The organism is Streptomyces iconiensis (genome assembly GCF_028657195.3).
Lineage (GTDB): Bacteria > Actinomycetota > Actinomycetes > Streptomycetales > Streptomycetaceae > Streptomyces > Streptomyces iconiensis.
Genome location: NZ_JANCPR020000068.1, coordinates 1 through 43291, shown reverse-complemented (window position 1 = coordinate 43291; position 43291 = coordinate 1). Strand labels below are relative to the sequence as shown.

The 43291-nt window shown below is 71.4% G+C and carries 35 protein-coding genes and 1 pseudogene; 16 read left to right on the top strand and 20 right to left on the bottom strand.

Annotated elements, in window-relative coordinates; genetic code table 11:
• Positions 1–1544: ankyrin repeat domain-containing protein (locus NMN56_RS39290; protein ID WP_283742554.1), on the top strand; the 1544-nt coding region annotated here is incomplete at its 5' end.
• Positions 1545–1775: 231 nt separating this feature from the next.
• Here the strand turns inward: NMN56_RS39290 and NMN56_RS39285 are convergent.
• Together NMN56_RS39285 and NMN56_RS39280 are read right to left on the bottom strand one after the other, a co-directional pair.
• Entirely contained in the window at positions 1776–4094 is a 2319-nt protein-coding gene (locus NMN56_RS39285) for a heavy metal translocating P-type ATPase (RefSeq protein WP_274046262.1), read from the bottom strand.
• Entirely contained in the window at positions 4094–4405 is a 312-nt protein-coding gene (locus tag NMN56_RS39280; protein WP_274046263.1) for a heavy-metal-associated domain-containing protein, read from the bottom strand. The genes NMN56_RS39285 and NMN56_RS39280 overlap by 1 nt, the downstream gene beginning before the upstream one ends.
• A gap of 203 nt (positions 4406–4608) precedes the next feature.
• Here NMN56_RS39280 and NMN56_RS39275 point away from each other — a divergent pair, with 203 nt between their 5' ends.
• Positions 4609–5616, top strand: a complete 1008-nt coding sequence (locus tag NMN56_RS39275; RefSeq protein ID WP_274046264.1) for a hypothetical protein — start codon at positions 4609–4611, stop codon at positions 5614–5616.
• Positions 5617–5732: 116 nt separating this feature from the next.
• Positions 5733–6698 carry an alpha/beta fold hydrolase gene (locus tag NMN56_RS39270; RefSeq protein ID WP_274046265.1) on the top strand — a complete coding sequence of 322 codons (966 nt, stop codon included), beginning with the start codon at positions 5733–5735 and terminating at the stop codon, positions 6696–6698.
• A 58-nt stretch (positions 6699–6756) separates the two neighbouring features.
• On the opposite strand, the gene NMN56_RS39265 is transcribed toward NMN56_RS39270, so the two are convergent.
• The 3 genes from NMN56_RS39265 to NMN56_RS39255 form a co-directional block, all read right to left on the bottom strand.
• A complete protein-coding gene (locus NMN56_RS39265; protein ID WP_274046266.1) occupies positions 6757–7413 on the bottom strand; it encodes a pyridoxamine 5'-phosphate oxidase family protein in 657 nt (218 codons plus the stop codon).
• A 135-nt stretch (positions 7414–7548) separates the two neighbouring features.
• Complete coding sequence (locus NMN56_RS39260) at positions 7549–8541, bottom strand: lytic polysaccharide monooxygenase auxiliary activity family 9 protein (protein WP_274046267.1); 993 nt, start codon at positions 8539–8541, stop codon at positions 7549–7551.
• A 187-nt stretch (positions 8542–8728) separates the two neighbouring features.
• A complete protein-coding gene (locus NMN56_RS39255; protein ID WP_274046268.1) occupies positions 8729–10105 on the bottom strand; it encodes an MFS transporter in 1377 nt (458 codons plus the stop codon).
• A 71-nt stretch (positions 10106–10176) separates the two neighbouring features.
• Here NMN56_RS39255 and NMN56_RS39250 point away from each other — a divergent pair, with 71 nt between their 5' ends.
• Complete coding sequence (locus NMN56_RS39250) at positions 10177–11205, top strand: GlxA family transcriptional regulator (protein WP_274046269.1); 1029 nt, start codon at positions 10177–10179, stop codon at positions 11203–11205.
• An 82-nt stretch (positions 11206–11287) separates the two neighbouring features.
• On the opposite strand, the gene NMN56_RS39245 is transcribed toward NMN56_RS39250, so the two are convergent.
• Positions 11288–11863, bottom strand: coding sequence for a DoxX family protein (locus NMN56_RS39245; RefSeq protein WP_274046270.1), 576 nt, complete (start codon positions 11861–11863; stop codon positions 11288–11290).
• A gap of 314 nt (positions 11864–12177) precedes the next feature.
• Here NMN56_RS39245 and NMN56_RS39240 point away from each other — a divergent pair, with 314 nt between their 5' ends.
• Positions 12178–13374 carry a MarP family serine protease gene (locus tag NMN56_RS39240; protein ID WP_274046271.1) on the top strand — a complete coding sequence of 399 codons (1197 nt, stop codon included), beginning with the start codon at positions 12178–12180 and terminating at the stop codon, positions 13372–13374.
• Between the two features lie 149 nt (positions 13375–13523).
• On the opposite strand, the gene NMN56_RS39235 is transcribed toward NMN56_RS39240, so the two are convergent.
• A complete protein-coding gene (locus tag NMN56_RS39235; protein ID WP_274046272.1) occupies positions 13524–14447 on the bottom strand; it encodes a GNAT family N-acetyltransferase in 924 nt (307 codons plus the stop codon).
• Between the two features lie 170 nt (positions 14448–14617).
• Between NMN56_RS39235 and NMN56_RS39230 the strand changes: the two genes are divergently transcribed.
• A complete protein-coding gene (locus NMN56_RS39230) occupies positions 14618–15001 on the top strand; it encodes a GntR family transcriptional regulator (protein WP_274046273.1) in 384 nt (127 codons plus the stop codon).
• A 134-nt stretch (positions 15002–15135) separates the two neighbouring features.
• On the opposite strand, the gene NMN56_RS39225 is transcribed toward NMN56_RS39230, so the two are convergent.
• Together NMN56_RS39225 and NMN56_RS39220 are read right to left on the bottom strand one after the other, a co-directional pair.
• A complete protein-coding gene (locus NMN56_RS39225; RefSeq protein ID WP_274046274.1) occupies positions 15136–15750 on the bottom strand; it encodes a hypothetical protein in 615 nt (204 codons plus the stop codon).
• A 287-nt stretch (positions 15751–16037) separates the two neighbouring features.
• Positions 16038–17189, bottom strand: coding sequence for a DUF5925 domain-containing protein (locus tag NMN56_RS39220; RefSeq protein WP_274046275.1), 1152 nt, complete (start codon positions 17187–17189; stop codon positions 16038–16040).
• Between the two features lie 181 nt (positions 17190–17370).
• Here NMN56_RS39220 and NMN56_RS39215 point away from each other — a divergent pair, with 181 nt between their 5' ends.
• Positions 17371–18738, top strand: a complete 1368-nt coding sequence (locus tag NMN56_RS39215; RefSeq protein WP_274046276.1) for a xylan 1,4-beta-xylosidase — start codon at positions 17371–17373, stop codon at positions 18736–18738.
• 75 nt (positions 18739–18813) lie between these two features.
• Here NMN56_RS39215 and NMN56_RS39210 read toward each other — a convergent pair whose 3' ends face one another.
• The 6 genes and pseudogenes from NMN56_RS39210 to NMN56_RS39185 all read right to left on the bottom strand — a co-directional run bounded on the left by NMN56_RS39210 (position 18814) and on the right by NMN56_RS39185 (position 27503).
• Positions 18814–22785 (bottom strand): lipopolysaccharide biosynthesis protein, encoded by a 3972-nt coding sequence (locus NMN56_RS39210; protein ID WP_430542831.1) that lies wholly within the window; start codon positions 22783–22785, stop codon positions 18814–18816.
• Entirely contained in the window at positions 22782–23609 is an 828-nt protein-coding gene (locus tag NMN56_RS39205) for a polysaccharide deacetylase family protein (protein ID WP_274046299.1), read from the bottom strand. The genes NMN56_RS39210 and NMN56_RS39205 overlap by 4 nt, the downstream gene beginning before the upstream one ends.
• A 234-nt stretch (positions 23610–23843) precedes the next feature.
• Positions 23844–24770: pseudogene (locus tag NMN56_RS39200) on the bottom strand (glycosyltransferase family 2 protein); the annotation flags it as partial.
• Entirely contained in the window at positions 24767–25594 is an 828-nt protein-coding gene (locus tag NMN56_RS39195) for a glycosyltransferase family 2 protein (RefSeq protein WP_274046277.1), read from the bottom strand. The gene NMN56_RS39195 and the pseudogene NMN56_RS39200, both read right to left, overlap by 4 nt.
• A gap of 375 nt (positions 25595–25969) precedes the next feature.
• Entirely contained in the window at positions 25970–27088 is a 1119-nt protein-coding gene (locus NMN56_RS39190) for a GNAT family N-acetyltransferase (RefSeq protein WP_274046278.1), read from the bottom strand.
• 1 nt (position 27089) lies between these two features.
• The gene (locus NMN56_RS39185) at positions 27090–27503 is read right to left on the bottom strand and encodes a hypothetical protein (protein WP_274046279.1); all 414 of its coding nucleotides are present in this window, start codon (positions 27501–27503) and stop codon (positions 27090–27092) included.
• Positions 27504–28227: 724 nt separating this feature from the next.
• Between NMN56_RS39185 and NMN56_RS39180 the strand changes: the two genes are divergently transcribed.
• On the top strand, positions 28228–28494 hold the full coding sequence (locus NMN56_RS39180; protein ID WP_274046280.1) for a hypothetical protein: 267 nt from the start codon (positions 28228–28230) through the stop codon (positions 28492–28494).
• Between the two features lie 42 nt (positions 28495–28536).
• Here the strand turns inward: NMN56_RS39180 and NMN56_RS39175 are convergent, their stop codons facing one another.
• Both NMN56_RS39175 and hmgA read right to left on the bottom strand, forming a co-directional pair.
• Positions 28537–29295 (bottom strand): GntR family transcriptional regulator, encoded by a 759-nt coding sequence (locus NMN56_RS39175; RefSeq protein ID WP_274046281.1) that lies wholly within the window; start codon positions 29293–29295, stop codon positions 28537–28539.
• A 24-nt stretch (positions 29296–29319) separates the two neighbouring features.
• Complete coding sequence (gene hmgA / locus NMN56_RS39170; RefSeq protein ID WP_274046282.1) at positions 29320–30678, bottom strand: homogentisate 1,2-dioxygenase; 1359 nt, start codon at positions 30676–30678, stop codon at positions 29320–29322.
• A gap of 275 nt (positions 30679–30953) precedes the next feature.
• Between hmgA and NMN56_RS39165 the strand changes: the two genes are divergently transcribed.
• The 4 genes from NMN56_RS39165 to NMN56_RS39150 all read left to right on the top strand — a co-directional run bounded on the left by NMN56_RS39165 (position 30954) and on the right by NMN56_RS39150 (position 35829).
• Positions 30954–32444 (top strand): CitMHS family transporter, encoded by a 1491-nt coding sequence (locus NMN56_RS39165; protein WP_274046283.1) that lies wholly within the window; start codon positions 30954–30956, stop codon positions 32442–32444.
• A gap of 165 nt (positions 32445–32609) precedes the next feature.
• On the top strand, positions 32610–34028 hold the full coding sequence (locus tag NMN56_RS39160; protein WP_274046284.1) for an aldehyde dehydrogenase family protein: 1419 nt from the start codon (positions 32610–32612) through the stop codon (positions 34026–34028).
• Between the two features lie 36 nt (positions 34029–34064).
• The gene (locus NMN56_RS39155; protein WP_274046285.1) at positions 34065–35150 is read left to right on the top strand and encodes a zinc-binding dehydrogenase; all 1086 of its coding nucleotides are present in this window, start codon (positions 34065–34067) and stop codon (positions 35148–35150) included.
• An 82-nt stretch (positions 35151–35232) separates the two neighbouring features.
• Entirely contained in the window at positions 35233–35829 is a 597-nt protein-coding gene (locus NMN56_RS39150) for a TetR/AcrR family transcriptional regulator (protein WP_274046286.1), read from the top strand.
• 9 nt (positions 35830–35838) lie between these two features.
• Here NMN56_RS39150 and NMN56_RS39145 read toward each other — a convergent pair whose 3' ends face one another.
• From NMN56_RS39145 to NMN56_RS39135, 3 genes are all read right to left on the bottom strand, one after another.
• A complete protein-coding gene (locus tag NMN56_RS39145; RefSeq protein WP_274046287.1) occupies positions 35839–36303 on the bottom strand; it encodes a MaoC family dehydratase in 465 nt (154 codons plus the stop codon).
• 123 nt (positions 36304–36426) lie between these two features.
• Positions 36427–37881 (bottom strand): amidase, encoded by a 1455-nt coding sequence (locus tag NMN56_RS39140; protein ID WP_274046288.1) that lies wholly within the window; start codon positions 37879–37881, stop codon positions 36427–36429.
• 63 nt (positions 37882–37944) lie between these two features.
• Complete coding sequence (locus NMN56_RS39135; protein ID WP_274046289.1) at positions 37945–38520, bottom strand: hypothetical protein; 576 nt, start codon at positions 38518–38520, stop codon at positions 37945–37947.
• Positions 38521–38904: 384 nt separating this feature from the next.
• On the opposite strand from NMN56_RS39135, the gene NMN56_RS39130 reads away from it, so the two are divergent.
• The 4 genes from NMN56_RS39130 to NMN56_RS39115 are packed head-to-tail and all read left to right on the top strand — an operon-like array spanning position 38905 to position 43011.
• Positions 38905–39681: an SDR family oxidoreductase gene (locus NMN56_RS39130; RefSeq protein WP_274046290.1), complete on the top strand. Its 777-nt coding sequence runs from the start codon at positions 38905–38907 to the stop codon at positions 39679–39681.
• Positions 39615–41363: a class I adenylate-forming enzyme family protein gene (locus NMN56_RS39125; protein ID WP_430542830.1), complete on the top strand. Its 1749-nt coding sequence runs from the start codon at positions 39615–39617 to the stop codon at positions 41361–41363. The genes NMN56_RS39130 and NMN56_RS39125 overlap by 67 nt, the downstream gene beginning before the upstream one ends.
• Positions 41364–41394: 31 nt before the next feature.
• Positions 41395–42018, top strand: a complete 624-nt coding sequence (locus NMN56_RS39120) for a TetR/AcrR family transcriptional regulator (RefSeq protein WP_274046292.1) — start codon at positions 41395–41397, stop codon at positions 42016–42018.
• Between the two features lie 27 nt (positions 42019–42045).
• Positions 42046–43011, top strand: coding sequence for an NADPH:quinone oxidoreductase family protein (locus NMN56_RS39115; protein ID WP_274046293.1), 966 nt, complete (start codon positions 42046–42048; stop codon positions 43009–43011).
• Positions 43012–43291 lie beyond the last annotated feature (280 nt).

The following is a 43291-nucleotide window of genomic DNA, read 5'->3' as shown; positions in this document are numbered from 1 at the left end:
CGTTGGACGGCACACCGTGGCCCCGTCCAACGGGCAAGGGAAGGCGATACCGGCTGGTCAGCCACGGCGGGTTCGGCGGCGGGTTCAGAACCGCCGTGGACCTGCTGCTGACCGGGCTGCCTCCCGAGGGCCCGCTGACCCTCGTCATCGAATGGCCCGAACAGGGGGTGCCCGAGACCTCCACCCCGCTCGACGCGGCGGTGATCCGGGCCGCCGCTTCCCAAGTGCTGGAGATATGGCCGGAGTTGACGCCGGCATCGTCACCTCTGCCTCCGGAGGACGAGGGGGAGGGAGAGGGGAAGGACGAGGGAGAGGGGGCGAGCGAGGTCCTCGGCGTCGGTCTCGCGGTCTTCTCCGACGGCGTCCTGGCCTCCGGGGCCGAGGAACGGGTGGACGAGTGGAGGGACGAGTCGGCGGACGGATCGGCGGACGGGTCGGTGGACGAGCGGATGGTGGGCCCGTTCGCGCGCCGGGCGGGACCCGCGAAGCCCGGCCTCGCATTCGAGCCCGACCCGCACCGCTACGATCCGCGTCCCGACTGGGAGGACATGCCGCTGGGCGGCTGGAGCGACCTCGCGCTCGTCAGGGCGCGGCTGGACGCGGGCGCCGACCCTCGTCGGCCGGGCGAGGCGGAGTGGGACGGCAGGACGCCGCTGCACGAGGCGGCCGAGGCCGGGGCGTCAGCCGAGGTGCTGGCCGAACTGGTGCGGCGCGGGGCCTCCGTCGACGCGCCGGACGACGAGGGCGGAACCGCGCTGTGGGCAGCCGTCTGCGAGGGCGACGCCGAGGGGTGCGAGGCGCTGCTGTCGGTGGGCGCCGACGCCTGGCGCCCCTGTGTCGGCGAGTGGTCGCCGGGCCGCCTGGCGCTCACCCTCCCCTCCCTCGCTCCGCTCTTCGAGCGGCTGCCGGGAGCCGTGCAGCTCACCGGGGAGGAGTGGGAGGAGCAGGCAGCGGCCGACCGGCTCATCGAGGTGTTCGGTGCGGTCGAGCACATTGAGGGCACGGGTGTCGCCTTTGTCGCCGGCCTCGGCGAGGAGGAGCTGATACGCGCGCTCGGCTCCACCCCCGCCGAGTGCCCCGTGCTCGATCTGGACAGGGAGCCGGGCCCGTTCGGCACGGGCCCCGGCGGCTTCGACCCCGGTGACTTCGACGAGAGCCAGTCCTGGGTCGGGGTGACCGGCGTCGAGGGCGGCTGCGTCGTCATCCAGCCGATGGGCCACATGCCCGGTGACGAGCGGTTCCTGCGGAAGGTCTCACAGGACGGCGGCACCGCCTACGGCGTCTACTTCAACCCCAAGGGCGGCACGTTCGGCAACCTCGCGCGGGACGGCCGGACGGTGCGGCACGAGGAGATCGGCCTGGAGCCCTTCGAGGAGGACCCGCCGGAGTTCTTCCTCTACCGCTTCTGGCAGCGAGGCGACGACGCCCCGTACGATGCGGCCTCCCTCGCGTACGCGTGTGCGACGGCGGGCCTCCAACTGACCGACCCAGCACCCCTGTTGGGGCCGCCCCGGCGCTGGGTACGGGTGCCGTACTCGCCCTGAGCGGGCACGGGCACGGGCAGGGCACGGCCACGGGCCCGGCCACGAACACGGGGCACACGCGGGAGCGCCGCCGCCGTGGACCCGTGTCCACGGCGGCGGCGCCCGGCCGCTGCGTCACGCCGGCGTCGTCGCGGCCGGTCACTTCGGCTGGCACTCCGGCGTCATCCCAGCCTCACTCCGGCCGTCTCTCCGGCCGTCTCTCCGGCCGTCACGCCGGCCTCGTCCCGACCGTCACGCCGCGGCGCTGAACCGGCGCAGCCGGAGACTGTTGCCGACGACGAAGACGGAGGAGAAGGCCATCGCCGCGCCCGCGATCATCGGGTTGAGCAGCCCGGAGGCCGCGAGCGGCAGGGCGGCGACGTTGTAGGCGAAGGCCCAGAACAGGTTGGACTTGATCGTGCCCAGCGTCTTGCGCGAGAGGCGGATGGCGTCCGCCGCGGCGCGCAGGTCGCCCCGTACGAGCGTCAGATCGCCCGCCTCGATGGCCGCGTCCGTGCCGGTGCCCATCGCGAGGCCGAGGTCGGCCTGCGCGAGCGCCGCCGCGTCGTTGACGCCGTCGCCGACCATGGCGACCGAACGGCCCTCGTCCTGGAGCCCCTTGACGACGTTCACCTTGTCCTCGGGCATGACCTCCGCGATCACGTCCTTGGCCTCGATGCCGACCTCGGCGGCCACCGTCTCGGCGACGGCGCGGTTGTCACCGGTCAGCAGCACCGGTGTCAGACCCAGGCCGCGCAGCCGGCGGATGGCCTCGGCGCTGGTCGGCTTGACCGCGTCGGCGACCTCCAGGACCGCGCGTGCCTCGCCGTCCCAGGCGACCGTGATGGCGGTGCGCCCCGCCTTCTCGGCCGCCGCCTTGGCCTCGGCCAGTTCGGCGGGAAGCTCCATCGCCCAGTTACGGAGCAGCTTTTCGCGCCCCACCAGTACCGCGTGTCCCTCGACGACGCCCTGGACGCCGAGTCCCGGCACGTTGGCGAAGTCCTCGGGTACGGGCAGCGGTCCGTACTGCTGCGCCGCGCCCCGGGCGACGGCCTGCGCGATCGGGTGCTCGGAGGCGTTCTCCAGCGCGCCGGCCAGCCGCAGGACCTCCTGCTCGGTGACCCCGTCCGCGCCTGCCGCCACATGCGTGCCGAGCAGCGTCATCTCGCCGGTCGTCACGGTGCCGGTCTTGTCCAGGACGATGGTGTCGGCCCTGCGGGTGTTCTCCAGCACCTCGGGGCCCTTGATCAGGATGCCGAGCTGCGCGCCGCGTCCCGTACCGACCATCAGCGCGGTCGGGGTCGCGAGGCCCAGTGCGCAGGGGCAGGCGATGATCAGGACGGCGACGGCAGCGGTGAAGGCCGCCGTCAGTCCCGCGCCGCTGCCGAGCCAGAAGCCGAGGGTGCCGAGCGCGAGCGCGATCACCACGGGAACGAAGACGGCGGAGATACGGTCGGCGAGCCGCTGGGCCGCGGCCTTGCCGTTCTGCGCGTCCTCGACCAGCTTGGCCATCCGGGCCAGTTGGGTGTCCGAGCCGACACGGGTGGCCTCGACCACGAGGCGTCCGCCCGCGTTCAGCGTGGCTCCGGTGACGGAATCGCCGGGGGTGACCTCGACGGGGACGGATTCGCCCGTGAGCATCGAGGCGTCCACGGCCGAACTGCCCTCGCGCACCGTGCCGTCCGTGGCGATCTTCTCGCCGGGGCGGACGACGAAGTGGTCACCGACGGCCAGCTCCTCGGTGCGGATGAGCACCTCGCGGCCGTCCCGCAGGACGGTCACCTCCTTGGCGCCCAGCTCCATCAGCGCCCTGAGCGCGGCGCCCGCCTTCCTCTTGGAACGGGCCTCGAAGTAGCGCCCCGCGAGGATGAAGGCGGTGACACCGGCCGCCGCCTCCAGATAGATGTTCCCCGCGCCGTCGGTGCGCGCGATGGACAGCTCGAAGGGGTGCGTCATGCCCGGCTCGCCCGCCGTGCCGAAGAACAGCGCCCACAGCGACCACAGCAGCGCGGCCGAGGTGCCGACCGAGATCAGGGTGTCCATGGTGGCGGCGCCGTGCCGCGCGTTGACCCACGCGGCGCGGTGGAACGGCCAGGCGCCCCAGACGACGACGGGCGCCGCGAGGGTGAGCGAGAGCCACTGCCAGTACTCGAACTGGAGGGCAGGCGCCATCGCCATGGCGATCACGGGGACGGCCAGCAGCGCGGAGCCGATCAGGCGCTGCCGCAGCGGGCGCAGCTCCTCGTCGGCCGCGGCGTCGCCGTCGGCTCCGCCGGCTCCCTCGCCTCCGCCGCCCTGGCCCTCCGTACGCGCGGGCGCCGGCGGGGCAGCCGTGTATCCGGTCGCCTCGACGGTCGCGATCAGCTCGTCGACCGCGATGCCGTCGGTGAAGCTGACCTTCGCCTTCTCCGTCGCGTAGTTGACGGTCGCCTCGACGCCGTCCATGCGGTTGAGCTTCTTCTCGATACGGGCGGCGCAGGAGGCGCAGGTCATGCCGCCGATCGCCAGCTCGACCTGGGCCGTGCCCGTGTCCTCGGCGCTCTTCGCGCTCTCAGGGGTGGTGGTGCTCATCACTTCTCCTCGGAGGCCCGGCCGGCCAGCTCGTATCCGGCGGTTCCGACGGCGGCGGCGATACGCGCCTCGTCGGGTTCGCCCTCGGTGGTGACGGAGACGCGGCCCGTCGGCAGCTCGACGCGCACGGCGCCGACGCCTTCCAGCGCGCCGATCTCCCTGGCGACGGACGCTTCGCAGTGTCCGCAGGTCATCCCGGACACCTGGAAGACGGTGGTCACCGGCGCCGTGGCGGCGGCACCGGGAGCCGCCGGGGAGTGGCGGCCTCCTCCGGTGGTGCGGCAGGACGTGGTGGCGGTGGTGTCCGACATGGATTCCTCCTGGATAAGGGTGTCGCGTGCACTACTCTGTCATACCCAGAGGGGGTATTGGTAGCGCTGAGGACATGTATACCCCCACCCCCTATCCGAAGCAAGGCGTTCCCGCGCTTGAATTATTACCCCCTGGGGGTATGGTGTGCCGTGTGGCCGCCCGCTCGGGCGGCGTCCGCAGGGAAGATCCGCAGGGAGTCACCATGAATACAGCGACCAAGATCGCCACCTTCGGCGCCGCGCTCGCGGCCACGTTCGGCGTGGCCTTCGGCGTGGGCACGGGTGTCGGCCCGCTCGACGCCGAACCCGAGTCGGGCAAGGGCGGGCACGGGGCACACGCGGGGTCCGACGGCGGCAAGGGCTCGGATGGCGGCTCCGGGGGTGCCGCCGCGTCGCAGCCCGGCGGGCTCGCGACCACGGAGGGCGGCTACGCGCTGGACCTGAAGACCCCGCGCGTGGAGGAGGGCAGGAGCGAGGAGCTGCGCTTCGTCGTACGGGACAGCCGCGGCAAGGCCGTCACCGCGTACAAGACGGAACACGACAAGGAGATGCACCTCATCGTCGCCTCCCGCGACCTCTCGACCTTCCGGCATCTGCACCCCGAGCGCGCGGCCGACGGGACCTGGAGCACCGAGGCCGAGCTGCCGCGCGCCGGCGACTACCGCGTCTTCGCCGACTTCACGCCCCGCGCCAAGGGTGCCGAGGGCCTCACGCTCGGTGCGGACCTGGCCGTGGGCGGCGAGTACGGCCCGCAGCCGCTGCCCGGACCGTCGGCCAAGGCGACCGTGGACGGGTACGACGTGCGGCTCGACGGCACGCTGAGGCCCGGCAAGGCCGGCGAGCTGAAGCTGAAGGTCTCCAAGGACGGCAAGCCGGTCACCGACCTTCAGCCCTACCTCGCCGCCTACGGTCACCTGGTGGCGCTGCGCTCGGGCGATCTCGCGTATCTCCATGTCCACCCGAACGGGGAGCCCGGTGACGGGAAGACGAAGGCGGGGCCCGGGATCTCCTTCAGCGCGACGGCGCCGAGTGCGGGCTCGTACCGGCTCTTCCTCGACTTCAAGCACGAGGGCAAGGTCCGGACGGCGGCCTTCACCGTACGGACCGGTGGCGACGGGGCGGCGCTGGCCGGGGAGGAGAAGGGGGAGAAGGGGGACGGGCACGGAAAGGGAAGTCAGAAGGGTGAGCAATCTGGCGAGCACACCCACTGAATTTTGTTCAGTGAAGGGCCTGGCGAACTTCCTTACTGGCGCGTAAGTTGACGGCTGCTCACTCGTCCCCACCCTCCGCTCCACCCCCTTCCCCCAGAGCCGTGAGGAGCCGGATCATGAAGCTGTCAGCCTCATCAGCCAAGCGCCTCGGCAGACCGGCCGCAGCGATGGCGATGGCGGTCGCGGTGACCGCCGTCCCGGCGGCTGCGACAGCGAGCGCGGACGCGCCGGCGAAGGCGCCCGCGAACCCGTCCGGGACCGCGCCCGCGAAAGCCCCCGCGAAGGCCCCCGCGAGCGCGCCGGCGGAAGTGACAGCCGCTGCCAACGCAGCAGGCAGCGGCTGGAACGACTACTCCTGCAAGCCCTCGGCTGCGCACCCCCGCCCCGTCGTTCTGGTGCACGGCACCTTCGGCAACTCCGTCGACAACTGGCTCGGCCTCGCGCCGTATCTGGTCAGGCGTGGCTACTGCGTCTTCTCGCTCGACTACGGGCAGCTGCCGGGCAAGCCGTTCTTCCACGGACTGGGCCGCATCGAGGACTCCGCCAAGCAGCTCGACACCTACGTGGACGAGGTGCTGGCCGCCACCGGCAAGAGCGAGGTCGATCTCGTCGGCCACTCGCAGGGCGGCATGATGCCCCGCCAGTACCTCAAGTTCCACGGCGGAGCCGACAAGGTGAACGCGCTGGTCGGCATCGCGCCCAGCAACCACGGCACGACGCTCAGCGGGCTGGCGAAGCTCGCCGACCAGTTCCCGCCCATCGGCGACGTCGTCGACGAGATCGGGCCCTCGCTGCTCCAGCAGAAGGAGGGTTCGGACTTCCTGAAGAAGCTCAACGAGGGCGGCGACACCGTGCCCGGCGTGAAGTACACCGTCATCGCCACGAAGTACGACGAGGTCGTCACGCCGTACAAGACGCAGTTCCTCAAGGGCCCCGACGTCAAGAACGTGCTGCTCCAGGACCTGTGCCCGCTCAACATCTCCGAGCATCTGGCCATCGGCCTGCTGGACCGCATGGCCTTCCAGGAGACGGCGAACGCGCTCGACCCCGCGCACGCCAATCCCACGACGTGCCTTTCGTGACGCGGCCTTTCGTGAGGCGGGAGCGGCGAGAAGGGCTGAGTGCGCCCGCCCGGTGCGCTCAGCCCTCGGAGTAGATCTTCTCGGCGTACCGCGCCCCGTAGTACTCCTCAAGAAACTCCAGCGAGTCATCGGGGCGGTCGAGGGCCTTGGCCAGCCGGGCGCGGGAGGGCAGCGCGTCCGGCTGCCAGGTCTCCGGCTCCCAGACACGGGAGCGCAGGAACGCCTTCGAGCAGTGGTGGAAGATCTCCTCGATCCCGACCACCAGCGCCAGGCGCGGACGGTTGCGCCGTACGGTCATGTCGTCGAGGAACGGTGCTTCCCTGACGATCCGTGCCCTGCCGTTGATCCGGAGGGTCTCGTCGCGGCCCGGCAGGAAGAAGATGAGCCCGACGTGCGGGTTGGACAGGACGTTCCGGAGCCCGTCCATCCGCTTGTTTCCCGGCCGTTCGGGCAGCGCGAGCGTACGGTCGTCCAGCACCTTGGCGAAGCCGGGCGGATCGCCCTTCGGGGACACGTCGCACGAGCCGTCGGCGGCCGAGGTCGCCACCAGGCAGAACGGGGAGTGCGCGAGCCACTCGCGATCCAGCGGGTGCAGCGAGGTACGGGACTTGTTGCGCGCGTGGGCGTTGGGCTCGCCCATGAGGGCGCGCAGCTCCTCCTCCGAGGTGACCTCGACAAGTCCGTCCTCCGCCGCTGCCTGTGCTCCCTGCGTCATGCGCGCTCCACTCGTCTCCCGGACCTCTGGTCCCGGTCCCGTCGTCTGTTCGAGAGCCTACGACGGCGCCGCCGCCTCCCCCTGAGGTGAAGGGAAAAGAGGGGAGGCGGCGGCGGGTTCGGGGTGCCCGTGGGGTCAGCCGCGTGACCTGGCCGCGCGGCGGCGGGCGGTGGCGATCAGCACACCGGCGCCGGCGGCGACCACGGCTGCGCCGCCGATGGCCAGGGGAGCGGTGTTGTCCTCGCCACCGGTCTCGGCGAGTTCCGTCTTCTCGGCGCCGCCGTTGGGCTGCGGTGCGTTGCCCGCGGCGTCCTTGGCCCCGGATTCGTTCGCGGCCTTGGTGCCGGCCTCGCCGTGCGTGCCGTGGTCGCCGCCGTGGCCCTGGTGGTCCACGGTCGACTTCTCCATGCCCTTGTCGATCTGCGCGTCGTCCGGTGCCGCGGGTGCCGCGGGCGCGGAGTTGCCGCCCTCGGTCGTCGCGCCGGCCGAGGAAGAGCCGCCGAAGGTGACGTCCGAGCAGGTGTAGAACGCCTCCGGGCTGTCGGAGCGCTGCCAGACGCTGTAGATCAGGTGGCGGCCCGAGCGCTTCGGCACGGTGCCGTCGAAGACGTAACTACCGCTCTTCAGCGTCGGGTTGGTGACCTTGGCGAACGGCTTGGACTCCAGGTCGGACCACTTGAGCGGCTTGGACGGGTCATAGCCCGCCTTGGTGATGTACAGCGCGAACGAACCCTTGTGCGGGGCCGTCGCCTTGTAGTCGAAGGTGTGCTTGCCGGCCTTCATCTTGCTGGCAGGCCAGTCCTTGCGCGGCAGGTCCAGGCCCTTGTACTTGTCGCGGCCCGCGCTGCACAGCTTGCCGTCCGGGATGATCTGCTTGTGCTTCCCGGCGGCGTCAGGAATGTTGACCTCGTTCCAGTCGTAGAACGCCTGCGTCCCGCTGGCCTTCACCGCCGCCTTGCACGCTGCCGACTGCGGGCTCTCGGGGCCCTCGGCGAAGCACGTCGACACCCGGCTCACCGGGTCCGACATCGAGCCGTGCGCAGCGGCGGGGCTGGCGGTCACCGTGGTGAGCACGAGCGGAGCGAAGCCCAGCGCGGCGATTCCTGCGGCCTTGCGGCGAACGGTCATCGTGGGGGTCTCCTTATTGCGGGGACAGTTGAGCGTGGGGGCGCGGGGCGGGCTCCCGGATGCGACCTCCCCAGTCGGCACCCGAAGGCGAACCCGCCCCGGTGATCCGCACGCTAGCCGTGTCCGCAGGCCGTTTCCGCTGCCCAGAGGCGATCCGGACGATCCTTATGGTCGCTTTAAGATCGGACTAAGCGCGGCAACAGGATGCGGCCTCCGCTTCCCCCCGCTCCCCTTCCCGTATGCCCTGGCGCTCCCGTTCACCGTCGTGGTCCCGTCCACCGTCGTGGTCCCGTTCACCGTCGTGGTCCGGTTCGCCGCCGCGCTCCGGCCGGTGGGCCATGGCGCGGTGCGGGCGGACCAGTGGGGCCGTCGCGCCGAGCGCGGCCGTCAGCACAAGTGCCGTGCGCAGCCCGTACGTTCCGGCGAGCGCGCCCACCAGGGCCGGGCCCGCGAGAGTGCCGAGGCCGAGGAAGAAGACGGTGCCGCTGAAACCGGTCGAGGGCTGCTCGGGGAAGACCTCGTGGCTCCACACGGCGAGCAGCCCCGAACCCGCCATGAAGCAGGGGCCGTAGAGCACGGCCGAGCCCAGTACGGCGGGCAGCGACCCCGGCGCGAGCCCCAACATGGCCACGGCGGCGGCGATCCCCGTGAACAGTCCCGTGTGCACGCGGCGCAGCCCGTGCCGCCCGATGGCGTGCCCCGTCAGCACGCCCGCCGTCCCCGCGAGGCCCATCAGGGTCCAGAACACCGGGACGAGCACGCTGCGTTCACCCGCAGCGCCGACCACGGCCTCCACGGCGAACGCCCAGTAGACCGCGCCGACCAGGCCGTACAGCAGTGCCGTCAGAAAGAGCGGAACGGCAGCCCTGCGGGCGAACCGGCGTAGGTGGTGCCGGAGCCGGGCCCGGGCACCGGACCCGGTACCGACCCCGACGGACGGCGATGTGCCCGCCCCGTGCGTCCCCGCCCCGCGCGTGCCCGGCCCTGGCGTGTGCGGTCCCGAGGGCAGGACGCGTGCGTTGTACACCGTGGTGACCAGGGACAGCGCGGCGAACACGAGCCAGGCGTACCGCCAGCTCGTGTCCCGGGTGACCAGTGCCAGCGGGCCCGCGAGGACGACGCCGAAGGCCGTGCCCGTCGCGATGGCTCCCGTCACCCGTGCCCGGAGCGGGCGTGGCACGGTCCTGTCGACCGCGTCGGAGTACGGGGCCCATGCCCACCCCGAGCTGCTGCCCGCGAGGACGAGACCCGCCGTGAGCGTTCCTGGTCCGGGCGCGAGCGCCACCAGAGCCGTGCCGACCGTCGCCGACAGCCCGCCCGCGACCACCAGCGGCCGGGGCCCGAAGCGCGCGACGAGGCCGCCGACCAGCAGCAGCGCCACCAGGTAACCGGCGTACGAGGCGCTGCCGATGAGGCCGACGAGAGAGACGGGCAGCCCGAACTCCCTGCGGAACTCCGGGAGGAAGAGGCCGTATCCATACCGTGCGAAGCCGAAGGTGACGCCGATGGCCGCCATGCCGGCGAGCCCCAGCCGCCAGTGCGAGGGGAGAGGTGTGAGCTGCATGCCTCCACCCTCGGAGTGCGCCGACGCGCACACCATTGGCGTAAATGACAGGGACCCGTAGATTTACGCCAATGAACACCAAGGAACACGGTGAGAGCGCCAGGGGCGCCCCGAGCGCCAGGGAGGGCGAGAGCGGGACGAGCGGCACGAGTGGTGCGCAGCCGGTCCGCGTCGCGGTCGTCGTCCTGGAGGAGACCTCGCTCTTCGAGCTGGGCGTACCCGGCATGGTCTTCGGTCCGCCGGGATACGCGCTCACGCTGTGCGCCGACAGCCGCCGCGTACAGCGGGCCGCCGGCGGGCTGCGGCTCCAGGCCGAGCGCGGGCTCGACGCGCTGGAGGAGGCCGACCTCGTGATCGTGCCCGCCTGCGTCATGGGCGCCTACGAGCCGACCGTCGAGGTCCTGGCAGCCCTGCGCGCGGCGCACGCGCGCGGTACCCGGATCGCCTCTCTCTGCTCGGGTGCCTTTGTGCTCGCAGCCGCCGGGCTGCTCGACGGGCGTACGGTCGCCACGCACTGGATGTACGCGGAGGAACTGCGGCGCCGCCACCCGCGTGTGCGTGTGGACGAGCAGTCGCTGTACGTCGACGACGGCGACGTGCTCACCAGCGCGGGGACCGCAGCCGCCATCGACCTGTGTTTGCACATCGTCCGCACCGACCACGGCACGGCGGCTGCGGCCGAGGTGGGCCGCCGCATGGTCGTGGCCCCGCACCGCGAAGGCGACCAGGCGCAGTACGTACCGGCGCCGCCCGCGCGGCACACCCGCTCGCCCGAGGGCCTGGCGCCCGTGCTGGACTGGGCGCTCGCGCGGCTCCACGAGCCGCTCGGCGTGGGCGAGTTGGCGTCCCGCGCGGGCATGAGCACGCGCACGTTCGGCCGGTACTTCCTGCGGGAGGTGGGAACCACGCCCCTGCGATGGCTCAACCAGCAGCGCCTCGCCCGTGCGAGGGAGCTGCTGGAGACCACCGATCTGCCGGTCGACTCGGTCGCCGCGCGCAGCGGTCTCGGTACGGGAGACGGGCTGCGCCAGCACTTCCGCAGAGGGCTCGGCACGACACCGGCCGCCTACCGCCGCACGTTCCGGCAGCGCGGAGCGTGACGCGCCGCTGTGTGGCCGCCCGTAGCGTGTCCGGCCGCCGCGTGACAGCCCGCAGTGTGCACGCCCGGGCGGCGGCGGGCCGTCAGTCGCGCATCAGGAGCACGGCGGCTGCCGTGACGCAGGCCAGGAGCAGGGCGGCGGCGCCGTGGGCGAAACGGTGTGTGCGCAGGCCCGGCAGAAGCCGGTCCACCGCGTAGCGGCCGGGGCCCGTGAGGGTGAGGCAGGCGGCGCCGGCGGCGAGTACCACCGAGTACTCGATGCCCTCGGGTGCGAAGAAGCCGTCGTCCCAGGTGACGGCGAACGCGTTGATCATCGTGCCGAGCACGGCCGCGCCCGAGAGCGGGGTGAGCAGGCCGATCGCGAGGCCGAGCCCGCCCAGCGTCTCGGTCAGCCCGGCGACGAGGGCCATGGTGCGGCCCGAGGGGTATCCGACCGAGGTGAAGAACCGCGCCGTTCCGTCGAGGCCGTTGCCGCCGAACCAGCCGAACAGCTTCTGGGAGCCGTGCGCTGCCATGGCGAGACCGAGCACCAGCCGGAGCGTGAGCAGTCCGGCGTCATGGCCCCGCTGCGATGCGCGGGGTCCGGAGCCGTCGGGGGAGAGGGATGAAGCCGTGGGAACGGGGGAGGAACTGTCCAGCGTGAGGTGGGGGGTGTGCATGGCGTCGAACTCCCTACGTCGGTGCGGACCGCGTACGCGTACGGCGAGGGATCTGCGAGGCGGCGATCCGCCTTGGGGGGGTGAATGGACGGAGTGCACGCTCCAGCCATCTCCGACCGTAGCGATTGGTCTGGACCTGCACAACGGTCCGCGTGCGGTCTGTCACAGAAGGAACCGGGAGAAGGTCACTGTGCGTTTTCTCCCTCAAGCGCCCTCTGTCCGGCGCCGGCCGGCCCCTGGCGCGGCCCGGCGGAACGGACGGCACGCGCGGGACACCAGGCACGTACAGCACGGGAGGGAAGGGGGCACACGCCGTGAACCTGCTGGATCTGCTCCTGATCCTCGCGGCACTCGCCTACGCCGGATCCGGATTCCGGCGCGGACTGGTCGCGGGGCTCGTCTCCCTCGCCGGGTTCATCGGCGGCGCCGTCGTCGGTGTCTGGCTGCTGCCCTTCGTGCTCGACCTCGTCGACAAGGGCACCACGTCAGCGACCGTCCTCGCGCTGGTGACCGTGCTGGTGCCCGCGCTCATCGGGCACGCCCTCGCCTCCCAGCTCGCCTGGCGGCTGCGCCGCGCGCTCAGTTGGACGCCCGTGCGCTGGGTGGACGGAGTCGGCGGAGCCCTGGTGAACGTCGTCGCCGTGCTCGTCGTCGGCTGGATGGTGGGCAGCGCGCTCGCCGCCTCGCCCTCGCCCGCGCTCAACCAGGCCATACGCGGCTCAGCCGTGCTCGACACCGTCCATGACCGGATGCCCGAGCGGGCTTCCACCTGGTTCAACCGCGCCACCGGCGCGCTCACCACGGCCGGGTTCCCGCAGGTCTTCAACCCGTTCGAACACGAGCCCGGCGGCTCCGTACCCGAGCCCTCGGGCGACGCCGTCACCGCAACGGCGACCAAGGCGGCACAGCGCAGCACCGTCAAGATCGAGGGCATCGCCAATGTCGGTGGCGGCCAGCAGGGCCAGGAGGGCAGCGGGTTCGTCTACTCGCGCGGCCACGTCATGACCAACGCGCACGTCGTCGCCGGCGTGGACGACCCGACCGTGCGTATCGGCGGCACGGGACGCCCGTACGAGGCGAAGGTCGTCCTCTTCGACCCGGACAAGGACGTCGCCGTCCTCAACGTGCCGGGACTGCCTGCCCCCGCGCTCTCCTTCGCGGGCGACGCGGCGCGCGGGGACTCCGGCGTCGTCGCGGGATATCCGGAGAACGGCGGTCTCGACCTGCGCGCCGCAGCCGTCGCGGAACGGACCACGGCACGCGGCCAGGACATCTACGGCAGCTCCCTCACCACGCGTGACATCTACGCCATACGGTCACAGGTACGCCCCGGCAACTCCGGCGGGCCGCTGCTGACGCCCGAAGGACGCGTCTACGGGCTCATCTTCGCCCGCTCCACCAGCGACGCCGGCACGGGCTACGCGCTCACGGCCGACGAGGTGCGCGCCCACGCCCGCAAGGCGGCCCAGGCAACGCAACCCGTTGACACGGGGGACAAATCGGCGCTGTGAGGCGCGCGCCCCGACTCCTCGCGGCGGCGCTTCGTGCGGCTGGGCGCTCATGTGGCTGATCGTTCGTGTGAGCCGAAAGCTCGCTTGTGTGAGCCGGGCTCTTGTGTGAGCCGGGCGCTCGGGTGGCAGGTGCGGGGGACGCGGGTGGGTCACAGTGCCTTGACGTAGCGCCACTCGGAGCCCGCCTCCGTGTAGCCGAGGCGCTGATTGACCGCCAGCATCGGGGCGTTCGTCGCGTCGTTGCCCGTGAAGGCGTGCTTGTACCCCGCCGCGCGGGCCCGCAGAAGCGAAGCCAGTTTCACCAGGCGGGCCAGCCCGCGCCCTCTGAAGGCACGCCGCGTTCCCGTCATCCCCGACCAGTAGCGGTCGACGCCGTCCGTCTGCGCGACGCTGTACGCGGCCACCTCTCCGCCGGCCAGCAGGACGCTGCTCAGCCGCGCGTCCCAGTCGGGGCGCGACCAGTTCAGGCGCAGCCACTCCTCGTACGGCACCGGGTCGGCCGGAACGTCGGCCGGCTCGTCGGCAGCGCACTCCATGTCCGCCTCGTACAGCGGGCGCAGGTCCTCGCCGAAGTCGGCCGCCGTACGCAGCTCAAGACCGGCCGGCAGCCGATCGGGCAGCGCGGGCAGCCGCGCGGCCCTGAGGTCGAGTCCGAGGAAGTGGGCGAGGCGCGAGCGTACGTAACCCCGTGCCTCGGCGAAACGCGTCGCACCGGCGTCGTCAGCCACCCATGTGTGCGCGTGCGTCGCGCCCACGCCCGCGAGATACGCCTCGCCCGCGGCCACCAGCGCGCTCCCCGTGCCGGCCCCCGTCTCCTTCGGGGGGACGGCCGTGTGCAGGAACCCCTGCCCCGGCTTTCCGCTTCCCGCCACCAGGCCCACGTCGGCGCACCCCGTGAGCGTGCCGTCGGCCGCCTCGGCGACCAGCCAGCGCAGCCGCTGACTGACGGGAGCCGACGCCACCTGCCAGCGCAGCGCCTCGGCCGTGCACACCAGATACGGCACTGTCGTACGGCGTACAGCGGCGACGGCCTCGGCATCTTCGGAGCGGAAGGCCCGCACGGGAGAAGTCATGCACCGGGACGCTACGGGCAGTCGGCCTGCCCCGCCTCCCTTTTTCGGGCCTTCCCGTCCTCACCTCCCGGGGCGCCCAGCCGTCGACCGGTTTCCCGGGCGGAGACGCTCCGGGGCCCAGGCCGGGGGAGAATCGGGCCGAAGCCCGTCCGTTCCGTTCCGGAGGTCCCGTGCCGCACAACCCCCTCACCCTGGCCATCGACGCGTCGGCCGCAGAGGCGCCGTACGAACAGATCCGCGCGCGTATCGCGGCCCTCGCACGGGCCGGTGAACTCCCCACGGGCTACAAGCTGCCGACCGTACGCGGCCTCGCCGAGGAGATGGGGCTCGCGGCGAACACGGTCGCCAAGGCGTACCGCGCGCTGGAGTCCGACGGCGTCATCGAGACCCACGGCCGGCACGGCACCTTCATCGCCGCCACGGGGCCCGCCTCGGCGCGTGAGCTGGCCGAGGCGGCCCTCACCTTCGCCCGCCGGGCCCACCGGCTCGGCGTCGACCAGGACACCGCCCTCGCCGCCACGGCGGACGCGCTCCGCGCCGCGTACGAGGCCTGAGCCGCCGCTGGACGCACACGCGTCCGGTCAGCTGGGGGTGGCCGGTCAGCTGAGAGTGTCCGGTCAGCTGAGGGTGTCCGTCGTGGCGGGAGGAGAAGCGCTGCGGCGGGGTGGAGCGGCGGGGAAGAGGGGAGCTACAGGCGGTCGACCGCCGTGCTGACCGTGGTGCGGAACGCCGTGACGGGGGCCTGGGGCAGCGTGCCCATCTCTGCCCACCGCACGAGCGTGACGGTGGCGCCCTCGCGGGCCACCCCGAGCAGGTTGACGCCGTGTTCGGACTCGGGCGGCGCGGTGTGCACTCCGTAGACATGGGCGCGGTCGCCGGCGGAGACCGTTCCGTAGTCGTCCCAGGAAGCGGTGCTGCCCGGGTTGTCGCGCAGCCAGTCAGCGGCGCAGTTCGCGGCGCGGGCCTCAAGGCGCGCGGCGAGCCGGTCCGCCGCCTTGGCCGAGGCGAGCGTGACGGTGACCTGCGAGGCACCGGTGTCGTAGTCGGTGCGGTAGTCGCGGTGGTAGGTGCCGGCACGGTCGGGGACCGCGCCCTCGAAGCAGAACGTCTCGGGGTCGGGCAGCCCTTTGGTGACCTTCCCGGCGAACCACGCCGACGACGAGTGCGGCGGCAGGTCCGCCGGCTTCAGGAACCCGGGTGCCGGGGCCGCCGTGGCCGGACCCGCTGTCAGCAGTGCGAGCGAGAGAGCGGCTGCGGAGGCCGTGGCCGCGGCGGCGGCCCTGCGAACGGTGGTGGTGCGCATGAGCGGTACCTCTTCCCCGTCGGATTCGCTGTCGAATCCCCCATCGAACAAGCGGTCACCGAGTCAGACACGCGGCCCCCGCCGATGGTTGCCACCCGATCGGCCCGGGTGGGCGCGCGGTTCCCCGCGCACCGCCAGCGGCGCGGGCCTGTGTCATGTGCGGCTCCGCCGTGTGGGCGCGCCAAGCCACCACGCACGGACGGCCTGCGAAGCACCGGAAGGGCCCCCCTCAGCAGCAGCGCCGCACCCCCTCAGCGGCACGGCACCACTTCCGCGGCGCGGCACTCTCACAAGTAGAGTCCCGCGCCGTCCTTCTGCTGGGAGGGGACATTGGCGGCGTTGGGGGAGCGGCCCTTGCGCAGGGCGTACAGCTCGGCGAGCGTCGCGCCGTCGCGGCCCACGCCCTCGTCCGTGCCGAGCCAGGAGACGGACTCCTCGCGGGAGAGCGAGCCGACCTCGATCCGGGCCAGGCACCGGCCGGGGCGGACCACCGCGGGGTGCAGCCGTTCCAGGTCCTCGTTGGTGGTGACGCCGACCAGGACGTTACGGCCCTGGCCGAGGAGCCCGTCCGTGAGGTTCAGCAGCCGCGAAAGTGCCTGCCCCGCCGCGTACTTGGCCTCGCCCCTGATGAGCTCGTCGCAGTCCTCCAGGAGCAGCAGCCGCCACCTGCCCGACTCGGGGTCCGAGTCGTCGGCGCCGATCGCGATGTCCATGAGATAGCCGATGTTGTTGAACAGGTGCTCAGGGTCGAGCACGCAGTCGACCTGGCACCAGTCGCTCCAGGAGCGTGCGAGCGTACGCAGCGCCGAGGTCTTGCCCGTGCCGGGCGGGCCGTGGAGCAGCAGGAGCCGGCCCGAGATCTCGTCGGGGGTGACCTTCATCAGCTCGTCCATGGCCGTGGCCACCCGCGCCGTGTAGTTCTCCCTGACCTCGTCCCAGGCGCCCGCGCTGATCGTGCGGGACGTACGGCGCGGGCCGCGCATCGGCGAGTGGTACCAGAAGCCCATGGACACCTGGTCCTCTTCCGGCTCCGGCTCGTCCTCCGCGCCGTCGATCGCCTGCTTCAGCCGCTGCTCGGCCAGCTCGTCCGTGACCGCCGTCACCGTGACCTCGGCGCCCTGGCTCCAGCGTGAGACCCGTACGGTCCAGCCCTCGCCCTCGGCGAGTACGGAGCCGGCGTTGTCGTCCCTGGCCTCGCGCAGCACGCTCGCACCCGGCGGCAGCAGACTGCACCCCTTCTTCACGCGGTCCACGGTGTGGCTGCGCGCGTAGGGCTGCTCTCCCATGGTGAAACGGCCGAGGAAGAGCGCGTCGATGATGTCGGTGGTCGAGTCGCTGTCGTCGATGGCCAGCCGAGCGGGGAGTACCAGCTCGGGCGGGGTCGGGGTCTCGGAATCCAGGATCGCGCTCCTGTCTTCGGGTCGGCGGTCGGTACTCATGCCGGTCATGATCCGGCATGAATGCCTTGGACGCACGCGGGTTTGCCTACACGTGGTGAGTGTCTCCCCGCAGGGGGCGTGCCCCGGTCCGGCCCCCGGCAACCTCCCGAAGCGGGCATCCCGCGCCGTAGTCTGGGGCCCGGGGTGGACGGATGGGGCGGCACAGTGGGGGACGGCTGCGATGAACGTGCGACGCTGGCGTATCGCCAGCCTGTTCAGCATCGGGGTCGTGGCACTGGCTCTGGCACTGGCCATGTGCGGAATCCCACCCGGGAGCCAGGGCGGGGACGGCAAGGGCGCGGGCGTGTACGGGAAGCCCACGCCGCCGACCGGCAGGCCGGGCACCGCGCTGGGATGGGGCTTCACCCACACCAAGGCCAGCGCCGACGAGGGCACGACAGCGGCGCGTGACCGCGCGGGGAAGCTCCTCAAGGACACCGGGCTCCCGCAGAACCAGCACATCATGGGCTGGGGCGCCGACAACCCCGAGCCCTCTCCAGGACGCTACGACTTCGAGGCGCTCGACAAGCGCGTCGAGCTGATGCGCAAGAGCGGCGTCACCCCGGTCATCACGCTGTGCTGCGCACCGGACTGGATGAAGGACGGCGGGCGTGCGGGCGCGACGGACTGGTCCGAGCTGGAGACGGCGCCGTCTCCCGAGCACTTCGAGGACTTCGCCGAGCTGGCGGGCAAGGTCGCCGAACGCTATCCCGACGTACGGCACTTCGTCGTCTGGAACGAGCTGAAGGGCTTCTACGACGACACCAACGACCGCTGGGACGCCGCCGGTTACACACGCCTCTACAACAAGGTCCACGACCGGCTCAAGCGCGTGGACCGGGACAACCTGGTGGGCGGCCCCTATGTCGTCATGGACAGCGTCGGCAAGGCCAGCCACAACGCGTCCGGGGTCACCGGCCCGTGGGGAGCGCTCGACCAGCGGGCGCTGGACGCGGTGTCGTACTGGAACAAGCACAAGAGAGGCGCGGACTTCGCCGTCGTCGACGGCTCCAGCTACAGCGTCGACGACCGCCTCGTGCCCGACGAGTTCGGCGCCGTCGACAAGCTGACCGCCGTCAGCAGATGGATGCGCGAGGAGACGAAGCTGCCGCTGTGGTGGGCCGAGTGGTACGTCGAGGTGGGCGACGAGAAGGACGAACGGGACGGCTGGAGCGAGCCGCACCGCGGCGCCGTCCAGGCGTCGGCGCTCATCGCGCTCGCGCGGGGCGGCACCTCGGCGGCGTTCTACTGGAACCCCCAGAACGAGGGCCGCGCCTGCGCCGGCTGCCTGTGGCGCAGCACGCGGCTGCGCGACGGCGGCGGGCAACTCCCCATGATGCGGCTACTGGCCCGCTTCGCCCGCGAGTTCCCGCCAGGCACCTCCTTCACCAAGGTCGGCGTCGCGAAGAACGACCGCCCCAACGTCCGTGTGCTGGCCGACAAGGACGCGGTCCTCGTCGTCAACACCCTGTCGCGCGGTATCGAGGCGAAGATCGACGGCCGTACGTTCGACATGTCCGGCTACGAGACCCGGTGGCTCAAGCGCTGACGCCTCTCCCGCCGATGGCCCCGTGCGTCCCCGCATCCCGCGCACTCCGCGCACGCCCGTGCCCGTGTCCGTGCCTCACGACATCGTCACGAAGCGCTGGACCAGGGACGCCAGGAGCAGGAAGACCAGCGGGAGCGCGAACCAGAACGTGCCCTGTAGCCAGGTGAGTTTGCGTTCGCTCGGCGCCACGGTGACCCGTACCGCCTCGCGGGCCGTGAGCAGCAGGACGAGGAGCGCCGTCGCCAGGACGCCCATGACAGTCCACGTGGTCCAGGTGAGGTGGGGGCCCGTGGGTCCGGGGTCGGGAGGGTCGGCCTTGCCGGGCGCCGGCCCGTCCCTGAGCTGGTAGAGGACCGCGTCGCCGTTGCGCAGGACGGGGCGCAGCTCCTCGCGCGCGTCCAGGGACGCGGTCATACGGCGCTGCCAGTCCTTGCGGTAGCCCGCGTCGAAGTGCAGATAGGTCGACTGGCCCTCGTTGAGCATCAGATACGAGTTCGGACCCGCCTCGCGCAGCGCCTCGACGACGGGCGCCACCTTGTCCGGGTCGAGGGGGTCCAGGGGAGCGGAGAACGGTACGTACTCGACGCGCTCCATGTCCCGCGCGCCCCATGGCATCGCGGGGGTCACGTCGTTGACCGTGTCGTTGCTCGGCCACAGCAGCCGCGCGCTGGGCTCGCTGTGCGCGTACACATGGTCCATCGCGGCGACCTCACCCGCGCGCACCCGCTCAAAGGGCTCGTTGCCCCAACGGGCCACCAGAAAGCCGCCCATGAGGACCAGGCCGGCCAGTAGTGCGGCGGCGGGGGCCAGCCACGCGGGGCGCCGGGTGCCCGAAGGGGCGCGGCTGGAGATACGCGGGAAGAGGGCGAGCGCCGCCAGCACACATGCGCCGGGCGCCGCGAACAGGAAGACGCGCAGGGCGATTTCGCCCCCGTAGGACTGCGCTCCGAAGGCGAGGAAGGGCACGGCCGTCAGGACGAGCAGCGCGCGGTCGGACACCCCGCCGCGCAGTCTGCGCAGCAGCCCGAACCCGGCCATGGCCAGCGTGCCGCCTGCCAGCGCGACCCGCGCGTACAGCACCAGCTTGTGGGTCTCGCTGCCGCCCTCGATACGGCCAGAGACGGACGAGGACACATTGCCGCCGACCCCGCCGACGCCGCCGAACAGCTCGTCGAAGTGCCCCGACCAGTACGGCTCGGCGAGGAAGCCCACCCACGCCGCCACCAGGACACCGCACAGCAGCGGAAGCCCGTACAGCGTGCCGCGCCGTGCCAGGAGCAGGCCGAGCAGCACACCGAGCATCACGAACGGAGTGAGCTGGTGGCCGGCGAGCGAGGCGAGGAAGAGCGCCATGAGGACGCCGAAGAGCACGGCCCGCTCGCTGCGGCCCGCGCCGCCGCTGTCCGTTCCGCTGTCCGTTCCGCTGTCCGGTTCGCTGCCCGTGCCTGCCTGGCCGCTGGTCCCTGCGGTGCCGCCGGTCCCTGCGGTGCCGCCGGTCCCTTCCTGGCCGCCGGTTCCTGCCGTGCCGCCGGTGTCCGCCTCGCCCGCCGTGCGCTTCCCGCGCGGCTGCCGGGGTTCGCGGAACCACACCAGCAGGAGCGCGACGAACAGCAGGTAGAACAGCAGCGTGAAGCCCTGTGGGGAGAAGTAGTCCTGGCCGACCCAGCCGGAGAGCGCGAAGAACCACATGGCGCACCACTTGGCCCGCCAGCTCGCGCGTACGGCACGTAACAGCAGGGCCAGCGGGGCCAGATAGGCCAGCTGGATCAGGGTGGGCCACCAGCGGACCAGCCCCGACAGGTCGTCCACGCCTGCGGCCTGTGCCAGGAACGCGACGCCCGCGAAGAATCCAGGCCAGCTCCAGCGCGCGTCCAGGTCGGGCACGGCGGTGCCGGTGCGCTCTATGTAGTCGACGAAACCGAGGTGCTGCCATGCCGTGGGGAAGCGTGGCGCGTCCTCCAGCACGGCGGGAACGGCGTGCAGCGAGGCCACCGTCAGCAGCAGTGCGGCCACCAGTAGCGCCTTGTGCTGTCCCGGCAGCCACAGCGCGCCCGCGAAAACGCACACCAGCAGTGCGGCCCCGAGCAGCGTCGGTCCCGGCAGCACGCTGACGAGCCCGAGCCCGCCCATCGCGTCCAGGTCGGCCTCGCCCATGCGGGACAGCGGCAGCCAGTACGCGGTCAGGGCCGCACCCAGGAGCAGCCAGAGCCAGGGGCCGGGGCGCAGCACCGGCTTCAGCCGCTCGGCCGCGGTTCTGTGCGGCCCCGTTGGCGGCGCGAGCACGGGGATCCCCCGGGGTGGGGTGACGCTGGGGTGCCGTTCCAAGTGGTCGAGGTCGGCGCGGAGATGGAGCGTCGGCTCGTCGCTCTCGCGGGCCCACCTCGGGCCGCGCCGTTCGCGGGCCCCGGCGTCCTTGCGGGCCCCGCCGCCGTCCTTGCGGGCCCCATTGTCTTCGCCTTTGTCTTCGCCTTTGCCGCCGTCTTTGGCATCGTCCTTGCCGTCGTCTTTGCCTTCGCCTCTGTCTGTCTCGCCGTCACCTTTGTGGGTCCCGTCGTCTTCGCCTGTGGGGTGCTGGGCGTCCTGCGGGTCGCCATGCGAGGGTCCTTCCCGTCCGTCCTGTGCGTCGGCCGTGGCGGTGTCGGCGCCCTCGCCGGGCGGGTGGGCGCGCAGGATGCCGTACAGCTTCCAGCCGGCGACCAGCGCCACCAGGAGCAGGCTGACCGCCTCGGCCAAGCCGGCACCCGTGAGGCCCATGTGCGGCAGCAGTCCCACGGTGAGGCCCAGCACCATGACGCACAACAGGCCCTGGAGCCACGCGAGTCCGGAGGTGCGGCTCTGCGCGCGCAGTACCGCGTAGTACGTCTCGATCACGACGCGCAGCACGGCGCCGACGGCGTAGAAGCGCAGCAGGGGAGTGGCCGCCTCGGCGTAGCCCTTGCCGAAGACGCCGAGGATCTGCGGCGCGAAGAGGAAGAGGCCACCGCACACGGGCAGCATGATCCTGGCCATACGGCGCAGCGCTGCACGGCAGTTGTCGGCGATACGGGCCGGGCTGTGCGAACCCTCGACCGTGAGCGAGGCACCCATGTTGATGGCCAGGAGATTGATCGTCCCGCCGATGGTGGTGGTGATGTAGAAGTACGCGTTGTCGTGCGAGCTGACCTGCGAGGCGACGATGACCGGTACGAGGTAGACGACGGCCAGCGAGAAGAGCGAGCCGGTGTAGTCGCCGGCGAGGAAGCGGCCCATCTCGCGCAAACCCGGGGGTTTGGCCGACTCCCTGGTCGCTTCCATGTGCCGGGGCACGAGGCGCCGGAAGACCAGCCAGCCGAGCGGGATCGTGGACAGGCCGATCGCCAGCACCCAGGAGACGAACACCCCCGCCGTCGGGATCGCGGCTGCCAGCGCCACCAGCAGGATCAGCTTCGCCGAGAGGAAGACGGTGTTGCCTGCGGGGACCCAGCGTGCGTTGCGCAGTCCTGTCAGCACGCCGTCCTGGAGCGTCAGCAGCGACCAGGCGATCACCGCGACGATGAAGCCGATGCCGGGCAGCAGGCCGTGCAGAAAGTGGTAGGAGGGCCCCCACCAGTCGAGCGTCGTCAGGAAGACCAGTGCGGCGAGGGCCACCAGGAGGGAACTGACCGCGTATGTACGGAAGATGAGCCGGCCCGTGGTGCGGCCCGCCACGGGTATGAAGCGGGCGAGCGCGCCCATGAGCGTCACGGCGGTGAGTCCCGCGAGGAACTTCATCGCCGCGATCGCCGCCGAACCCTGGCCCACCGCCTCCTCGGTGTAGTAGCGGGCGGCCACCACCCAGTAGCCGAGGCCCAGCACGGCCGAGATGCCCGTGTTGAGCATCAGCGCGTAGGCGTTCTTGAAGAGTTCCTTGCCGGGGGCGTCTCGCTTGTTGGGTGCGCCTTGCTTGCCGGGGGCCCCTCGCTTGTTGGGTGCGCCTTGTTTGTCGGGGGTGCCGTTTCCTTCGGGGTTGCGGCCCGATGTGTCCTCTGTGGCCGCGGCAGCCTGCTCCGGGGTGGTCGTGTCAGTCACGTGTTCCGCGATCCTCTGGTTCTGTCTTTTTGTGCGTTCCGCTCAACGCGGGGCGCCGTCGGTTCCGTGAGCGCCGTCAGCGTGCGTCGTGTGCGGCGGATCACCGCGTAGCCCCTGGTCAGTACGTGGTCCCGGGCGAAGTTCGTGGCCAGTGCTCTGCCTTCGATGAGGCGCTCGAACTCTGTGAGGTCCGTGCTGTGCCGCACCGTCAGCCTTGTCAGTGCGTACGGGCTCTGGCTGCGGTGCGCCAGTGTGTTGTTGACGGCCAGGGACTGGGTGAAGCCGGCTTCGCGTACCGCCTGGCGTACCCGTCTGCTGGAGTAGCCGTACGGGTACGCGAAGGACGCCGGGCGGGTGCCGGTCTCTGCCGCGATCACGTCGCGGGAGAGCGTGATCTCGTGGGTGAGGGGGGTGTCCTGTAGCTGGTCGAGTTGGGGGTGCGTGTGGCTGTGGGCTCCGATCTCCAGGCCCGCTGCGGCCAGTTCGCGCACCTGGTCCCAGGTGAGCATCGTGTCCAGTGCGCCGCCTGTTTCGTGTTCGCCCGGTAGCCAGCCGGTCGAGACGAAGACGGTTGCGGGGAAGTTGTGGTGGGTGAGGGTGGGGAGGGCGTGCCTGTGCACGCCCTCGTAGCCGTCGTCGAAGGTGAGGAGGATGGGGCGTGGGGGGAGGTGGTCTCCCTTGCGCCATGCCTCGGCCAGCGATGTGGTGGTGATCGGGGTGAAGCCCTTGTTTTTGAGCAGGGCCATCTGGGCTGTGAAGTTTTTCGGTGTTACTGAGAGGGGGGCTGTGGCTTTGGTGGGGGTGGGGGTGAGGGCGTGGTACATCAGGACTGGGACCGTTTCCTGCTCTGTTCGTTTTCGGCTTTCCGTTCCTAATGGGGCTTCGCCCCTTGCCCCGTTGGCCTCGCCGGCCGGGCGTCGGGGGGCTCCGCCCCCCGGCAATCCCCCCGCCAAAAGGGGCTTCGCCCCCTCTGGACTCCCCCACCCCGTATCGGGGCCTGCCGTGAAGTTCTGGTGGGCCTCTTCGTGGGAGACATCGGTGAGGGGCTGGGTGGGGGTCAGGGCTCCTATGGCGTAGCCCGTGGCTGCTGCTGTGGCGCCGAGGATGATCGTGGCGGCGCGGGCCAGGCCGGAGGGGTGGCCCAGGGCTGTGTCGCGTAGGCCGCGGGCTATGCCTCGGGGCAACACGTGGGAGGTGTAGGCGCGTTCGGTGGAAAGGCCGGCTTGGGTGCCTACCAGGCGGGCGACGTGGGCCTTGGAGAGGCCCTCGGCGTAGGCGCGGGTGCGGAGGTAGCCGAGGCGGGCCCGGGATTCGGGGACGCGGTGGTGGATGATCGCGCGGTCGTCGATGAGGAGGACGGCGTCGGGTACGGCCCGGCGCAGCCGTATGCACAGTTCGGTTTCCTCGCAGCCGAGGGGGAGCCGGGCGCCGTCGCGGCCGATGCCGGTGGCGAAGCCGCCCGCGGTCTCGAAGGCGGTGCGGCGGAAGGACGCGTTGCCGCCCAGCACGTTGCGGACGGGCACTTGGCCGCGTGGGTGGCCCAGGTACATGCAGCCGACGACCCAGTCGAACTCCTCGGGGAACCAGGCGGGCCTTGCGCCCGTGTCCCAGGCGGGTTCGGTTCTGCCGCCCACCGCGAGGACGCGGGGGTCGGCGTACGCGCGGACGAAGTGCAGGAGCCAGTCCCGTTCGGCGACGGCGTCGTCGTCGAGGAAGGCGATGATGTCGCCCGTGGAGGCGACGATGCCGGTGTTGCGGCCCGAAGAGAGGCCGCGCGGCCCGGCGTTGGCGAGTACGCGTACGGGCTCGCCGGTGTAGTGGGTTCCGAGGCGGGCGAGCAGGGCGGGGTTGTGGTCGACGATCAGTAGGGTCTCGTGGGGCGGCCGGGACTGGGCCCGCACCGAGGACACGGCGGCGACGATGTCGTCCCAGCGGTCCTCGGTGTAGACGCAGATGACGACCGACACCCGGTGCGAGGGGGTCACGAACCCTCCCGCGGTGTCGCCCCGGGGACCGCGGCTGGCGCCTTGTGGCGCTTGCCTCCGTGTTCGCGCAGTATCACGCGTAAGACCCGTAACCCGTCGCGTACGGCGCGCAGGTTGCTGGTGCCATGGATGCGCTCGTACTCGTGGCTCGGTATTTCCTGGACCCGCAGTCCGGCCCGTACGACTCTGATGTTCATCAGCGTCTCGACCTCGAAGCCCGCGCAGTCCAGGTCGATGTCGTCGAGGCAGTACCGCCAGAAGGCGTTGTAGCCGTAGCACAGGTCCGTGTAGCGGGCGCCGAACTTGCGGTTGACGAGGCTGGTCAGCACGCGGTTGCCCAGCTTGCGTACGGGGGTCATGTCGTCGGTGCCGCCGCCGTTGGCGAAGCGGGAGCCCTTGGCGAAGTCGGCGCCGGCGACGAGCGCGGAGACATAGCTGACGATCTCCGCACCGTCAGCGGAGCCGTCGGCGTCGACCATGACCACGATCTCGCCGGTGCAGGCGGCGAAGCCGCTGGTGAGCGCGTCGCCCTTGCCCTGGCCGCGCTGCGGGACGACCTTGACGTCGGGCCACAGTTCGCGGGCGACGGCGATGGTGTCGTCGGTGGAGTTCCCGTCGACGAGGACCACTTCATGGATCCAGCCGGGCAGGGACTTGAAGACGTACGGCAGGTTCTCTGCCTCGTTCATCGCCGGTATGACAATGCTGACCGGCGGCGCTATCGCCAGGTGTGAGGAGATCTGGCGGTAGAACCTGGCCTCTTCCGGCACCGCCGGTGTGACGTTCTGAGCCTTCTCCGCCAACGGTCGCACGACAAACGTCATGAGTCTGTTCCCTCTCGTCCGGTGGACCGCCCGCCCCTGGGCGGTCTGGCACTGTGTCCGGTTCGAAAGGGGGGTTGCTGCTCCGCACTCGCGGAGCGCTGGCTTTTTTACGTCATCTCCCGCGCGGCCCGTATCCCGGTGGCGTGGTCCGCACACGCACATGCGGCGTCCCGGGCTACGGCACCCCCCAACCGCGCCCCGCACCCCTCCGTCTCCGACGGCTGAGCCCTCCCCTGGCGCCGACGACGGCGGTCCCCACCGATGTGGGGTGATGCGGGTGGATGTACGACGGTATTGATGCTTGAGAGCCATTGGCAATACCTGGGAACTGATTCCCGATATGCCAAGGGATGTGGCCTCACTTCCCTTCGTCCGTCAACTCCTGTTTTTCCGTTCCGTCCGTGCTGAGCGCATTGCGCCCGCCGTCTTCAGAAGCCTGTCGGCGGGCGTGAACAGCCGCGGCCTGGCCAGTACCGCGTTGCGCGCCGCGCGTACGGGAGCACGGTGCGCGCGCCGGGCCAGCGCCACCGGGTGAGGGCGCGTCACCCAGCCCTCGTGGACGGTGATCTCACGGGTCTTGAGCTGGTCCTTGTACCCCTTCTGGCCCCGCCCCAGATCGACGTAGGAGATGCCGTCGGCCGCCGCGCCCTCCGCCATGCGCAGGTGCATCACGAGACCGGGTGAGTAGCGCGAGAAGTCCGGGTCGTAGGCGGGGAACCAGGACGTGTGCACCCGGTCGGAGCGCAGCCCGAAATGCGCGGCCACCGGCCTGTCCCCGGCGTAGAGCACCGAGAGCTGACCGGCGAAACGGTCGGACCGCGTGTGGAACAAGTGCTGTGCGAGCCGCACGATCCAGCCGTGTGCGAAGCGGTCGCCGCGCCCGGTGCGGCGGTACTGCGCCGACTTCCACGCCATGAGCGTCCGCAGCACCTCGGGGTCGCGCTCGTCGTGCACATACCGCACCTCGCCGACCTGCCGGCCCAGCTTGCGTTCCTTGTACAGCGTTCCGCGTACGAACCGCGGTGTCCGGGCGCGCAGTTGGGCCAGATAGGCGGGGAAGCCCTGCTCCAGGTCGATCACGGGTGAGCCGAAGGAGCCCGTGATTCCCGAGGTGAAACCGGGCTGCCCCTCGACGAGGTGGTCGAACTCCCACACCGCGAGCCCGCAGACGCGCAGCAGGTCCCGCGCGTCCCAGGTGAAGCCGGGCCTGTGCACCACACCCTGACAGTCCGAGAGCCCGAGCCCGATCGCGCGCCCTGAGCCGAACGGGCCGCGCTGGTACGGGAAGAAGGCGGCCGGCTCGCCGTCGCCGTCCCGCACCACCGCCGTACGCACCCCCGCGTGGCAGCGGCCGAGCGCCAGCGTGAACTCGGGGGAGAGGAACGGGTTGGCGAGCTGGGGTGAGCCGTGCAGATGGGCCTTCGCCTGGAGGGACGACCACGCCGCCCGGTCGGCGGCACTCAGCTCTCCCGGACGGCACACTCGGATGTCCACGTCACCTGTCCTGTCTCTTACGGCTCTCGCTGCTCAGTGCGGGCGCCAGGGTGGCGAGCAGCAGGGCCAGGCTGAGCACGCCGACCGCGACGACCCCGCCGCGCGCCGACCAGATGTGCGCGGCGATCATCACCTCGGCGACCAGGAGGTCCACGGCCATCGCGCCGATCACCGCGATCACGGTGCGGCTGAGCGGGTCGAGCCGCCGCAGTGCCATGGCCAGCGCGGCGGCGGGGGCGCCGAGCAGAAAGAAGAGGGTGAAGGGAGCGCGCAGGGCCGAGTCGGCCTCGCTCAGGGCGAGCGCGGCGCCCGCCCCTCCGACCGCGACCGCCGCTCCTGCCGCGAGGGCCAGCGAGTCGGAGCCTGTGCGCTCGGAATCGTCACGTGATCGCTGATGGAGCTGCGTGGTCTGCATTGGCGGCCGGTCCCCCCGGAATGCCCCCTGAAGCGCAGGATGCGCGTATCGCGTATCGCGTATTCAATCTGACGTAGCCCCTGTGAGGCGTCAAGCGTCTTCCGTGACTGTGACCGATAGACGCTGGGTGAGCGGCCCGGCTCTCCTGTGGCGGTGAACTTCACGTGCTGTGAGGCAAGCTGGCCGGGCGCGTGTGCCTTTACAGCGGTCCGGCCGCTGTATGTCCGGCCGGACGCGCGGAGCGTCCCGGCGTGATCCGGAGTACGCGGTTTCACGCCAAGAACGGGGCGGTCGGGGCTCGTTTCGGCCCGGTCGGACCTCTCGCAGCCGCCCGGAGCGCCCCGGCCGGGTATCAGCTCCATCACGATCCGGGCGGGCGCGTGTCCGTTCCCTATGACGGTGCCGCGATGCGCGGTAGGAGCGGCGGTCCGGCCCGTCGTAGACGCCCCGCACGGGCCCCTGCCGTCTGTGGGCCCGCCTGCGGCGAGCGGGGAGGGGTTCCCGTGGCCCGTGCCGGGGCCGGTACGCGCGCACCCGGTCTGCGCTCATGCGCCCTCCTTGCCCCTATTTCTCGGGGTGTCCTCGGGGGGCCGGGCGCTCGTACGGTGTTCGTCAACCGGCCTGTGGGGCAGGTGAATCCCGTGACCGGGATACACGCGTGTCGTAGTCGGGAGATAGGGTTACTCTGCCCGGGCCGGGTGCCCTCGTACGGGTGGGGAGTGACATGGAACAGATAACTATGAGCAGCAGGGCGCGAGTGCCTGCGATCAAATGCGGTACGAGCGCGACGAGTTCGCGTCTCGACAGGCATCTCTCCGTGCTCGCCGGCCCCGCCGTCCCGCATGTCGAGACGGAAGAGGCGACGACGCTGATGCGAGAGATCACACAGCGCGACGCCGCAGGGAGCCGGACGAAGAACCGCGGAGCGCGGGTCTCGCTGTTCGCGCCGCTGCGCAAGCTGCGCCGCACGCTGTTCGGCGGGCGAGGCTGAGCCAGGCCGCCGGACTGTGGGGGACTGTTCCGGCGGCCGGACTCAGTCCGTCACGTTTTCAAGCGTGACGGAGAACGAGAAGCGGTCGCCCCGGTAGTGGATGCGTACGACATCCACCGGCTTTCCCTCCCCGTCGTAGGTCACTCCCGTGTAGTAGAGGATCGGGCTCAGCAGCGGTACCTCCAGCAGCCGTGCCGTTTCCGGCTCAGCGAGCCGCGCCTCGACCGTGTCCGTGATCCTGCTGATCCGGACCCCCACCCCGTCCCGTAGCACCTTCGTCATCGGCCAGCCCCTGCGCAGATCATCCGGGTCGATGCGCGCTGCCACGTCCGAACGGATCAGGTTCACCGCCCAGTTGGTCGGCTCGCCGCTCTCCCTGTCCCGGCGCAGCCTCCTGTACGCCATCGCCTCCGGCTCCCCGGGGAAGTATTCGGCCAGCTCGGCGGGGACCTTCTCCACCCCGTGTCCCAGCAGCGTCGTCGGCTCGCCCGACTGCTGCGCGACGATCGTGTCGACGGAACCCAGCAGGCGCACGGGACGCGCCTTGCGGGCGGCGGGTTCGATGAAGGTGCCGCGCCTTCTGTGCCGGGTGATCAGGCCCTCGTTCTCCAGCTCCTTGAGTGCCTGGCGCATGGTCAGGACGCTCACGCCGTAGTGCGCGGCGAGCTTGTCCTCCGGGGGGAGCCGGTCGGGGGCTTCCGGGGGACGGCCGAGTATGGAGGCGCGGAGGGACTGCGAGACCTGGTACCAGAGCGGAAGCTTTCTGTTCAGCTCAACCGAATCCGGGGTGAAGGAGGTCATGGGTCCTCAGCTTCGGAGACAGGGTCACGGGGCGGAGAAGTGCCGCTGAAGACCCTGCCATACGCCGTCGTAGTCGGTCTGGAGGTGGTCGGCCCGCAGCGCCTGCGAGGTCACGGTCACCGGCCACCGTGTCTCGAACATGAAGGCCAGCCCGTCGTCGATCTTCTGCGGGCCCAACTCGGCCGCCGAGGCACGCTCGAACGTCTCCCGGTCGGGGCCGTGCGCGGACATCATGTTGTGCAGCGAGCCGCCGCCGGGGACGAAGCCGCCCTCGCCGCCTGTCTTCGCGTCGTAGGCGCCCTCGATGAGGCCCATGTACTCGCTCATGACGTTGCGGTGGAAGTACGGCGGTCTGAAGGTGTCCTCGCCGACGAGCCAGCGGGGAGCGAAGACGACGAAGTCGACGCCGGCCAGCCCCGGGGTGTCGGAGGGCGAGGTGAGGACGGTGAACAGGGACGGGTCGGGGTGGTCGTAGCTGATGCTGCCGAGCACGTTGAAGCGCCGCAGGTCGTAGACGTACGGCAGATGGCTGCCGTGCCAGGCGACCACGTCCAGGGGCGAGTGGTCGTAGACGGCCTTCCAGAGGTTGCCGCAGAACTTGTTGACGACCTCGACCGGCCGCTCCTCCTCCTCGTACGCGGCGACGGGGGCGAGGAAGTCCCGTGCGTTGGCGAGGCCGTTGGCGCCGATGGGGCCCAGGTCGGGGAGGGCGAAGGGGCGGCCGTAGTTCTCGCAGACGTACCCGCTCGCGCTCGCGTCGAGCAGCTCGACGCGGAAGCGGACCCCGCGCGGGATCAGCGCGACATGTCCAGGCTCGGCGCGCAGCAGCCCGAACTCCGTGCGCAGCAGCAGCCCGCCGTGCTCGGGGACGATCAGCAGTTCGCCGTCCGCGTCGCTGAAGACCCGGTCGGTCATGGAGGAGTTGGCCGCGTACAGGTGCACGGCCATGCCGGCGCGCTGCGTGGCGTCCCCGTTGCCGCCGAGAGTCCACAGGCCGGCGAGGAAGTCCGTGCCCTCGGCCGGCTCGGGGCAGGGGCCCCAGCGCAGCCTGTTGGGGTCGGGCTCGCTCTCCGTGAAGGGGGCGCTGGCCAGCGCCCCGTTGTCCGTACGGACGAAGCGGGGGTGCGCGGCCGAGGGGCGGATGCGGTAGAGCCATGAGCGCCGGTTGTACGCGCGGGGCTCGGTGAAGGCGCTGCCGCTCAACTGCTCGGCGTACAGGCCGAACGGCGCGCGCTGGGGTGAGTTGCGGCCCAGCGGAAGCGCGCCCGGCACCGCCTCGCTGCTGTGCTCGTTGCCGAACCCGGTCAGGTAGCTGAGTGTCCCGGCCGACTCGCGTGCCTGCTCGCGTGCCCGATCGGTCGTACGGTCCGTGCCCTGGCCCATCGCCAACTCCCGCCGCGTAAAGGATTCCTGTGCAGGACCATAGGAATTGTGTGGGTGCCCGTCAATGAAGAACCGGAGCGAAGGCGTCACCGCAACGTCGGTGAGCGGGCGGCGGCCTCGCGGCTGCGCGCCCGTACTACGCCTCTGAGCTGGAGTTTTGCTCATATTGTTCACGGCTGAACGTCTTGTGGTGGGCTTCGCCGCACACCTACGGTCATCCGGACCGCCGCACGCGAAGGGCGGAGTTCAACGGCGAACGCAGAGGTTGGAACCCCATGCTCACCCTTCTCGGCTTCCTGATGATCGCGACATTTCTGACGCTGATCATGACGAAGCGGATGTCGCCGCTGGCGGCGCTCGTACTGATTCCCGCGCTCTTCTGCGTACTGGCGGGGCAGGCAACCAGCCTTGGTGACTACGTGCTCAAGGGGATCGGGGACCTCGCGCCGACGGCCGCGATGCTGATGTTCGCCATCGTCTACTTCGGCGTCATGATCGACGTGGGCCTCTTCGACCCGATCGTCCGGGGCATCCTGCGGTTCTGCAAGGCGGACCCGATGCGTGTGGTGGTCGGCACGGCCCTGCTCGCTGCCGTGGTCTCGCTGGACGGCGACGGCTCCACCACATTCATGATCACGGTCTCCGCGATGCTTCCGCTCTACCGCAGGCTGAAGATGAGCGTGCTGGTGATGACGGGGATCGCGGCGACGGCGAACGGCGTCATGAACACCGTGCCCTGGGGCGGCCCCACCGCACGCGTGGCGACCGCTCTCAAGCTCGATCCGACCGATGTCTTCGTGCCGATGATCCCGGCGCTGGCCTGCGGGCTCGCCTGCGTCTTCCTCCTGGCCTGGGTGCTGGGCCTGCGCGAGCGCAAGCGGCTGGGCAGGCTGTCGCTGGGGGAGGAGAACGAGAGGGAGACCGTGCTCGCGGGTGCGGGTGCGGGTGCGGGTGCGGGTGCGGGTGCTGCGGGTGCCGGTGCCGGCTCTGGAGCCGATTCCGGTGGCTCCGGTGGCGCGCGCGGTGCCAAGGCGGCGGGTGGCGCGGGAGAGTGTGCGGGGGGCGGCACGGAAGCGGGCGCTGCCGGGGCGGACGAGCCCGGCGCCGGGGGTCAGGCCGACGAGCCGCTCGGGCTCGACCCGCACCGGGCGACCCTGCGCCCCAAGCTGTTCTGGTTCAACGCCGCGCTGACCGTGGCCTTGCTGGTCACGCTGATCACGCAGCTCCTGCCGATCCCGGTGCTCTTCCTGCTCGGCGCCGCCATCGCGCTCACCGTCAACTTCCCGCACATGAAGGACCAGAAGGCCAGGATCGCGGCTCACGCAGACAACGTGCTGAACGTCTCCGGGATGGTCTTCGCCGCCGCCGTCTTCACCGGCGTACTCACCGGCACCGGCATGGTCGAGGACATGGCACGCACGCTGGTGAGCGCCCTCCCCGACGGGCTCGGCCCATACATGGCCGTTGTGACCGCGGTACTCAGCATCCCGTTCACGTACTTCATGTCGAACGACGGCTTCTACTTCGGCCTCGTACCGATCCTCGCCGAGGCGGGTGGCGCGCACGGCGTCAGCGCCGTCGAGATCGCCCGTGCCTCCCTCGCCGGGCAGGCGCTGCACATGTCCAGCCCGCTGGTCCCCGCGGTCTACGTGCTCATCGGCATGGCCAAGGTCGAGTTCGGCGACCACACCCGGTTCACGGTCAAGTGGGCCACGCTCACCTCGCTCGTGGTCCTCGCCTCCGGGCTGCTGTTCGGCATTCTTTGAGGAGCGTGCGGCTGATGGGCGTGCGGCTGAGGGGGCGTTCCGCGGAGAGGCGTGCGGCTGAGGGGAGTTCGGCATTCCGTGCGGGGTGTGCGGAGAGGGGGGTGACATCCACCGGTCCTGTGACACCGGGCTGACACCGTGGTGACCCACCAGTAGTTTTGCCCTATGAAGGCACACGACGGCATGTACATCGGCGGCGCCTGGCGCGCTGCGGCAGGCACGGAGACGATCGAGGTCACCAACCCGGCGGACGGCACGCTCCTGGCCACGGTGCCCGCCGGCGGACCCGAGGACGTGGATGCCGCCGTACGCGCGGCGCGTGCCGCGCTCCCGGGCTGGGCCGCCACTTCGCCGGCCGAACGCGCTGCCAGGCTCGGGGCGCTCCGCGACATCCTGGTGGACAGGCGCGAGGAGATCGCCGCCACCGTCACCTCCGAACTGGGCTCCCCGCTCACGCTGTCCCAGAAGGTGCACGCCGCCGTGCCGATCGCGGTGTGCGGCAGCTACGCGGAACTGGCGGGCACCTACGCCTTCGAGGAGGAGACGGGCAACTCCCGCGTCCTGCGTGAGCCCGTCGGCGTCGTTGGCGCCATCACGCCCTGGAACTACCCGCTCCACCAGATCGTCGCCAAGGCGGCCCCCGCGCTCGCCGCCGGCTGCACCATGGTCCTCAAGCCCGCCGAGGACACCCCGCTGGTGGCCCAGCTCTTCGCCGAGGCCGTGCACGAGGCGGGCGTGCCCGCCGGGGTGTTCAACCTGGTCACCGGGCTGGGCCCCGTAGCGGGGCAGGCGCTGGCCGAGCACGAGGGCATCGACCTGCTCTCCTTCACGGGGTCCACCGCCGTGGGCCGCCGTATCGGCGCCGTCGCCGCCGGCGGCGTCAAGCGCGTCGCGCTCGAACTCGGCGGCAAGTCGGCCAACGTCATCCTGCCCGGCGCCGATCTGGCCAAGGCGGTCAAGGTCGGCGTCGCCAACGTCATGTCCAACTCGGGCCAGACATGCAGCGCCTGGACCCGCATGCTCGTCGACTCCGAGCGCTACGACGAGGCCGTACGGCTCGCGGCCGAGGCAGCCGCCAAGTACGTCACGGGGGACCCCCTCGACGAGGGCACCCGCGTAGGGCCCGTCGTCAACGCCAAGCAGCGCGAGCGCGTCACCGGGTACATCACGCGCGGCCAGGAGGAGGGCGCGCGCCTCGTCACCGGCGGCGCCGAGCCCCCCGAGGGCCAGGAGCGCGGCCACTACGTACGGCCCACCGTCCTCGCGGACGTCACCCCGGAGATGACCGTGGCGCAGGAGGAGATCTTCGGCCCGGTCCTGTCCCTCCTCAGGTACGAGGACACCGAGGACGCGCTCCGGATCGCCAACGGCACCGTTTACGGCCTCGCAGGCGCCGTCTGGGCGGAGAACGAGGAGGACGCCGTCGCCTTTGCGCGCCGCATGGAGACCGGACAGGTCGACATCAACGGCGGACGCTTCAATCCCCTCGCACCGTTCGGCGGCTACAAGCAGTCGGGGGTCGGGCGCGAACTGGGCGCCCACGGTCTGGAGGAGTATCTCCAGACCAAGTCCCTCCAGTTCTAGCCCCGTTACCGCCCCTCCTTCCCCCTGGAGCCCCGCATGGTCCGCGCCGCCGTACTGCCCGCCGTCTCGGCACCGCTCGACGTCACCTCGATAGTGCTGCCCGAACCGGGGCCTGGGCAGGTGCGGGTGCGGCTCGCCGCCGCCGGGGTGTGCCACTCCGACCTGTCCCTCTCCAACGGCACCCTGCGCCAGCCCGTACCCGCCGTGCTCGGGCACGAGGGAGCCGGAACGGTCGTCGGGGTGGGGGAGGGGGTCACGGCCGTGGCGCCCGGTGACCGCGTGGTCCTCAACTGGGCGCCCTCGTGCGGCGAATGCCACTTCTGCGCGCGCCTGTCCGAGCCGTGGCTGTGCGCACGCGCCAACGAGGCCACGACGACCCCGTACGCCAGCACACGCAGCGGCGACGGGCTCTACCCGGGGCTCAGCGTCGCGGCGTTCGCCGAGGAGACGATCGTGCCGCAGCGCGCCGTGCTCCCGGTGCCCGACGGCGTCCCGCTGGAGGACGCCGCGCTCCTCGGCTGCGCCGTACTGACCGGTTACGGCGCCGTGCACCACAGCGCCCGGGTGCGCGCGGGCGAGTCCGTCGTGGTCCATGGCGTGGGCGGCGTAGGACTGGCCACGCTCCAGTCCGCGCGGCTCGCGGGCGCCGGGCAGATCATCGCCGTCGACGTCTCACCGGAGAAGGAGGAACTGGCGCGTGCGGCGGGCGCGACCGACTACGTCCTCGCTTCGGAGACAACGGCCAAGTCCGTACGGGCGCTGACCGAGGGCGGGCACGGCGCCGATGTCGCCGTCGAGTGCGTGGGCAGGGCCGCCACCATCCGCGCCGCGTGGGACTCCACCCGGCGGGGCGGGCGCGTGACCGTGGTCGGGATCGGGGGCAAGGACGAGCGGGTCTCGTTCTCGGCGCTAGAGGTCTTCCACTTCGCCCGTACCCTGCGCGGATGCGTCTACGGGGACTCCGACCCGGCCCGCGACGTGCCGCTGCTCGCCGAACACGTCAGGGCAGGCCGCCTCGACCTGCGCGCGCTGGTGACCGACCGGATCACGCTGGACGGGGTGTCCGACGCGTTCGAGGCGATGCGGGCCGGGCGGGGCGGCCGTGCGCTGGTGGTGTTCTGAGCGGGCCCCGAGAGCCCCGGGGAGAGAGCAGCAGCACACACGGTGCCTAAGCGGGCGCTCACCCGCAGGGTAGGGTGGCGGCATGACGGTTGGGAGTGACGCGGCGCTGCGCCTTCAGGCGGGAGCCGTGGAGGCGTTCGCGGAGCGCGGGTTCCACGCGACGACCACCCGCGACATCGCGGGCCGCGCCGGCATGAGTCCCGCGGCGCTGTACATCCACTACAAGACGAAGGAAGAACTGCTCTTCCAGATCAGCCAGGTCGGGCACGAGCGCTCGGTGCGCATCCTGGAAGAGAGCACCGAGGCCACCGGGAGCGGGGTCAGGCACGCCGAACGGCTCGACCGCGCGGTACGTGCTTTCGTGCGCTGGCACGCCGAACACCACACCACGGCCCGCGTGGTGCAGTACGAGCTGGCCGCGCTGGGCGAGGAGCACTACGCGCGGATCGTGAGCCTGCGCCGCCGCAGCGAGGAGATCCTGCGCGGGGTGCTCGAAGACGGCGTCGCCTCGGGGGAGTTCCACATCGAGGACATCCGGGGCACGACGCTGGCCGTGATGTCGCTCTGCATCGACGTGGCCCGCTGGTTCAGCCCCGAAGGGCGTAAGACCCCGGACGAGATCGGCTCGCTGTACGCCGATCTCGTCCTGCGGATGGTCGGCAACGGCGGCCACCCGTAGCCGCGACGCTCACCAGTAGTAGCGGCTCAGGCTCTCGGCGACGCACACCGGCTTGGCCGCGCCCTCGCGTTCGACGGTCACCTGCGCCGCGACCTGTACGCCGCCGTCCGAAGCGTCGCTGACGTCGGTCAGCGTGGCCCGTGCGCGCAGCCGGGAGCCCACCGGGACGGTGGAGGGGAAACGCACCTTGTTCACGCCGTAGTTGACGCCCATCCGCATGCCTTCGACGCGCATGATCTGCGGGACGAGCGAGGGCAGCAGGGAGAGCGTCAGATAGCCGTGCGCGATGGTGGTGCCGAAGGGGCCGGCAGCGGCCTTCTCCGGATCGACGTGGATCCACTGGTGGTCACCGGTGGCATCGGCGAACCGGTCGATCCGCTTCTGGTCGACCTCCAGCCAGTCGCTGCTGCCCAGCTCCTGGCCGACCGCCTCCCGCAGTTCACCGGCCGAGGTGAAGACCCGGGGCTCCGCCATGCGTACTACCTCCCACACACATCCGTACCGAATAAGCGATTGCTCAGCGCCTCAGCATGCCAGCAGCTCAGGCCCCGCGCCAGCCTCGGCCCCTGGCCCTCCGGCCCTCTGGCCCTCCGGCCCTCACCAGACCGGCGGCCTGCGCGCGTGCCACGGCTGTGCGGCCTCCAACTGGGCCGACAGGGAGACGAGCAGCGCGTCCTCGCCGTACCGCCCGCCGAGCATCACGCCGATGGGCAGCCCTTCGGGCGTCCAGTGCAATGGCAGCGAGACGGCGGGCTGGCCCGTGGCGTTGAACATCGGAGTGAAGGGCGTGTAGCGGCCCACGGCGGCGAACTCGGCCGCCGGGTCCGCGTCGTCGCGCAGCCCGCCCACCGGCACAGGCGGCTGGGTGACCGTGGGGGAGAGGATCACGTCGTACCCCGTACCGGGCGTCATCAGCGCGTCGGCGATGAGCTGGCCCAGGGTGCGGAACGTGTACAGCGCCTTCGCGAACTCGTGGCCCGGCACATGGGCGCCCCGCTCGCGCATGTGGCGCGTCAGGGGCATCAGCAGCTCCTCGCGGCCCTCGGGAACCGGCCGCATCGTCGCCATCACGGACCACACCTTTGTGAAGCTGACCGCCATCGACTCGTCCGCGGGAAGGGCGAGTTCGTCCACCTCGTGCCCCAGCTCCCGCAGCAGCTTCGCGGTGCCCTCCACGGCCGCCAGACACTCGGGATGCACCACGGCGTCCGGGAGCGGTGGCTGTGTGAGCACCGCGACCCGCAGCCCTGACGGGGCGCGCGAGGGGTCGGCGTGCGCCGCGAAGGTGTCGCCGGGCGCGAGCCCGGGAGCGCCGTACGGGTCACCGGGCATCGGTCCTGCCAGCACGTCCAGCAGCGTCGCCGCGTCCAGCACCGTACGGGCCAGCGGGCCGGAGGTGGCGAGGCCCGTCACATCGTGCAGCGCGGGGCCCGAACTCACCCTGCCCCGGCTGGGTTTGATGCCGTACAGGCCGCAGGCCGAGGCGGGGATACGGATCGAGCCGCCGCCGTCGCTGGCGTGCGCGACCGGCGCGAGCCCCGAGGCCACGGCCGTGGCGGCGCCACCGCTGGAGCCGCCGGCCGAGCGGGTCAGGTCCCAGGGGGTGCGCGCGGGCGGCGCCACACGGTTCTCGGTGTAGCAGGGGATGCCGAATTCGGGGGTGTTGGTCTTGCCCGGCATCGGACTGCCGCCCGCGCGCAGTCTGGCCGCGACGTGGTCGTCGACATCGGGAACGTAATCCGTCAGCGCGGCCGAACCCATGGTTGTCCGTACGCGCGCGACGTTGTTGAGGTCCTTGACCGGCACGGGAACGCCGTGCAGCGGCGGCAGTTCGCGCCCTTCGCGGCGTGCCGCGAACGCCTCGTCCTCCGCTGCGGCGGCCTGCTCGCGGGCGAGTTCGGGCGTCGTGGTGATGAAGGCGCCCACAGCGGCATCGAGCTGTTCCATCCGGTCCAGATAGTGGTCCGTCAGCTCGACGGGCGAGACGGTGCCCGCCCGTACCGCTGCCGCCTGCTCGGTCGCCGTGAGGTCGTGCAGTCGGGTGTTGTCCATCGCCGCCGTCCATTCCTTCGAGCCCTGCCGGGCCGTCGACTGGTCGTACGGCGCATCCTCGCATCAGCCCTGGGAGGGCACCACGGTTCCACGGTTCAGACGCGAACCTCCGCTCTGGCGGTGCTCCTTGCGGCCTTCACGGCCCTCGCGGTGCCCGTCTGCCCGGGAGTCGCGGTGGCCGTCGGCACGCCTCTCCCTGCGTGCCGGGTGACCCTCGTGGGAGTCCATCACATTGATCATGCGGCGCAGCACCTCGGCGAGCCTGGGGGTCGGCGGCTGCGCGGGGTCGCACCGCATCAGCGACCTGCCGCCCCAGGTCAGCCTGTGCCACTCGTCGAGGGCCGTGGGCTGTCTGATCCCCTCGCGCTTCTCCCGTCTGCGCCGTGCGGCGACCTCGGACTCGTAGGCGAGCCAGACGTCACGCGCCTCTTCCAGCTCCTCCAGCGCGGCGACGAGCAGCGCGGGGTCCGGTTCGCGGTCATCGGGGTGGAAGCCCGCGTTGCCGCACAGGTGCTGCCAGGTGGCGCGGTGCCCGTACGGCGCGAACCGTTCCAGGCATTTGCGGAGAGCCTGCCGACGCTGGGACGGCTCTCTCTCTGGATCGCGGACTTGTTCAGCGAGAGCTCTGAAACCGGCCAATCATCCCACCTCCGGCGGAGAGGACCCGAGTCGTCGGGGATGTGACGTACAACCCCTCGCTTTGGATCCCTATCCGGTGAAACCTCTTCGCGCGGGGTGCGCGCACCTTGCTATGGCGTGGCGGAATACCCCGCATATGGCCCTCTATTCCTGAACGGGGCAATTGCTCGCCCCACAGAACGCAGCCACTTCCGGAATGCCCGCCTGTCACGCGGACCCGCTCTCGCGCGCCGCGTACATCAGGGGAACGAGCCCTCGCCCGTCGCCGTTCCCGTGCCCTCTCCCGCAGGGCGGCCCGCCCCTTCCGTGGCGACATACCGACTGGTTAGTCTGCCCGTGCACGGGACACCGTGAAGAGGACCGAAGAGGACCGGAGGGCAGCGGATGAACTCACTGCGCGACAGCGCCGTCGTCGTCACCGGGGCCGGCGGCGGCATCGGCGCCGCGCTCGCCCGGAGATTCGCCGCCGAGGGCGCGCGGGTCGCGGTCAACGACCGCGACCCGGAACGGGCAGCCGCCGTGGCGGAGGAGATCGGCGGCATCTCCGTACCCGGCGATGCCGGCACCGTCGTCGGCCCCGCGCGGGAAGCGCTCGGCGGCACCGTCGACACCTTCTGCGCCAACGCGGGGCTCGCCACCGAAGGCGGCCCCGAGTCGCCGGACAGCGCCTGGGACGCCGCGTGGGACACCAACGTCATGGCGCACGTCAGGGCGGCGCGCGAGTTGATACCCGGCTGGGTCGAACGGGGCAGCGGGCGTTTCGTCTCCACCGTCTCGGCCGCCGGGCTGCTCACCATGGTCGGCTCGGCCCCCTACAGCGTCACCAAGCACGCGGCGCTCGCCTTCGCCGAATGGCTGGCCGTCACCCATCGCCACCAGGGCATCGACGTGCACGCCATCTGCCCCGAGGGCGTGCGCACGGACATGCTCGACAGCACGGGTATCGCGGGCGACCTCGTGCTCAAGCCGGGCGCCGTCGAGCCGGCAGCGGTGGCCGACGCGCTCTTCGACGCCTTCGCCGAACGCCGCTTCCTCGTCCTGCCCCACCCGGACACGGCCCGCTACTACGCGGCTCGCGCCGCCGACACGGACAAATGGCTGGGCGGCATGAACCGCGTCCAGCGCGCCTACGAGGAGCGGTTGAAGGAGGCGGGAGCGTGACCCAGCACACACGGCCCGCGCGGCCGGCCCGCTACGAGGACAAGCCCTGGCTCGCCCAGCTCACCCCCCAGCAGCGCGCCCCTGTCACTCCGCCCCCGACGGTGACGCACGCCTTCCGTGAGGCGGCCCGCACGGTCCCCGACCGTGTGGCACTCGCCTACTTCGACGGGCGCCTGACCTACGCCGAGGCCGACACGCTCTCCGACGGCATCGCGGCCCACCTCGCCGCACGCGGCCTGGAGCGCGGTGACCGTCTCGCGCTGATGCTGCAGAACACCCCGCACTTCGTGCTCGCGCTGCTCGGCGCCTGGAAGGCGGGCGCCGTCGTCGTGCCGGTCAACCCGATGTACAAGGACCGTGAGGTCGCTCACGTCCTCCAGGACGCACAGGTGTCCGCGCTGGTCTGCTCGGACCGCGCCTGGGAGGCGTATCTGCGCGCCACGGCCGAGGGCAGCTCCGTCCACACGGTCCTGACCGCCTGCGAACTCGACCTCCAGACGCGGAACGACCAGCGCGTGCTCGACTTCGCCCGCACCCCGCCTGGCGAGGGAGCCGAGGACCTGCTCGCCGTCGCGCTGAACGGCGCGGGGCCGCCCGCCGGCCGCGAGCTGACCGGGGCCGACACCGCGCTCATCAGCTACACCTCCGGCACCAGCGGGGCGCCCAAGGGCGCCATGAACACCCACGCCAACCTCGCGTTCAACGCCGAGCGGCAGCGCCGCAGCGGTGCGACTCCCGAGGGCGCCTGCGTCTACGCGCTCGCGCCGCTCTTCCACATCACCGGCATGGTCGCCCAACTCGCCGGCTGCGTCCTCAACAGGGGCACGCTCGCGCTCACCTACCGCTTCGAGGCCGGAGTCGTCCTGGACGCGTTCCTGGAACACCGGCCGGCCTTCACCGTCGGCCCGTCCACCGCCTTCATGGCCCTCGCGGCACACCCGGCCGCCTCCCGTGAGCACTTCGCCTCCTTCACCCACCTCTCCTCCGGCGGCGCACCGCTGCCGCCCGCGCTCGTCGAACGGTTCCGCGCGGCCTTCGGCCCCTACATCGGCAACGGCTACGGCCTCACCGAGTGCAGCGCGCCCTGCGCCTCGGTACCGCCCGGCAGGGAGGCGCCCGTCGACCCCGACTCCGGCACCCTGGCCGTCGGCGTCCCCGGCCCCGACACCGTCGTCCGCATCCTGGATGAAGCGGGCGAACCCGTTCCTTTCGGGCAGCACGGTGAGATCGCCGTACGAGGCCCCCAGGTCGTGCCCGGGTACTGGCGGCGCCCCGAGGAGACGGCGGCCGGCATGCCCGGCGGTGAACTGCGCACCGGGGACATCGGGTTCATGGACGAGGACGGCTGGCTCTACGTCGTCGACCGCAAGAAGGACATGATCAACGCCTCGGGGTTCAAGGTCTGGCCGCGCGAGGTCGAGGACGTCCTCTACGCACACCCCGCCGTACGCGAGGCCGCCGTCGTCGGCGTCCCGCACGACTACCGGGGCGAGACCGTCAAGGCGTACGTCAGCCTCCGCGAAGGCGCGCTGACCGACCCGGGCGAACTGAGCGCCTACTGCAGGGAGCGGCTCGCCGCCTACAAGTATCCGCGCGAGGTCGAGGTACTCCCCGAACTCCCCAAGACCGCCAGTGGGAAGATCCTGCGGCGGGAGCTGCGTTCCCGTACGGGAAGCGCCTGAACGAACGAAAAGCGAGAGGCAGGTGACGGCCATGACCAGGGCCGGCACAGTACGAACCGGCCACGGCGGAACGGGGACCGAGGCCCCCGAGCCCGTGCCCCAGCGGCTCATGGCCGCCGCCACCCGTCTCTTCGCCGAGCAGGGCTACGACCGTACGTCCGTACAGGAGATAGTCGAGGCCGCAGGCGTCACCAAGGGCGCCCTCTACCACTACTTCGGCTCCAAGGACGACCTCCTCCACGAGATCTACGGCCGTCTCCTGCGGCTCCAGCAGGAACGGCTCGACCTCCTCGCGGGCAGCGAGGCCCCCGTCGAGCAGCGGCTGCGCGACGTCGCCGCCGATGTGGTCGTCACCACCATCGACAACCTCGACGACGCCATGATTTTCTTCCGCTCCATGCACCAGCTCTCACCCGAGAAGCAGAAGCAGGTGCGCGCCGAGCGCCGCCGCTACCACGAAAGGTTCCGCGCGCTCGTCGAAGAGGGGCAGCACAGCGGCGTCTTCAGCGACGCCACCCCGGCCGACCTGGTCGTCGACTACCACTTCGGCTCCGTACACCACCTCAGCAGCTGGTACAGCGCCGGCGGGCACCTCACCCCGCAACAGGTCGCCGAACACCTCGCCGACCTCCTCCTGCGCGCGCTGCGCCCGTAGCACGGCACACACACGAAGGGACCATCCGTGAAGGCATGGCGCGTCCACAGCAACGGCGAACCCCGCGACGTGATGCGGCTGGAGGAGGTGGCAGAACCCGAACCGACCCCGGAACAGCTCCTGGTGAGGGTGCTGGCCGCCAACGTCAACTACCCGGACGCGATGCTGTGCCGCGGCGAGTACCAGATACGCCCGCCGCTGCCCTTCACGCCTGGCGTCGAACTGTGCGGCGAGGTCGTGAACGGCCCGCGCGCGGGTGAACGCGTCCTGGGCCAGCCGGTGTTGCCCGTCGGCGCCTTCGGGGAACTCGCCGTCGTCCCCGCGTCCACGGCTCTGCCGGCGCCTCCGTCCCTGGACGACGCGGAAGCCGCCGCGCTTCATATCGGGTACCAGACGGGGTGGTTCGGTCTCCACCGGCGTGCGGCTCTGCGCGAAGGCGAGACGTTGCTCGTCCACGCCGCGGCGGGGGGCGTCGGCAGCGCCGCCGTTCAGCTCGGCAAGGCGGCGGGGGCCACCGTGGTCGGGGTCGTCGGTGGCCCCGCGAAGGTTGCGGTCGCGCGTGAGCTGGGGTGCGATGTCGTCGTCGACCGGCGGGCCGACGATCTCGTCGCCGTCGTCAAGGACGCCACCGGGGGGCGTGGCGCCGATGTCGTCTACGACCCCGTGGGCGGGGACGCCTACGCGAAGTCCGTCAAGTGCGTTGCCTTTGAGGGGCGCATCGTCGTGGTCGGCTTCGCCAGTGGTGCGGTGCCTACGCCTGGGCTCAACCATGCGCTCGTGAAGAATTATTCGATTCTCGGGTTGCACTGGGGGCTCTACGCTCGGCGTGAGCCGTCCGCGGTTTCCGCGTGTCACGCGGAGTTGTCCCGCCTCGTTGAGGCTGGGGCCGTTCGGCCCCTTGTGAGTGAGCGGGTGCCGTTGTCGGCTGCCGCCGATGCGGTTCAGCGCGTCTTTGACGGGGTGACCACAGGGCGCGTCACGGTCGCCCCCTGACCCTTCCTTCTCCGGGGCTTCGCCCCGTGCCCCCCCTGTTGTTGTTCCTGTGCTTTGAAGCCCCTTCCCGTTCGATATGGGGGCTTCGCCCCCTGGCCCCCGTTGGCCTCGCCGGCCGGGCGTTGAGGGGCGCTGCCCCCCAACAGCCCCCCGCTAGATGATTGATGCGCTTTGGCCTCTGTCCGGAATGGCGAAGAGTGCCCAGAATCGGTGGTGTTGAACACCGGCTCGACCCGAGGGACGCGCTGTGAACACCGATCTGGACACCCTTCTTATCGCA

Coding starts and splice junctions, on each gene's coding strand:
- NMN56_RS39235 (WP_274046272.1), bottom strand. CDS start 14,447: ATGACTTCTCCCGTGCGGGCCTTCCGCTCCGAAGATGCCGAGGCCGTC.
- NMN56_RS39205 (WP_274046299.1), bottom strand. CDS start 23,609: ATGTACCACGCCCTCACCCCCACCCCCACCAAAGCCACAGCCCCCCTC.
- NMN56_RS39265 (WP_274046266.1), bottom strand. CDS start 7,413: ATGACGCAGGGAGCACAGGCAGCGGCGGAGGACGGACTTGTCGAGGTC.
- NMN56_RS39260 (WP_274046267.1), bottom strand. CDS start 8,541: ATGACCGTTCGCCGCAAGGCCGCAGGAATCGCCGCGCTGGGCTTCGCT.
- NMN56_RS39215 (WP_274046276.1), top strand. CDS start 17,371: ATGAACGTGCGACGCTGGCGTATCGCCAGCCTGTTCAGCATCGGGGTC.
- NMN56_RS39175 (WP_274046281.1), bottom strand. CDS start 29,295: ATGACCTCCTTCACCCCGGATTCGGTTGAGCTGAACAGAAAGCTTCCG.
- NMN56_RS39125 (WP_430542830.1), top strand. CDS start 39,615: ATGGCTGGGCGGCATGAACCGCGTCCAGCGCGCCTACGAGGAGCGGTT.
- NMN56_RS39245 (WP_274046270.1), bottom strand. CDS start 11,863: ATGCACACCCCCCACCTCACGCTGGACAGTTCCTCCCCCGTTCCCACG.
- NMN56_RS39220 (WP_274046275.1), bottom strand. CDS start 17,189: ATGAGTACCGACCGCCGACCCGAAGACAGGAGCGCGATCCTGGATTCC.
- NMN56_RS39180 (WP_274046280.1), top strand. CDS start 28,228: ATGGAACAGATAACTATGAGCAGCAGGGCGCGAGTGCCTGCGATCAAA.
- NMN56_RS39280 (WP_274046263.1), bottom strand. CDS start 4,405: ATGTCGGACACCACCGCCACCACGTCCTGCCGCACCACCGGAGGAGGC.
- NMN56_RS39270 (WP_274046265.1), top strand. CDS start 5,733: ATGAAGCTGTCAGCCTCATCAGCCAAGCGCCTCGGCAGACCGGCCGCA.
- NMN56_RS39140 (WP_274046288.1), bottom strand. CDS start 37,881: ATGGACAACACCCGACTGCACGACCTCACGGCGACCGAGCAGGCGGCA.
- NMN56_RS39285 (WP_274046262.1), bottom strand. CDS start 4,094: ATGAGCACCACCACCCCTGAGAGCGCGAAGAGCGCCGAGGACACGGGC.
- NMN56_RS39155 (WP_274046285.1), top strand. CDS start 34,065: ATGGTCCGCGCCGCCGTACTGCCCGCCGTCTCGGCACCGCTCGACGTC.
- NMN56_RS39275 (WP_274046264.1), top strand. CDS start 4,609: ATGAATACAGCGACCAAGATCGCCACCTTCGGCGCCGCGCTCGCGGCC.
- NMN56_RS39120 (WP_274046292.1), top strand. CDS start 41,395: ATGACCAGGGCCGGCACAGTACGAACCGGCCACGGCGGAACGGGGACC.
- NMN56_RS39225 (WP_274046274.1), bottom strand. CDS start 15,750: ATGCGCACCACCACCGTTCGCAGGGCCGCCGCCGCGGCCACGGCCTCC.
- NMN56_RS39255 (WP_274046268.1), bottom strand. CDS start 10,105: ATGCAGCTCACACCTCTCCCCTCGCACTGGCGGCTGGGGCTCGCCGGC.
- NMN56_RS39130 (WP_274046290.1), top strand. CDS start 38,905: ATGAACTCACTGCGCGACAGCGCCGTCGTCGTCACCGGGGCCGGCGGC.
- NMN56_RS39150 (WP_274046286.1), top strand. CDS start 35,233: ATGACGGTTGGGAGTGACGCGGCGCTGCGCCTTCAGGCGGGAGCCGTG.
- NMN56_RS39160 (WP_274046284.1), top strand. CDS start 32,610: ATGAAGGCACACGACGGCATGTACATCGGCGGCGCCTGGCGCGCTGCG.
- NMN56_RS39185 (WP_274046279.1), bottom strand. CDS start 27,503: ATGCAGACCACGCAGCTCCATCAGCGATCACGTGACGATTCCGAGCGC.
- NMN56_RS39165 (WP_274046283.1), top strand. CDS start 30,954: ATGCTCACCCTTCTCGGCTTCCTGATGATCGCGACATTTCTGACGCTG.
- NMN56_RS39195 (WP_274046277.1), bottom strand. CDS start 25,594: ATGACGTTTGTCGTGCGACCGTTGGCGGAGAAGGCTCAGAACGTCACA.
- NMN56_RS39145 (WP_274046287.1), bottom strand. CDS start 36,303: ATGGCGGAGCCCCGGGTCTTCACCTCGGCCGGTGAACTGCGGGAGGCG.
- hmgA (WP_274046282.1), bottom strand. CDS start 30,678: ATGGGCCAGGGCACGGACCGTACGACCGATCGGGCACGCGAGCAGGCA.
- NMN56_RS39250 (WP_274046269.1), top strand. CDS start 10,177: ATGAACACCAAGGAACACGGTGAGAGCGCCAGGGGCGCCCCGAGCGCC.